The sequence below is a fragment of the Priestia sp. ABM2_011 genome (assembly GCF_056158845.1).
The window spans coordinates 2,702,329-2,759,163 of record NZ_JBSWUB010000001.1 but is presented as its reverse complement, the minus strand read 5'-3'; the positions used below and the strand labels follow the sequence as shown (position 1 = coordinate 2,759,163).

Below are 56,835 nucleotides of genomic sequence, written 5' to 3'. Positions count from 1 at the left end.
CATACGTTCACCCTAACAAAAGAAAAAAACGAACCCTTGATTAACATGTTTGATCAAGGGTTCGTTTTTCACTTGGGCTAAAATACTTTTTCCTCAGCCTCTTCATTACATTTGTTATACATATATTTTCAGCATTTGATTGGCACCTTTTTGAAATTCATACGGGACATCTGCTATTTCTGTTCCTTTTACTAGAGGCGCAATCTCTTCTAAAAGCTGCGGCAAATAGGTAGAAATCTTGCCGCTCAGGTCCGTTAAAGGAAACAAGCGCACTTCCTCTTTTGTAACGCGTATCAGTTCTTTTAAAGCCTCTAAATGAAACGGATAATCTAACCGGTCGCTGTACATAAATAAAAAGTTTGCACAAAGCGTTAAATCAAATTCGTTCTTTTGAAACGGCAAATTAGGAAGCGCTCCGTACTGATAGGCTTCGGGGCTCTTTTTCATATGAGCAATACAATCTTTTAATGCTCTTTTTCGATGTTCAGTTAAATTATCAATAGATGAAAAATATTTCCACACATATTGCTCCTGTACGTGCTGCATTTGATTCATCGTATGAATTAAATCCAGGCTTCCCTTCTTTTCAAGCTCTTCTGCCGTAAATTTATAGGCAATATCACAGCTAGTAGCCGCCGCACCTTGCTGCAAGGCATAAGCAGTAAAAGAACAGGCTCCGCTAGCACAATCTAACACTTTTTTTCCTTTTAAACGCTTGTCATTCAAATTAAACATAGCTCTATACTCTTCAAACGTTCTGCCGATAAAAACAACTCGGTCAATTCCTAACTTTTTCTCTGCTAAACTCAACTCTACTCAGCTCCTATCTTTTACTCAGACCTTTATTTTACAGAAAATTGGATTAAATTCCAATAGTTTATGTAGTAATTAGGTTAATCACCATCTTTTGAAGCACTAAAAACAAGGCCCAACACATAACTCCTATGGATAAACTCACAAACAAATGAAGGGAGTTTTTTACACAAATATAGACGACAGCAAGTAATAAAATAGTGCCTGGGAGTCCATAAAGAACGCCAAGTGTAAACTGACTGACCACTTCCTTTTTTTCTCCTTGCACTGACAACCATATAATACTTAGTAAGCTCACAATTGGAAGAGCAGCCACGATTCCACCGTATGCCGGAAATCTTTTGGCCATTTCTGTTACCCCTGCAATAATAAGAGCCGACATTAAAATTTTGATGATACTATACATGTTCTGCACGCTCGCTCAATAACTGAAAAGCCTGTTGAATCAGCTGTTTTTCAGATGCTGTCATTTCGCGTAAAATAGCTGATACTTTTTCTTCATCCAAGCTTGAATTCCGTTTTAAGATGTCTTTTCCTGCTTCTGTTAAATGCAGAATTACTTTTCTTTCATCCTGTATATCTCTATTTTTATACACATATCCTTTCTCGATGCTTCTCTTTACATGTTCAGATGCCGTATTATGTGAAATAGTTAAATAATCTGCGATTTCTCTTATTCCAACCGAAGATGATTTGTCGATATGCTGCAAAAGACGTATGGTTTGGTGCGTAATTTTCTCTTGATGCGTATAGTGCAAATGATAATAAATAGACGTCCAATAGCCGTTTAACTCCTCTACTTTCATGATCATGCTCCTTTATATCGTATTTTTAGTTATTATCGTATTATACGATATATATTACAGAAACGACAGCCAGTTTTCAATACTACCTTCTTTTTATCTTGCATCTCACATAATAATACGATTTAACAGTTACACTAATCGTACACACTGTGAAAGGCGGTTGTATGACATTGATGCTTCGACTGTTAAAATGGGTTCCGAATCTCTTTACGATTGGAAATTTGCTAAGCGGCGTATTTTCCATAGCCTTTAATATGAACAGCTACGAACGCTTAGCTGCTCTTTTTATTTTTTTAGCCGCTTTTTTCGATTTATTTGACGGAAAAATTGCCAGAAAGCTAAAAGTTAACAGTGAGTTTGGTGTAGAGCTAGATTCTTTGGCTGATATTATAAGCTTTGGCGTAGCGCCTGCAATGCTATTTCATACTCTTTCTCCCCACTCTTGGCTAACCGTACTCGCTTTTATGATTTATCCAAGCATGGGTGCATTAAGGTTAGCTAAATTTAGCGCAAATCCAACTGTAGGTTACTTTATAGGACTGCCTATTCCTTTTCCAGCTCTAATTATCGCACTGCTCGGCATGTTTTATTATGTGAATCCTTATCTTATGATTATTTTAGCCATTTTGATGGTGAGTCCTATCCGGATCATGAAAATTTAGATGCCATAAAAGACAGACAAAATGCCTGTCTTTTATAGCGCTGTCCATTCCTCACACAGCATTTTATGCTTAAATCTCAGCTCATGTTCTCTTTTTTCAAGCTGAGCTTGTAAAGAAAGCCACTCCTTATTATCAGGTGCTGAGCATAATTTTTCTTCAAGAGACAGTAAGGAATCCAGTACGTCTTCAAGCTGAGCAGCAACTTCTCTTTGCTGTTTCATGTTCATTTTTTTCAACAGTAGTTTTTCATTTTTCTTCATTTTTTTCACCTCTTTCTTTTCTTTACCCGATGATGAGTGTTTTAGTATGAAAAGCACGTGATTAAAAATAGTTTTATTGTAGTAAAGACCCTTTAATAGCTTATTTTTTATCTTTGTTGATTATTTAGAACATAGTTTAATAAGATATATTTACAATTAGTAATACTTTTACAAACCGTGATATACTAAAAAAAAAGAAAGGATGATGAATAGAGAATTATGCTGCAAAAATTTGGTTTTTCTCAGTATGAAAGTCAAGTATATGAAGCGCTGCTTGCGAATGAAGGTCCGCTGGATGCTAGTTCGATTGTCACGTATTCGCATGTTCCAAAAGCAAAGATTTATGAAGTACTTAATCGTTTAATTGATAAAGGCATTGTAGTAAATACATTGTCCGGGAAAAAGAAACTTTATTCAGCGGTAGCCCTTCAAACCGTCATTCAAAAACTTACTGCTGATTTTGAAAATGACATTAATGAATTAAAAACATATAAAATTAAAAGAACGTTTACAGATGATCATGTTTGGAGTTTAAAAGATAAATCCTCTATTTCTGCTCACATTGAACAATTGATTCACGAAGCGGAATCTTCTATTATTTTATCGGCTTGGAATGATGAGTTGGAACATTACCGCTCATTGCTAGAAGAAAAAGAGAAACAAGGCGTAAACGTCGAGGTCTTAACCATAGGAAACTTGCAGACTGCCCTCAAACATTTACATACATTAAATCCAATAGATGATCATAAAAACCTTGAGCCGTCGCAGTTGATTATTGTTGACGATGCTTACCTTTTATTTGCGGGCATTGAACATGAGACATGGAAAGCAATAAAAACCATGTCGCAGCCGCTTGTAAAAGTTTTTGCTGATTTCTTTTACCATGACGTTGCACTTACCCATATTACAAAGAAATATCAAGAGCAGCTTCTTCAGGATTCTGGAATCATGGAGCTGCTTACTCGACTGCGATATTAAAAAGGTTACTAATGAATTAGTAACCTTTTTAATATTACCTATTGAAATCCACTCTAAAAAAGGTTACTATTCTAGTTGTAACTTTTTAAAGAGGGGGTTTTTTGATGAATAAAAAAGTTTACATACTTGCGATTGCTTCTTTTGTTGTTGGAACAGTCGAATTAATTCTAGGAGGCATCTTAGACTTAATTGCCGATGCATTTCATGTATCACTAGCAAAAGCAGGTTATTTAATCTCTATTTATTCGTTTGTTTATGCCTTGTCTGCGCCGATTTTACTAAATGTGACGGCTAAGATAGAGCGTAAAAAAGTTTATATGTGGACATTATTTATTTTCTTATTGAGCAATGTATTTTCAGCCTACAGTTCGGGCTATTATATGCTATTAATCGGGCGTATCCTCGCTGCTGCGAGCGGCTCTTTTATTATTGTCCTATCTACCACAATGGCCTCTAGAATGGTAAAGCCTGAATATCAAGGCAGAGCAATTGGCGTTGTGTTTATGGGAATCAGCGGCTCACTTGTTTTGGGTATTCCTCTTGGTATTTTGATTGGAAATGCGCTTGGCTGGCGTCAAGTATTTGTTATGATTGCAATCTTAACTGCTATTATTATGATTACCGTTTGGTTTACAATGGAGCGTCTAGCTCCCGCTCCAATTGTACCGTTAAAGACTCAGATAAAAGCTTTACGCAATAAAAAAATGCTTGCTATTCACCTAGCAACATTGTTTGTACTGGCGGGCCATTTAACGCTTTATGCGTACTTCACGCCATTTTTACAAGAAACGCTAGGATTAAATACAACGATGGTAACCATTATTTATGGTATTTTCGGTCTTGCTGCAGTGGCAGGAGGAGGACTTGGAGGAGCTGTTTCTGATAGATGGAACCCTTCTTCGTCTGTTATCACCATGATTGCTCTCTTTTTTGTTAGCATGATTGCTATGCCGTTTGGCGTTCATTTGCCATTCGTTGTGTTCTTGCTTCTTATGATTATTTGGAGTGCGCTCAGCTGGGCGGTCTCACCGGCTCAAAGCAATTTAATTATTCATAGTGCACGCGACACGTCGGACATTTTAATCAGCACCAATGCAGCGATTTCACACGTAGGAATTGCGATCGGCTCCTATGTCGGAGGAATTGTCGTTAATCAATACTCTGTTATTTATAACGGCTGGGTCGGGTCTATTTTTGTATTGCTTGGTCTTTGCTTCTCTCTTTATGCGGTAACACGAACAGAAAGCACAGCAGATACGCTTCACAGTAAATAAGCTTTTACAAAAAGAGATTGGATAAAAATAATTTCATAAAAGTGAAACACGAACTATCTATCAAAAATGGATAAATAGTTCGTGTTTTTTTATAATCATGGTGAACGCAGGTACTTATAGCTGTTGGTTGGAGGACAAGGTGAAGACTCCTGCGGGAACAGCGAAACAGATGAGACCCCGCAGGAGCGAAGCGACGAGGAGGCTCATCGGCCGCCCGCGGAAAGCGAAGCCTTGCACGGAAATCAACAGCGGTCGAGCAAGCAGTCCAGATCATGCATCCAAATTGTTTGTCTTTGAGTTGGATTCATTTCGTTCTGTCCCATCCTCTTGTCATTGTGATTGCTCTTAATACATTTTAGCTGCAAATTGAGATTCGGATATAACGATAAAACCATGCTTTCTTAACAACGCAGTCGTTACCCCTTCACCGGCTATTTTAACACCTGAAAATGCTCCGTTATATATATGTTCACTTCCGCATGAAGGACTGTTTTCTTTTAGTACAATAACAGTAGCTTTTATTTCTTTTGCGATGTTCAGTGCCTTATAGGCCCCGTCTATGTATATATCTGTCACGTCTTTTCCCGATCGTTCAATAACTCGCGCATTTCCGTTTATTACGTCTATTCCCGTTCCTTTTATAATTTCTGCCGGTTCTCTAGGCGTGTGAAATCCACCTAACAGTTCCGGACATATCATCACCGCTTCTTTATTTTTAACAAGCGCTTCCATTTCCTTAACTAAGGCACTACTTCCATTATATCTGCAAGCTTGACCTGCTAAGCAAGAACTAACCAATATCACAGAATTCTCCCTCCCATAAAAAAACACTTCTCATTCATCATACAAAGAATATATGACGAATGGAAGTGTTTACCTTTTATATTTTATTCAAGATCACGCTTTGACTCCTGCTCTTTGTCTCGATCCGTTTTCGCTTCAAATTCAGATCGAGTCATTACGTCCTCTACATGCATATTTACTTCTACTACCTCTAATCCCGTCATATCGTGAACTGATTTTTTTACGTTATTAACAGTTTCAGAGAAAATGGATGGAACATTTTTTCCGTATTCGACAATTACTTTTAAATCAAGGGCCACTTGCTTTTCTCCTACTTCAGCGTTAATCCCTTTTGTGATATCTTCCGTGCTGCGGAAGCGATCTGTTAACCCGCTCATAAATCCGCCGCTCATTGATAAAATCCCTTTAATTTCGTTAGCTGCAATTCCAGCAATTTTTTTAATGACTTGATCTTCAAATGTTAATGTATTTTGATTTGTATTTTCCTGGGATTTTACTGCTGTATTTGTTTCATTAACTGCCATAACGAACATCTCCCTTAAAGTGATTTTCTATCTTCCTTTAGTAAAAAATCCTACCCAATTATTTAAGTCTAAATGACCATCTCGCCACTTCCCGATTACATAACCAATTCCCATAAAAGCTACAATTAGCAGCGTGGGGCCAAAACCAATTGTTAATAGTAAAATTGCCAACACTAAACCTGCCAAAATACCAAGTACTCGGCCACGGTATGGAATCAATTTATCTGGAGTACCCATTATGTCCCTCCTTCATCACACAACACGCTCTTTCTTTCGCGTTTGTGTATCTGTTAAATCGATGCGGACGGAGTGAACGGGAAGCTCAAGTAAAGCCTCTACGGCACGTTTCGTTTCAAGCTGCATCTCTTTTCCTAGTGTTGGTAGTCCATCTCGTCCAAACAGCGAACAGTTAATATATAGACTAACTCTTTCTTTACGAGAATGAATAGATGCTTGGACTTCAGGAGAGCGTATTCCCTGAAAGCCTCTAATTGCTCGCAAAGCTGTAGATTCAATCGTGGCTTTAGAAATGGTTATTTTGCCTTCGCCTGTTACAATTGCTAAATTCTTTTTAGGTGGCCTGCTAAATATGCCTGTTAAAAGAAAAATAATAAAAATAACAGCTAAAAATGCGCTTATTGACAATATTGTGTAGTAAAACCACTCCTGATGCTGCCACTTTTCTACCCAGTTCGAAAGGTGAGGAACCTTATAAACCATCAGTGCTAACATACCGGAACAAATCAGTCCTGCAATTCCAATAACTGCGATTAAAAACCGATTAAAATTATTCAATTTTCCACCTCATCTCAACGTGAACTCCTACTGTTTTTTAGTTATGTGTATAGGAAAGGCAACGAGATATTCAATAGTTACCCGCGATATTTTTTTAATAAACCTTTTAACTGTAAAACTGAATATAAAAAAACGACTAGGTTTCCCTAGTCGTTTTCCACGTCTCTATACGTTGTCTTGTGAGCTTTGATGAACTTATTACCGTTTATTAAACCGCCAATTAATAAAATAGCGGCCGTTAAATAAAACCAGACCATTAAAATAATAATACTTCCAAGCTGACCATAGATTTGCGAGTAGCTTCCAAACTGGACATAGTATCCAAATCCGGTAGATACAACTTGCCATCCTAGTGTGGAGAAAACAGCTCCTGGAAGTACATCTTTCCACGTTACTCTTGCGCTTGGCATCAGTTTGTAAAAAAGAATAAAAAAGCCTAATAAAAATAATGTCCCAATTCCCCATCTAATTGTCGTCCAGCTTTGAAACCATATGTCAGGAACATGGACTTTTGTTAACACCAAATGTCGAATGACTTCTTCAATAATTGGCACAAACAATGAAATAGCTACCACAACCATAAAACCAAAGGTCAAAATTAAATCATTGATTAAACCGCGCAAAAACGTTTGTTTTCTTTGAATATGATACGCGTCATTTAACGAGCGAACCAAAGATTGTATAGCCATAGATGCGAGCCAAAAAGTTGCTAATAAACTAAAAGACAAAACTTTTTTCCCGCTATTGTTAACTGTTTCAATTGATCTTTCAATTACGTCGTAGGCGCTTTTAGGGGTAAATGGTTCAATAAAGACGAGCAAATTGTTTGTGTCAATTGGAAAGAAACTCAGCAGTGAAAAAAGAAAAATAATAAACGGTACAAAAGATAACAAAAAATAGTAGGCTGTTTGAGCAGCCTGATCAAAGAAACGCTCCGTAAAAAAACGAGCGGCAACGGTCTTGGATGTTTGAATCATACAGCGTTCTCCTTTACTTTCGATTCACCGTGTAGTGAAATTCATATTCAATTTTTATGTTCAACATGTATTGGATAAGTTTTGGCTTATACAGCTTTCCTTTTCCATTATCCGCGGATAACAAAGAATTTAACCTGTAAAATCACACAGCCGGTTTGTAAAAGAAGATATTATTATCATTGCCTCTGCCATTACCACCATATTAATAGATCTTCTTTTTCTTTTATAAAACCGTAAATTCTTTGGGACTGGTTTCCCTTTTTTCTTATATCTTAAACTTTTTTACGCTATGTTAAAAAAATAAAACATAAGAGCGCCGATCAGCATCAGCATAATCATTAAAACAAAAATAACCAAAGCGTGAGATGATTGATACGTTTGGCTGTTAATTTTTTTGCGGGTTGAAAAATAATGATAAGTTGAGAAAAGAAGCAACCCTGCACTTGCAGCTAAAGAAAAGATGATAACAGCAATAATAAGAGTATCGGCTGCTTCACTTAAATTTTTCCCCGAATTAAAATGCAAACCACCTGCAACAAAACCAATGCCGAGTGTAGCAATAGACGTTCGAATCCACGCTAAATACGTTCGTTCATTTGCTAAATGCTGCTGAATATAAATAGATTCATTTTCTTTTTTAGTCATGCACATACCACCGTCCTTTTATATGTCTTCTATTATAAATAAATGCTCAAACGAAAATAAATTGAGGACGCTTCATGCCACATTATACCCGAAAAAAACGAATCATTACCATTTTCAAGCGGTCGAAAAAGCTGCTTCACAAACTAAAAAAAGCCAACCCCAGTTGGCTTTTTTTAGTTTATGAAACATTTTCTTTATCTTGATTATGCTGATATTCCTCGTCCCAATAATCAGCGTTTTGAATTCCTAATTTCCCAGGAAAAAAGACAGGATCTATCCCTTGTTTTCTCTGCTCGCGATAATCTTTTAAGGTTATTAAAGCAGGCTTAGCTAAAATCAAAATTGCAATTAAATTGAACCAAACCATTATTCCAACTCCGATGTCTGCTAATGCCCATGCAGTTTCAGCTGTTCGGATAGACCCGTACAAAGTAGTGGCTAAAAGAGCTGCCTTAAGGATCATGGATACTATTTTATTTTGTTTGCCTTTCATTACGTAAGCTAAGGTCGTTTCCGCATTATGAATAATGAGAACATAGTTTTAATATAGAGTTAAAAAACAGAAAATTCACTCTTTTTGTCAGGTTGTTTTACACATTATTTGATAAATAGACAAAATTTGTGGATATAACGTATATTTTAGACAGATTATCTGACGCTTTTTTCAGTGAAGCATAAGTTCTTTACATATCCCCTACTGTTACAGCATAAGATAATGAGTGAACTAAGGGTCACTTTATGTTCTAGGCGGAGTGTAACCGCAGCACATCTTTCTGTTTTCATTTCATGTTAATAGTTCACTAAGTGAATCATTTTATTTTTAAATATTTCTGATATGTGGTATAATTTAAGCTGATAAAAAGATGCTGCATGTATGCTAAAAGAGCAGGCCGTATGGTTTCGCTCTTTTGTTGTTTTTACGCTATGCGGCACGACGAAAGAAGGAAATAGAATGGAATTATGGAAACGAAACTTGTACATTTGCTGGTTCGGTTCTTTTTGCACCACAGCCGGGATGAGTTTAGTTATTCCGTTTTTACCGCTTTATATTGAAAAGCTGGGAGTTCACGATACAAGCTCCATCAGCAGATGGGCTGGTATTGCATTTGGAGCTACCTTTTTAATGGCCGCTATTGTTTCTCCTTTATGGGGAAGTTTGGCCGACAAATACGGTCGAAAGCTGATGCTCCTTCGCGCAAGCTTGGGTATGGCAATTGTTATGACTTCTATTGGTTTTGTACAAAATGTCTATCAGCTTGTCGGACTGCGCTTTTTAATGGGGGCCGTTTCCGGCTTCATCTCTGCAGCCATTACGTTAGTAGCGACTCAAACACCTAAAGAGCACAGCGGTAAAGCATTAGGGACGTTGTCTACAGGGGCTGTATCAGGATCTTTATTAGGACCGCTAGTAGGCGGCTACTTAGGAGATACAATTGGATTGCGTCACGTCTTTTTCGTGACAGGTGCATTTATGTTTTTGTCTTTTTTAATTGTAAATTTAATTCAAGAAGATAAAAAAGAGACGGCGAAAACCACGAAAGAATCTAACATTGGGTTACTTTCTCTTAAGAATTCAAAGGCCGTGATTGGTGTATTTGTTACAACTTTTTTACTGCAGCTTGCGGTTATGGCTATTCAGCCAATCGTTACACTGTATGTAAAACAACTGTCTACTCATACCGATCACCTTGCCCTTATTTCAGGTTTTGTCGTGGCGGCAACAGGAATATCAAATATTTTAGCTGCATCCAGACTTGGCAAAGTCAGCGATCGCGTGGGTCCTCAAAATGTGCTTCAAATATGCCTGCTCATCGTAGCGGTTATTTGCGGCTTACAGGCCTTTGTGCATAGTACTTGGCAGCTATTTTTACTACGTTTCTTACTCGGTTTTGCAATGGGAGGATTGTTACCTTCTATTAATTCTTATTTGAAGAAAATTGTGCCGGACTCGATTACAGGTAAAATGTTTGGCTATAATCAAACAGCACAATACTTCGGGAATTTAGCCGGTCCAGTTATTGGCGGACAAATTGCCGGAGCTAAAGGAATTCCTTACGTATTTTTAACAACGAGTGTTCTTCTACTGTTGAATGCTGGGTGGGTGTATTATCAGCGCCATCACAGACAGCAGCTAGACGGTAAAGCCGCATAAAAAACCTTCCGTGTTAACGGAAGGTTTTTTTATTACCACAAGGGTTCTTCTTCGCTGCTTACTTCATAAGAAAGTGGCATCATAACAACCGCTGCTATGAAGAAAATAAGCTCCGCGACAACAATGGATGGAAAGGAAAAGTCAAATAGTGAGAGAATAAGCCAAATAATAAGGGGTGCAAATGAGTAGATTGATAATCGCTTTTGGGATTTTGCAGAGATATACTGTTGTTTGTCACAGTGTGGGCATTCTAAAACGTTTCTAAATGTTAACAGTTGTTTAAAGGTTGTCCTCCAGTTCCATTTATGATTACAATTTTGACAGGTGGCCATGGGCATCACGCTCCTAAAAAGAATTTATGTACATATAAAGTATACGTACAAGTTGGTAAAGAGTTTCATTTTTATGATTAAAAACGTTTTTACTATTATAACATAAAACAAAATAAAAGGCTTTTTACAGGAAAAAGCCTTTTATTTCAACGTTTATTTAGAAACAGCTTCATTCGTTTGAGAAGTTGTTTTTACTTTTATAACCATAATAACAAAAGCGAGCAATCCAAGAATCGCTGCTACAAGAAAAGGAGCTTGAGGCGCTACGGCATTGCCGATAACTCCTGATAATAAAGGAGCAAACGCTGCGCCTAACCATCTTAAGAAATTATATCCTCCAGATGTAATTCCTCGTTCATAAGGAGATACTTCCATTACATGACTCGTAAATAATGCATTATTAAGTCCTGATACAAGACCTGCTGCCATAATTAAAACAATGCGCAACCATGTTGCATCAAAGGCAAATAAACAAATTAAAATAAGTGAAAAAACAATTAAGCTAACATGTAACACTTGTTTTGGCTGATATCTTTTTTCTAACTGATGTGCTAAAACCGCTGAGCCATAAGCTAAACATAATCCCCATCCAAAGAAAACAAAGCCAATTTGAAGAGCTCCGATCGATAGAATAAGCGGCGTATAAGCTAACACTGTAAAAAATCCGTAGTAATAAAGCATGCCTGATACAGCGCCTTGAGTAAATGGTTTTAATTTATAAAGTTTAACCATGTCTTTAAAACCTGCTGCTTTACGAGATTTAGTGCTTGTAGGCTGTTTAACAATCGTTAATACTAAAATAAAGGCGATAAAAATTAAAGCACTTGTACCGAAAAACGGCAATCTCCAAGAAGCATTTCCTAACACGCCTCCTACAAGCGGTCCTCCGGCCATCCCCAAACCAATTGCAGCTTCATATAATCCTACTGCTTTTTTCACTTCACCTGATAATGCAATAAGCAGCGTCATAGCTGTTGCAAAGAAAAACGAATTACCAAGTCCCCAACCTGCTCGGAAAATGGAAAGCTGAGGAATGTTGTTAGAAAACCCGCATAGGGCTGCAAAAATCGTCACAATGATAAGTCCTGTTACCATTAAGCGCTTGTCTCCTACACGTGACGCTAGAATGCCTGCTGGAATCATCATAATAGCCATCATCAACAAATAGGAAGTAAATAACATTTCTACTTGCCAATGAGAAGCTCCAATTTGCTTAGCAATTTCCGGTAAAATCGGATCTACTACTCCAATTCCCATAAATGCTAAAAAAGTAGCTACTACCGTAATAATTTGACCTAATCGGTTATTTGAATGCTGTCCTTCCACTCTTTCATCTCTCCTTTTGTTTTTGTTTTTTCATGTATTGCCATAGCAGATTCTCGCATTTCTTTTAATTCTGTTTTAAATGCCTGCATTTTTACGACTTTAAAATCAATCATCTTGATTTGATTTTCTAGCAAATCTTCTATTTGCGTGATCTCTTTCACTGACAATCCTTGCCGCTCACTTCTTTCTTCAATCATTCTTTTAAGCGACATAAACTGCTGCAGCTCCTGTAGAGAAAAACCGAGAACTTCTTTTGCTTCTGCTACTTTTCTTAGTTCTTTTACCTCTTCTTCGGAATAAATTCGTGCATTTCCTTTTGTGCGCTGCGGGGGTAAAATGAGTCCAATCTCTTCATAATACCGAAGAGCTCGCTTGGTCAAACCGGTCATTTTCGTCACGTCATCGATTAAATACATATGTTTCACCTCACCTCTCATTAACATTAACGTTAACGTTAACGTTAATCATTTATATACTCATTATAGATTAACGTTAACGTTAATGTCAACAATATTAAGGTATTTTATGTAAATCTTAAAAATATGTGCACAAAAAAACCTATTGAAAAATCAATAGGTTACATCAATATGTCATATAGCTGCTGTGCTGTTTCTCCTGTTACTTTACCGTACACTCCTCTTTTTTTAGAAGTAAGTTCCGCACTATCGGAGGTGAATCGTACATTGTATACAGCGCCCTCATAAGTAAGCTGTACATCTGGGTCAAGAGCGACGCTGTAATCAGCTTTTTTCCATTGAATTTGTTTCATAATTGATTCTACAGTTAAAGCATCTTCTGAACTTAACGTTTTATCTCCTGCTTTTATAGGCTTGCCCTCCCTGTTTTTATTAAATTTTAGTTCCGAATGAGAAGATGAAAATTCAAGTTGGTTTTTATCATGCGCTATGAAATCTTGGGGTAGTTCTACATAGCGGACAACCTCTCCTTCGTGTACAAACACAAGCATTTGATCAGCAGCAGATATTTTTTTCATCACTTCTTCACTAACCGGTGCGTTTACAAGTTTTTCTACGTCGGCTTTCTTGCTTTTGTTTGTGAATAAATATCCTTTTTCCCATTTAAAATCACTTAACTTCGATACATCCACTGAGCTTACACCTTTTTTTTCAAATGATTGCTGAATATTCTCTCCCATTTCTTTGTCGTTGGTGACTTGGGCATTAGAACTGCACCCTACTAAACAACAGAAAATAATGCCTATTACTATAAGAACCTTCACTTTTGCCTTCCTCCTCTCTACCATTCTTTTATAAAATTCCAACTTTGTACCATTTTAACATATAATTCCTATTTTTCGCGAAAACAAACAAAGAATACGCTTACATAATTTCACGCATATAATTTCTGTTTATTTATAAGTTTTTTCTGAATATTTTAAGAAAATTTTAATATTTTATTTAGTTCGTTTTTAAACTTTATCTTTAGACTAAAAAATAAGTTAAAAATAAATAACGCAGGAGGAAAACAATGACTTGTCTATCTGAAGTTTTAAAGTTTAATGAAAAATTTGTAACCAATAATCAATTTGAGGCTTTTCAAACATCCAAATTTCCTAACAAAAAAATAGTCATTTTAACTTGTATGGATACACGTTTGTTAGAATTACTTCCTAAAGCTATGGGGCTAAAAAATGGAGATGCAAAAATAGTGAAAAATGCCGGAGCTGTTATCTCCCATCCCTTTGGTAGCGTCATGAGAAGTATCTTAGTTGCCGTCTACGCTTTGCAAGCTGATGAAGTATGTGTCATCGGTCATCATGAATGTGGAATGACGGGCATGAAAGCTGAAGCTATTTTAGCCTCTGCTGAACAAAGAGGGATTAGCACGGAACAGATTCGTAATCTAAAATATGCTGGTATTGATTTAGAATCATGGCTGACTGGGTTTGAATGTGTAGAGGATAGTGTCGAAAACAGTGTGGATATGATTCGAAATCACCCTTTATTACCAAAAGACGTGCTTGTTTCTGGAATGGTTATTCATCCTTCAACAGGAAAACTTGACGTCGTTGTAAACGGCTATTCCCAAGACCGAGCTGAAACCGTAAGCTCATGAAGGAGGGTTTTATCAAATGCTAAAAGATAACCGATTTCAAGGCTATTCAGCAGGGCATTTACAAAAAGACATTATCGCCGGTTTGGTTGTTGGGGTCGTTGCTATTCCTTTAGCAATGGCCTTTGCCATCGCTTCTGGTGTAAGACCTGAATACGGAATTTATACAACCATTATCGCAGGGATTATGGTTTCAATATTAGGCGGATCGAAATTTCAAATTGCAGGCCCAACAGGTGCATTTGTTCCGGTGCTGCTTGGAGTTGTCATGCAATATGGTTATGAGAACCTCGTTATTGCCGGCTTTATGGCTGGAATTATGATTACGCTTCTCGGAATATTTAAACTAGGGAAACTTATAAAGTTTATTCCGCGCCCTGTGACGATTGGATTTACAGCAGGAATTGCGATTATTATTTTCTCAGGTCATATCGCTAACTTTTTAGGCCTAAAGGGAATTGCAAAACATGAGGAATTTCATTTAAATATGATTGAAATCCTACGAAAAATTGCAACGATTAACATTTACAGCGTCATCATAGCCGCTATTTGTTTAGCTGTCGTGATTATAACGCCAAAGTTTTTACCTAAAATTCCCGGTGCCCTTCTAGGTCTTCTTGTCTCCACACTTGTAGCCATTACACTGTTCCCAGGAAAAGTTGCAACGATTGGCTCTACTTACGGTGCCATTCCGAGTAAACTACCATCTTTTAGCTTCCCAGATTTAACATGGGATAACATCGTGATGCTATTTCCTGCTGCCTGCGTAATTGCGATGCTTGGAGGTATTGAATCTTTACTATCAGCTGTTGTTGCTGATAATATGGCCAAAACCAAGCATAATAGCAATAAAGAGCTTGTGGGTCAAGGAATTGCTAATATCGCTACCTCGCTATTTGGCGGAATTCCTGCAACTGGTGCCATTGCCAGAACAGCTACTAATATCAAAAACGGCGCAGCTTCTCCGTTATCAGGAGTTATACACGGCTTAGTTGTTTTATTGGTCCTTGTGATGCTGGCTCCTTATGCATCAAACATTCCGCTGGCAAGTATGGCACCTATTTTAATGTTTGTGGCTTGGAATATGAGTGAACGTAAAGAATTTGCACATATTTTAAAAACCAAGTCAGCTGATTCATTTGTACTTGTAGCTACGTTTTTATTAACAGTTTCAATCGATTTAACAACAGGTGTAGGCGTAGGTCTACTTTTAGCTATTGTTATGTTCGTGAAACGAATGAGCGGATCACTGAAGATTTCAAAGGTTTTAGCGGAAACATCTGAAAACGCTCACAAATCTGAGCTGATGGAATATACCATGCAAGGATCTCTTTTCTTTGGATCAGCTGAAGTATTAGAAGATTCCTTTGATAACATCGCTGAAGCGAAACCGAAAGTTTTATTGCTTCGAATGAGCCAAGTATCCTTTATTGATACATCTGGAGAAGCTTTACTATCAAAGGTGGTCGAACGGTTGAAAGATTCGCATAGCCAAGTCGTTATTTCTGGCTTACAGCACCAGCCGAAAGAAATGTTAAAGTCAACCGGTCTATATGATAAAATCGGTGAAAAAAATATATTTTCTTCCGAACCTCCCGTGAGTAAGATTAAAGCTCGTCATAGAATCGTTACTACGTAATAAAAAAGAGATCCGAACGATTAATCGTTCGGATCTCTTTTTTTAAATATTAAACCGGTACCCTGCTCCCCAAACCGTTTCTAGGTACTGAGGATCTGCTGGGTTTTCTTCTAGCTTTTCTCTTAGTTTTCGAATGTGAACTGTTACGGTTGAAATGTCTCCTGAAGAATCAAATCCCCAAATTTTTTCAAATAGATGTTCTTTACTTAATACTTGATTTGGATGAGAAACGATAAATTTCAGCAAATCGAATTCCTTCGCTGTAAAAAACACTTCTTTGTCATTCACAAATACTCTTCTAGCGAGCGTGTCAATCGCTAAACCATGAATGCTAATCATACGCTTTTCCTGCTTATCAGAGAGTCTTTCATATCTCGCTAAATGCGCTTTGACTCTTGCGACCAGCTCCCCAGGGCTGAATGGCTTGGTAATATAGTCATCTGCACCTAGCCCGAGCCCTCTAATTTTATCAATTTCTTCTTTTTTAGCTGAAACTAAAATGATTGGAATATCTTTTGCAGCTCGAATTTGCTTGCACACTTCAAATCCGCTCACTTTAGGGAGCATAATATCCAAAATAATCAAATCAAAATGTTCATTTAACGCTTTTTCTAATCCCTTATCCCCGCTATATTGAACGTCTATTTCAAAATCGTTAATTTCTAAATAATCTCTTTGCAATTCAGCAATACTTACTTCATCTTCAATTAACAATATCTTCTTCATGTGTATCACCATTTTCATTCATTTTTTGCAAAGAAAAGAAAATACTTGTTCCTTCGCCAAGCTTACTTAGTGCCCAGATGTCTCCCCCGTGGCGTTCAACAATTTGTTTTGCAATGGCCAGTCCAAGTCCACTTCCTCCAGTATTGCTATTGCGGGACTGTTCTGCTCGATAAAACCGGTCAAAAATATGCGCTAATGCTTCCGGTGAAATCCCAGAGCCGTTGTCTTTTACTTCAATAATGAGTTCACTTTCGGTAGCAGAAAGAACGATATCGATTCTTCTTTTTTCTTTATCCATAAATTTAATGCTGTTGGTTGTTAAATTTATTAAAACTCTTCGCAGCTGTTCAGCATCTGCTTTTGCATACAGTGTGGTTAGAGAATTATCCGAAAATAAAACATCAATATCATGTTCGCTCATTTCAAACTGAAGCTCTTGCACATAGCTTTTCATAAAAGCAGAAATATTAAGTTTTTTAAACACAAATGGAATTTCATGCAAATCCAATTTAGAAAATAAAAACAGCTCATCGATTAACGCATTCATGTCTTTTGCTTTCGTTGAAATCGTTAACAAATATTTAGAAAGCTTATCTGGCGTATTAGCTACGCCATCTTGAATTCCTTCTACATATCCTACAATGGAAGTAATGGGAGTTCGTAAATCGTGTGAAATACTTGAAAGCAGCTGCTTTCGATTATCTTCATATTGAATTTGCAGTTCAACAGAAGATTTTAGTTTTTGCCTCATTTCTTCAAAAGCTTGCGTTAATTCGCCTATTTCATCCTTTGAATTAGCAGAGATCTCAAAGTGAAGATCACCTTGTTTTATTTTTTCGGCCGCTTCTTTTAATTCACGAATGGGTTTAATAATGCTTCTTGAAACAAGATAGTTTAAAAATCCAATAATCACAATCACTAAAATTAATAGTAGAAAGATTAAAAAAGGGAAAATCCGATTAATAATGCCTACATAAGGGCTGATTTTTCGCAAAACGTAAATGCTTCCTTTTTCTTGATTTGAGAAAGGAAAATCAAGGTTGATATATGTAAAATACTGCTTGCCTATGCGCAGCATGTCCTGCTGATACGAATGATTTCCTTTACTTTTTTGATGCTTTGGCAAGTATTTACGAAGGTTTTCTCCTTTAATGGATTCTGAAGCATATACAACCTCTGTGTTTTTTTGAATCACAATATCAATATTTTCAAATTCATATTTTTTAACTGTCTCCGGCCGCAGCAGCTGTTCTGGTTTTTTTTCACTCAATAACTTTAAATCTAAGAATGCATTTTCTTCTTCTGGCGTTAACAATTTATACTCATAGGAGTGGCTGTACAATTTTCTTACAAAATCGGCGTCTCCAGTAATGGAGAAAAAAATAAGAAAGCCCGATAAAAAAAGCAAAATAATAAAAACAAACACAATACTGATATACGTTAAAACAAAACGCAGCTGAATTGACATGACTTACCCTATGCCCCTTTGGCTTTAACAAAACTATTTGATAGACTAGTAAAGGTGAATAACAAATAGATCGTTAGACATTATACATATAGTAAAAATTAAAACAACAAAACAAATGTATATTCTCACTTTACCGTGATAGAGTGAGAATGAACACCACCTTTTTTACCATTTTATGAATTACTGGAAAATTATGATCTATTTTTCATAATATTCTTAGGCTGAAAGGTATACTATATGCCTTAATATTTTTAAAAAGGAGAATTTTTAATGAAAATTATTAAAGCTACTTCCTCTCACATCCCTTCTGTTGCCCGTCTGTACGTAGACAGCTGGCGCATTACATACAAAGGGTTAGTACCTGATGCTTATTTAAACAACTTGTCTTATAAACAAAGTGCAGAAAAGTGGTCCCTTTTTCTTACCGAGCCTTCTCATTTTATTTTGCTCGCTATCGATGAACGAGAAGAGATTGTCGGCTTTTCAGCAGGTAAACCTCATTTATCCGCTGCTGAAATATACGCGCTATACGTTTGCAAGGAAGTGCAAAACCAAGGAGTTGGTCGTCTTCTGTTTTCTCATTCAGTAAAAGAATTTACTGATCAGCACTATACGTCTATGATTATTTGGGCCATGAAGAAAAATAAGAAAGCCGTTCAGTTTTATAAAAAATTAGGCGGCAAAAAAAGCTTGAATCGTACAAGTCAATTTGGAGAAACTAAAGTTGAAGACGAAGCATACGGTTGGGAACGTCTTCCTTCTAATAAATAAACGAGCACACTAGTGTGCTCGTTTATTTATTAGAAGATAATATTATTGAGCCGTTGTCTTTTTATCCGTTGAATGAGCTTTATTACAAAGCCTATTCCAGTGCCAAAAACAATTCCCTTGACTCACTATAAAACAATCCAGCCATTTCTGAAAATTCATATGTAATACATGTGCATCTTGAAACGATGCGTTCCGCTTTTTTACTATTATATATGCAGAGTGCGCTGATTTTTTAGAGTCAATGATAATCTCTTCTTCTCCGACAGACCCAATTGTCATATAAAGACTCTGACTTTTATAAGCTGTTTCTCTTACGTCTTCTAAGCTATAAAGATTCCCTGTTATTTTTTTGTCAGCATCAATGAACAAATTACACCCATTTGTTAGCTGCAAAAACTGCTTGTAGTCTTCAGGAAGTGATACATGCATTTCTTCTTCAAAAACTTGCAGTTGGTTCTTGCTTACTCCATCAAAAAAAGTACAAGTGGTTCTGTATACTTCTCCTTCATTTTTACACACTTCTATAACATTATTGTTTTCCCACAGCCGCTTTCGAAGTGAATTTATTATTTTTTCAATCATACTCTTCCTCCAAGCGTTGGATTTAAAACGGTTACATTACATTAATTAAACAATAATGTGCTAATTCCTTCTTTCCTACTCAATTATACGATAAACTTTAGAAATTCATGTTTGCATAACATAGAAAAAAGCAGCGAATGTCGCTGCTTTACAGGTTATACAGGCGCTTTTTCTTCCTGTTCAGGATGGTGATCGTAATCAATAAGCGCTTTTGGAAGGCCCGTATATTTAGCCCAATAATAAATCCCAAGAGATACGACCGCTATGATAATTAAGTCTACAGGCGTATCGATTAAACCTTTCCCTCCGCCGAACGAACCGATATAAGAAATAAAGAGCATGATGATATAATAAGCAACTAGCCACCATGTTGATTTAATCTGCTGACGAAGACTTACTTCATTTTTAGGCACATATTTAGCAAAAATCAAATATATAACAAACATGACCAGTTGAGAAGTTAGCAGCCACGAAATAGTCTTCCATCCTGACCAGTACACAATAAAGGAAGCAAAAATAAAGGATAATGGACCAATTATACTCATTCCTCTTAATTTAAAAGGCTTTTCCAAATCTTTTGCGTTCACCATAAAGGCCGCTGATGAAATTGGTGCAATCGCGTAAGATAGAATAAGCGCAACAGAGCATACGTTTACGAGTGCATTCCACGAAGGAAATGGCAGTGTCCAAAAAATCGAAAGTCCTAATGAAAGCCATAAAGATGATCGTGGAATCCCTGTTTTTTTATCCACATGAGCAAACGTTTTAAATAACGTACCGTTACGAGACCAAGCATAGATAAGTCTAGATGTTGTATTCATAAAAATATTACCGTTACCACCCGGTGATAAAATAGCGTCTAAAATAACAAGTGTTGCTAGCCAGCCAAGGCCAAGAACAACAGCGATATCTTTAAACGGCAGTGAGAATTTATCTTGAATGCCGGACCAACCGCCTTTAATCATGTCAGATGGAATAGCTCCGATAAACAATACTTGTAGAGCAGTATAAATGAGAGCTGCTAGAATGATACAAATCACAAGAGCAATTGGAATATTGCGCTGAGGATTTTTCACCTCTCCAGCTACCGATACAATCGGATGAAGGCCTAAGTAAGCAAACATAACCCCGCCTGTAGCAATGGCGGCCTGGATACCATCAAATCCCCCGGGAGCAAACTCTCCCATCGTAAAGTTTCCTGACTTAAAATAAAATGCCAACGTTACAATTACCGTAAGCGGTACAAAATATTTGAAAATAGAAATGATAATATTCGATTTCGCAAATGCTTTTACACTCCAGTAATTGAGTAAAAAGAATAAGCAAAGCAACACAAATTGTAGAATCCATCCAGATATCGTTGGTGAGTCAAATCCGGATTTTGTTAAACCTGGAAACCAGTAAGCCACATACTGTCTCACTGCTGTTACTTCGATAGCGATTAAACTAGTGTAAGCTACGATCGTAATAAACGAAATCATATAGCCTACAAGATGACCGTGTGAATAAACAGGATATCGAATAATTCCTCCTGTACGAGGCAAGGCAGCCCCTAGCTCGGCGTATACAAGGCCTATTAATAAAATAATAACTCCACCAATAACCCAAGAAAAACTTCCTGCAGGACCTGCTTGCGTAGCGACATTACTAACGGCAAACAGCCAAGCGGAGCCAAAAATAGCCCCTAATCCAATCAATGTTAAATCTAATAAAGATATCGTCTTTTTAAACGGACCTTTATTCTCCATAAGCTTCCTCCTTTGGATGAATCATCACTTTTGTTGGTTTTTTTGACAACATTCATATATATTCGATAATATATGTCAAAATTTTTATTACTATACCCATTCAAAATTACTTTGAATCCCTTTTCTTTATTTCTGAAGGTTAATTAACAGAAAATTTTAAAAAATCATTCTTGCGTTCAAGACACATTAAAACTTTTTCTTCTTTTCTTTAATGGGTAAAATACTCAATAAATGAAAGGAGTTAGATAAATGACTTTACCAGAGAATTTGCCAGTTGATTTTACAGCTTACAACCACTTAACATTCCTTCCGCTCGGACGTAAGAATAAATCGATTCGGTCCGTAGGAAGTAAACATACTAAAGGGTTGCTTGGACGTTTAAATGACTACTTTGAGCAAGCAATGAATGAGTTACCTCAAGAAGATATCATCCTTTTTCAAACATTCTTATATGGAAATCATAGGGGCGGTTTTCCCGTCGCAATTGATAAAAATGAAGACGTTTATCCTTACTTTTGGAAACCAACTTCATTTCTATGGAAAGAATATAATAAGAATCGCGGCATTCCTATTCATCATGATGAGTTTTATTCTCAAGATTTTACGATTTTGACTAAAAATGAGTTGGAAAATTATCTCGGAAGCATTATGAAAGATTACATGTTTTGCGCTAGAATACATGATTCTTCAAAAGAAGAATGGATTCAACATATTAATAAGTGTTTTTTCAAACACCCCCTCATTTCTCTTTATCACCGAAATGCAGATGTGATTGAAGCAATTGAACAATCAAAAAAATCACCTTTGCTTTTTATTATGAAAAACCCTGAGCAAATTGCTTTTTGGCGCAATCGGATTGAAATCATTATGAGACCTTTTCGCTCTCTTTCTTCCACCGCCTTTGAGAGAGGATTTGCAGATACGGAAGATACGGTATTAACTGTTCACGGAGAAAACGAGATCATTCGCTTAACTTCAGAAAACAGAGGTCTCGCTGTAACATATGATGTCACAAATGATGCTATTTCACTCGGTGATGAGTATAATGTAGTGCTAGCAGCCAAACGATTAGCTACAACTCAGCGGCAGTTCGAAGAGATTATAGATGAAAATGAAGAAGTGATTCAAAAACTGCTTGTCTTTTTTAAGTGGAAAAGTCTTTTAAAGCATCATGAAGTGCACATCAAAGAAATCCAAGACAAATTGTGCAGCCTAACCACTTATCAACTTAATGAAGAACAAGTTTTACGGGAAAATGATCCTTTTCTTTCCTTCATTCAAAACGTATTACAAGTAAAAACACCGAATGCCAATCTCAAAGTTGGTTCCATCCAATGGTTTTCACAGTGGGATTTTTCAGATGTCACCCTGCTGCAGGAAACAAACAAATTTATATGTTATATGGGTCCAAACGAAATAGAAACGAAGCTGACAGAAATAAGCGCTAAGATAGAAAATGAACTTCATAAGCAGCGTCAGAACCTGCTTTTGACTCCGCTAAAAATCGGTCAAATAACTTTCGATTCAAACCAAATGTTACAGTTATTAACGCTTATAGATACCTTAAAAAACACGGAAACTCAGCAGAGTTACGTACAAATTTTAGAAGGCGTTTCTACTAACAGCATTCGTCAAAAAGAGCTCGATAAAATACCCGCATTTGGATTATTAAATTCTGTAAAGCGCAAGCGCATTGTTACGTATTTACAAGAATTACAAAACTATCAGCTGCTTAAAAAAGAGAAAAAAGGATTCAGCCTCACTCCAAAAGGAGAAGCCATCCGACGTCTATTTGAAGAAGAATCACGGAGAATATGAGATTGTATCTCACGTGATTCTTCTTTTTTGATTTTGAAGACTACTTTCTCTATTAAATGCTTATCATAATTAGAAATCTCCATTCATATAATTATTACTAGATTAGCAAAGTCCTTCATACCTATTAGCCTGACGCTGACATAGAGAGGAGATTTCGCCATTGAAATCTAGTAATCGCGCCAATTTTGTAGTGTTAACATATAAGATGGTTCTTGTTATTTTATCCGTTGTTTTAATGACATCATCTATCATTGTTCTAGTAAGTTACTCAGCATTTAAAGAACAGTTCAATTCTTCTATTGTCTATCAAACGTTATCAAAGCATAAAGCAGAAAGTCTTTATTATTTAATGAGCCAAGAAAACCATCATTTTTCAACGGCTTTTGATAAAAACTACTCACCTCCCGGTCTTTCTTCTACACTGCTCGAGTTATCAACAAGTATTCGAGCAGAAGACGCGAGAAGCTTGTTTGGTTCCGAACTTCCTGGATTCAGTATTTACGACTCCAATATCATTATCGCCGGTGAAGGCACAAATTTCACAAACTTCCCTAGAGAATCTGCACCGCCGCTAGATGAAACGCTAAAAGAAAGAAATTCTACTACAAAAGTTCAGCAGCCTAAAGAAAACAATGGTACGAACGCTCCAAATAATAATACAACTGGCGGAAAAAAGGTATTTTATATTTATCATACGCACAGCTGGGAATCTTACTTGCCTCTGTTAGGACTTGAAGGTGATCCAGATGCTAATAAAGCAGTGGATAGCAAAACAAATATTAATATTGTTGCAAATATGCTAGGAAAAGATTTAGAGGCTCAGGGAATTGGGGCAGAAGTTGATCAAACCAATATTGGACAGAAATTAAAAGAAAAAGGTTGGAACACCAATCAATCGTACGCCATGTCTCGCACAGTCATTGAAACGGCGATGACTGAAAATAGAGATTTAACTTACTTTATCGATTTGCACCGAGATTCGCTTCGAAAAGATAATACAACCATTAAGATTAACAATAAATCGTATGCAAAAGTTGTGTTTGTTTTAGGGAAAGCGAATCAAAACTTTGAACAAAACTTAAAAATGGCAAAAGCGCTTCATGAAGGACTTGAAAAGAAATATCCCGGATTAAGCCGCGGAGTTATTGGCAAAAACAAATCCAGCGGTAACGGTGTATATAACCAAGATGTTTCCAAAAATGCGATTTTAATTGAAGTGGGCGGAGTTGACAATAACTTTGATGAACTAACTAACACAACAAAAGCACTGTCTGATGTCATTAGCCAATTTTACTGGCAAGCTGAAAAAGTAGATGCCCCTGCTCAATAAAAAAAGCCCTCTTCACTGAGGGCTTTTTAAAATTCAATTCCTTTTACAGCAGGAATTCCTTCGTCGTAATAATGTTTATGAGGCTTCATTTCCGTCACAAGATCTGCTGCTTCCATCACTTCTTTTTTTGCAGAACGCCCGGTAATGACCAAATGCATATGCTCCGGGCGCTTTTGAATAAGGTCAATTACTTCGTGTAGCGGTAGCACATCATCAATAGGAAATTTCTCGATAGCCAGTGCGTTATTTAACTCGTCTAAAATAACCACATCATATTCGTTTGAGAAGACTTTTTCCTTCGTTAGCGCCCAGGCTTTTTGCAAAGCTTCACGATGTTCAGGCGGTGTTTTTGTCCACGTAAAGCCGACTCCTGTTTGAATCATTTCAATTCCTATTCTGTCAAACATCAGCTTTTCGCCATATGTACGCTGAGGAGATTTAATAAATTGAATCATTAATACTTTTTGTCCGCGTCCCGTAGCGCGCAGAGCGAGACCTAAAGCAGCGGTTGTTTTTCCTTTACCGTCTCCGGTATAAATTAACGTAAGACCCCGTTTGTCTTTCAATCTAAAAACCTCTTTTTCTTCGAATTTCAGTTTACAGCCATGTTGTTTTTTCTGTAAACGATGTTCTAGCAGGCTCTTTCATTTTTGTAAGAGACTCTTCATTTGGATAACCTAAAAAAACGTTTCCTACTACGACTTTACCTGAAGGGTTGCCAATAAACTCATACAATCTCTCGTCTCGAACAAGACCAACTCCTCTTGTTCTCCAAACGAATCCAAGCCCTAATTCTTTAGCTGCTAGCCACATGGAATGAATCGCGCACGAAACCGCATATTTGTTATCTTCCGTGGCTTCTTCGTCTCCTTCAACTGTATCAGCTGTTACAACAATATGTACAGGTGTATTTTTCACTGCTTTTAACGAACTTTCTACTAAATGAGGCTTTGTCGGAAAGCGCTCCTTTAGATACGCTTCAGCCAGTTCTTCATACTTCTTTTTTGCTTCTCCTTGAATCACATAAAAGCTCCAGGGCTCTCTCATTCTGTCATTTGGAGCCCACGTCGCTGCTTCAAGCAGCTGTTCGATTTTCTCTTGTTCGACTTCACGCGGTTCATGATCTCGTACCGCTCTTCGTTCTTTTAGCTGTGAAATAATCGTCATATTGTCTCCTCCTTTTAACGTTAAAGCAGAATATTTTCCGCTCTTTCTTCAAACCATTTTATTTTTTCTCTAATTGTCACTACTTCACCTACAAGCACGATGGCAGGATGAGCAATTTCTGCTTTTTTTGCTATTTCTTCGATTGTGGCAAGCGTTCCCGTTACGGTGCGCTGATACTTCGTCGTTCCCCATTGAACAAGCGCTACTGGCGTATGTTTATCTCGTCCATGGTCCATCAACTGCTTGCATATATGAGGTAAATTTCCAACGCCCATATAAAACGCAATTGTATCTATTCCTTGAGCAAGCGCTGACCAGTTTAAATAATCTTTTCCTTTTTCTTCTCTTCCATGCCCCGTTACAATCGCAAAAGAAGTGGCATGATCTCTGTGGGTAACAGGAATTCCTGCATAAGCTGGAGCTGCAATTCCTGACGTGATACCAGGCACGACTTCGTAAGGAATTCCTTGAGTAGCAAGTACTTCAGCTTCCTCTGCTCCGCGGCCAAACACAAAAGGATCGCCTCCTTTTAAGCGCGTCACTACTTTTCCTTGAAGTGCTTTTTCAACAAGCAGTTCGTGAATACGATCTTGGATGACTCCGTGCTTGCCCGGTAATTTCCCGCAAAAAATAAGCTCCGCGTCTTTTTTAGCATAGTTTAATAACTGTTCATTAGCTAAGCGATCATATAAAATGACATCCGCCTCTTGAATACACTCCATTCCATATACGGTTATTAGCTTCGGATCTCCTGGTCCGGCTCCTACTAAATATACTTTTCCAACTGTCACACGGCATCTCTTCTTTCTTTTTTTACCGCTTTACACTGTTCCACCCAGTTTTCTACCATCTTCGTAGAAGAGCCGAAATGAAAGTGCGTATAGCCGGCAATTAAATTATTGTTCATATAGCCTTCTTCTTTCATTCCTCGCATCCCTTTTGTATCATAGGCAGGCGAAAACTCTTTCTCTGAATGAAAGGTTGAATAATGAAATTCATGGCCTTTAGCTTGTATATCGCCTTTAAATAAAAAATTCCCTGGCTTTCCCGTCACTTCTCGGTACCCTAAAGCAGCCAATTTTGTCTGCATTCTTACTTGTCCGGGAATAAGCCCCACCATTTCATGGCATGTATCATCTGTTGTGACAATAGCATCTGTTAAAAACATAAAGCCTCCGCACTCAGCAAGTGTAGGAATCCCTTTTTCGATGGCTGCTCGAACAGAATTTTTAACGTCAATTTGCTGAGCCAGCGTTTCAGCAAATTCTTCTGGAAATCCGCCTCCTATGTAAAGGCCATCAGCATCTTGCGGAACCGTCTCTCCTTTTAAAGGCGAAAATTCTACAAGCTCTGCTCCGTAAGCTTTTAACAATTCGAAATTTTCTTCATAATAAAAGTTAAAAGCGGCATCTCTTGCCACAGCAATTTTCACTTGAGGTACGGACGGCTTTGTAAAGATAGGATCATTAATTTCTATTTTAGGAGCTAAAGCCAGTTCATATACTTTTTCAATATCAATTGTATCATGAACAAGCTGCCCTAACTGTTCAAAAAACGGTGTTAATTCTCCTCGTTCAATCGACGGGATCAGCCCGAGGTGACGTTCAGGAATCGTAAGATCATCGTTTCTTTTCAAGTAGCCTACTACAGGGATATGACATTCCTGCTCAATCGCTGCCTTAACAAGTTTATAATGCCCTTCACTTCCAACTCGGTTAGCAATTACACCGACAATGTTCGCTTCCGGTAAAAATTGCTGAAACCCTTTTACAATTGCCGCTGCACTTCTAGCCATACTAGCACAATTGACAACTAAAAGGACAGGACTATTGGTGATTAAGCTGATTTCTGCTGTTGTCCCTTCGTTCGTTAACGGATTTTTCCCATCAAAAAATCCCATAACTCCTTCCATGATGGAAATATCAGCGTCTTCACTAGCTCGAGCTACAATTTCCCTAACCATATCGTGTTCAAGCATCCAGCTGTCTATATTACGAGACGCTCGTTCTGTAACAGCCGTATGATACGTTGGATCAATATAATCGGGTCCGCATTTAAACCCTTGAACTCTATAACCAGCTTGTTTTAATGCCGCCATCAGCCCAATTGTAAGTGTTGTTTTCCCTACGCCACTTCCGGTACCGGCAATGACGAGTCTTCTGTTTGACATGTTGTTCTCTCCTTTAGTCATATGGAATAAGCGCCACTGAAATGGTGACATTCCCTGACTTTTTCTTCACAAGTTCAAGCGTATCAGCACCGCTGTATAACATAGCAGCAGGTTCACTGACGCCATATGCACCTGTATATTTAAAGACTGTATCGGAAGGCTGTTCTATACTTATGCTGTTTAGCTCTTGGGGCGAATAATAGACAAACTCCCAGCCGTACTTAGACGCCACTTCTAGCAGCCCTTCTTCATCTTTCTTTAACTCTATTGTACATAATGCTTTTACACTTTTCATTGAAAACTGAAGTTCAGCAAGCGTTTTTTCAATAACGGTTTCAATTTCCGCTGCGCTTGTTCCTCTGTTGCACCCCATCCCAATCGCCAGTACTTTTGGACGGTAAAGAACACCGTTTTCTAAGATCGCTTCTTCTTCTTTTTTTAAATTGCGATGCGTTACGACCAAGGCTGCATGTGGCGATGCTTCGAGAGCTGTCTGAATCGATGAGTACGTTTTAATGTTAGCTGGAACAGGATGATCATAGTGCCACCAGCCCTTTTCACCTGATTCTTGAACCACCGCTATTTCTTCTTCATTTACCACAGAAGCGCTGACAGGCGTTAGCTTTTCTGCGGATTCCCATACCCAGCCAAAACGCTTTCCAAATAAATCAACGGGAATCGTTTTTTGAACATCAGATGCTGTTGTAATAACAGGATGGGCCTCAAGAGCTGCCGCAACTTCACGCGTAAGCTCATTTGCTCCTCCGATATGACCTGAAAGCACGCTGATCACATTTTCGCCTTTATCATCAATCACAACAACCGCAGGATCCGTTTTCTTATCTTTTAAAATAGGGGCAATCATACGTACAACTGCTCCCAGTGAAATAATAATAATAAGTCCTTTATACGATTCAAAAAGAGAAGGCAAGAGCATCCGCACGCTTCCTGAAAACAGCTGAATGTTCTGTTCTCTTTCGTCTCCTTTTTCAAACTTGCTCATGTAATACACATCGGACTGCTGAAAAGTGCGGCCTAGATTTCTTGCAATTTCTACGCCATGCTTCGTGATGGCCACGACAGCATAATCCCCGCGCTGTGTAATGAGAGCTTTTTTTCCTTCTTGGAGTTGAATCATTCCGACTTCACTCCTCTTCGAAAGCCATGGGTAAATGTTTTATCATAAAGTTTTGATCGATAATCTTTGTCATGAATGTGGGGGTCAAGGGCCCAGCCTGCCAAAATCATCGCCTGCTTACGAATGCCGTTTGTTCGCATAGCATCATCCAGGTCTTTTACCGTCGTGCGAACAATTTTTTCATCTGGCCACGTTGCTTTATAGACTACTACAACCGGCGTGTCCTCACTCCAACCGGCGCTTATAAATTCTTTTATTACTTTTTTTGTGAGCGTCGCACTTAAAAATAAAGCAATGGTACATTTATGTTTTGCTAAATCAGTTAATTTTTCAAACTCAGGTACAGGCGTTCTTCCTTCAGCACGAGTTAAAATAACCGTTTGAGTCAAATCTGGAATGGTTAATTCTGCTTCAGCCGCTGCTGCTGCAGCAAATACGGAGCTGACTCCCGGAACAATTTCAATATCAACGCCTTCTCTTTTTAAAAGCACCATTTGTTCCATAATGGCTCCGTACATAGCCGGATCTCCGGTATGAACTCTTACAACCATTTTTCCTTCACGCATGCGATCAAGCATCGTACTGACCATTTCTTCTAAATGCATACCAGCTGTTTTTAACACTTCAGCTCCTGGTTTAGACTTAGCAACTAGCTCTTCACTTACTAGTGAGTCAGCGTATAAAACAACATCTGCCTGCTGAAGTAATTTTAAGCCTTTTACGGTAATTAAATCTGGATCTCCGGGTCCAGCTCCGATTATGTATAACTTCATTTTCGCACCACCATTAGCGTTAAGTATTGTAAATCGGCTCCTTCTAGTTCTGAAGCTTTCCAAATAATTTCTTCATCTGACGTTACTTTTGTTACCACCGATGCTTTTTCAAGCAGATCAAGCTCTTTTAAAAGACCGACCATAAAATCGATGACTTTAGCCACTTTAATAAAAATAACGCAGTCGTTTTCCACCAATACTTTTTTCATTGTTTCATAATCTTCACGAGCAGGAACAATGGCCACATGTTCATCACCGTCTGCTAATGGAATGCCTAAGCGAGACGCAGCCCCGTTAATAGATGAAATACCAGGAATTACTTGAATAGGAGCTTGAGGGTGACGTTCTTGCATCAGGCGCATCATGTGAATAAACGTGCTATAAAGCATAGGATCTCCCTCTGTCACAAATGCTACATCTTTTCCCTCCTGGAGCTTTTCCCATACTCGTTCCACTGTTTCGGTCCATTTTTTCTCTAAAATAGCAGGATCTTTTGTCATTGGAAACACAAGGCCCAGCATATCTTTTTCATTTGCACTGAAATAGACATCAATAATTTTTTGGGCATAGCTTTTGCTTCCTTTTTGCTTTTTTGGGTACGCAATAACGGGTGATTCTTTTAATTTACGAAATGCTTTTACTGTAATCAATTCTGGATCTCCTGGTCCAACTCCAAGTCCGTACAATGTTCCAATCATGTTCATTCTCCTCTTTTGGCTGTAATAATATAAATGGGGTTTAAAGCGTCAAATCGTGTTAAGTGTAAAATGGGCTTGCTTCTTGAAACTTGTGCAAGGGTAACAGCAGTCTCAAATCCTCGCTCTTTAAAAGCTTTCATCGCTTCTGCCAAATTTTCAATCGTTACGGCATTTAATACGATGCGCCCTCCTGAATTTAATCGGCTGCAGCACACGTCTAAAATGGTTTCCATGCCTCCTGCTGTCCCTCCAATAAACACCGCATCAGGATCAGCAAACTCACCTAACCCTTCCGGTGCTTTTCCGTGCACAGTATGGGCATCTACTCGAAATTTCGCTAGATTTCCCCTGCAGTTTTCCAAGTCTGCTTCGTTTTTTTCCACAGCAAAAATTTGTCCTTCACGCGCAATTTTAGCTGCTTCAATCGCGACTGAACCTGTACATGTTCCGATATCCCATACGACGCTGTCTCTCTTTAGCTGCAGGGCACTAATACTAAGTGTACGAACTTCTTTTTTAGTAATAAGTCCCTTGTCCGGCTTGCGTTGAATAAATTCATCGTCCTCTATTCCGAGAGGCCAGACTGGACTTTTTTCTACCTGTTTTAATATCACGACATTAAGCGGAGAAAAGAGTTGATTCGCCGCCTCTTCCAGCGAAAGCAGCTGACAGCGCTCCGCCTCTCCACCTAGATTCTCTGCCACAAACATCTTGTATTCTGTCATGCCGAATGATAACAAGTAGTTTGCCAGAGCACTAGGAGAATTTTGCTCATCGGTTAAAATCGCCACTTTTTTATAACCGTCAATGCGCTGAGCCAGCCCTTTTATACTTCTGCCGTGCACGCTTGTAAAATAAGCGTCTTGCCATCGCTCTTTTAGACGTGAGAATGCAAGCTGAATAGAACTTAAATAAGGATATATTTCAACGTCTAGCTTCGCAGAAAGATAGCTTCCAATTCCGTAAAATAACGGATCGCCTGAGGCTAACACAACCGCATTTCCTTCTTCGTTTTTTAAACGTTCAACAAGGGAAGAAAGACCTCCTTCAATGGCTACTTTTTCTCCTTCGAAATCTTGAAAAAAGTCAAGGTGACGCTTTCCTCCAATTAGCACATCACTTTCATACACCCACTGTTCATACATAGGAAGTAGACTTAACTTCCCGTCGTCACCAATTCCAATAATTTTAATTGCCATGTTGCACCGCCTGTCCTAAAAAATCTCCTTTTAATGTGTAAAGAGACGTATCGACATCGATTCCGTCCCCTACTTCCTTTAATGCTGATAAACAGCAGTACTCGCACAGTTTTTCGAAAAACTGATGATGACCGCTTTGCGTCATTAAATCTCCCACTTGAGAAGCTGTGTTTGCGCCTTTTATTTCCTCTACCAGTTCAGCAGAAGCGCCTGACTCAGAAGCTGCTTTTGCTAAAAAATTAAAATCAATAGGTGCACTTTTTGAATGAACCATCATAACGCCTTGCGCGACTTTTGAAAACTTTCCCATCATGCCTACGAGCGACACTTTTTTCATTCCTTGCTTTTTACATTGTTTTAACGTAAATCCAACAAAATCTCCCATTTCGATAAATGCTTCTTCCGGAAGTTCTGGGAACTGTTTCATTCCATATTTTTCGCTTCGTCCCCCTGTCGTAATGACAACGTGCTCACAATTACTCGCTTTAGCAACGCTAATGGCCTGCACGATACTTGCTTTATAAGCAGCTGTTGAGAACGGAACAACAATTCCCCGCGTCCCCAGTATCGAAATGCCTCCTAAAATACCTAGACGCGCATTTAATGTCTTTTTCGCCATTTCTTCTCCTTCAGGAACCGAGATGACAATCTTAACGCCTTTTTGTATGTTGTATTGGGCTAGAAGCTGTTCAGCCGTTTCTTTCAGCATCTTTCTTGGCACAGGGTTAATGGCTGCTTCACCGACAGGAACTGGGAGACCGGGCTTTGTCACACGCCCTACTCCCACTCCTCCATCAATGATAATGTCTGCACCATTACACCACGAAACTTCAGAAATAATCAGCGCTCCGTGCGTGGCATCGGGATCATCTCCAGCATCTTTAATGATGCTGGCTACAGCGCTGCTTGTGCGATACTCGCATTCTTCAAGATGAAACGTAGCAAAGCGACCAACAGGTAAGTAAATCGTTGACTCCTCTTGCACTTCTCCTGAAATTAGCGTAAGCAGAGCTGCTCTCGTAGCTGCCGTTGCACAAGCGCCCGTCGTATAGCCTTCTCTGAGTTTCTTAGGTTCTTTTGGTACTTCCTTCATGCGTTACACCTGATCTGCAAGAATTGAAATTGCATTTAATGCAGCAACCGTTACCGTACTGCCGCCTTTTCGCCCGATGTTTGTAATAAACGGCACGTCAAGTTTGGCAAGTTCTTCTTTCGATTCAGCCGCTGAAACAAACCCTACCGGCAGACCAATAACAAGTCCAGGCTTCGCTTCTCCTTCTTTAATCAAACGAATTAACTCAAGTAACGCTGTCGGTGCGTTCCCAATTGCAAAAATCCCGCCGTCTGCTTCTTTAATTGCTTTTCGCATAGAAATAATTGCACGCGTTGTATTTAAGCGCTTTGCTTCTTCCATTACGTCCGGATCTGAAATATAAACTTTGATTTCACCGCCGTGTTTTTCAATTCGCTGCTTGTTTGTTCCTACTTGCACCATTTGTACATCTGCAACCACTTGCTTGCCGCTGCGAATGGCTTTAATTCCTGCTTGAATCGCATCTGGATGAAACAGCATGCTGCGTCCAAGCTCAAAGTCTGCAGACGCGTGAATTACCCGCTGAACAATTGGGTACTGTTCATCTGTAAACGGATGAGGTCCAAGCTCTTCTGTAATCATTTCAAAACTTTTTCCTTCAATTTGCTGAGGCTGAACAGTTAACGGTTTAAATTCTGTACGAAAATCCATCTCAATCAACTCCTAGTTTGGTTTACTAAAGCATGAACCACTTCTTCAAACGTGGAATACACGGTCCCATACTCAATTTTCGGTCGCCCAATCATAATGATATCTAAGCCTAACTCTTTAGCTGCTTCCACTTTTTCATCCACAGATCCAACTTTTCCGCTTTCTTTTGTGACCATGACCGTCACTCCGTATTGCTTATACAGTGCTTGATCAAACTCTTTTGTAAACGGACCTTGAATAGCAATAATATTTTTTTGCGGCAATCCTAACTGCTGACACTTTTCCATATTATCCAGCCTTGGAAGCATACGAGCAACAAGCCGTACATCTGAAAGAGGAAGGAGCTTTTCTGTAAAAACCTGCAGCGTCTTGCTGCCTGTTGTCAGCATAATAACTCCTTTTTTCTCAGCTGCTACTTCAGCTGCTTCTTCATACGTAGAAACCATCGTCATATTGTCGTAGGTAAAAGCCTGCGAAGCCCGCTCATAGCGTATGTAAGGAATCGATGTTTCAGCAGCCGCACCGATGGCGTTTTTAGATGCTTCTTCGGCAAAGGGGTGACTTGCATCCACAATAGCTTTTACACCATGTTCGTTTATAAAAGTCATCATATCTTCTTGTGTGAGACGTCCAATTTTCACTTTCACTTCTGCTCGCTGTAATTCGATTGCTGCATTGTCGGTTACAACCGTCGCCGTAACGTCGTAACCTTCTTTTTTCACTTGAACAGCTAATGCACGTGCATCGCTAGTTCCCGCTAACAATAAAATCATTTTAACTCGCCGACCTTATCTTCATGGTGGTGATGGTCATGATGGTGATCGTGGTGATGGTGATCGTGGTGATGGTGCCCGTGATCATGATCGTGATGATGATGGTGATCAATATGCTCCATAATGCCGAGGCGATATTGACATGTATCGCAGTTCATTTTCACTTCGCCTTCTAATCCTTCTTCAGCACGTTCTTTTAAAATTGTCTGCAGTTTTGGATGAAAACCGAAATAGCCGGCTAGCTTAAACTCAATGTTTTCATGCTGCATTTTATACTGCTTCACCATTTCTTCCAAACGCTTAATTAGTACTCCTGTAAATAAGAAATACGGGAGAATAACCACTTTTTTAGCGCCCAGTTTTAAACATCGTTCCACTCCTTCATCAATCAATGGAGCGGTCACGCCCATAAAAGAAGTTTCGACGATTTTGTAGTTTGTTTTTTCCCAAAGAAGGCGCGTAATTTTATATAAATCACTGTTTGCATCAGGATCGCTTCCTCCTCGCCCTAAGACAATAACAGCCGTGTCTTCAGCTGGAGTTTCTAAATTTTCTCCTGATTCTTGTAATCTCGTTTTTAAAATTTCAAGGGCTTCTTCATGAACGCCAATGGGACGTCCGTACACGAAGTTTACGTGTGGATATTTTTCCTTAGCTTCATCTATAGCCGCCGGAATATGTATTTTTGAGTGGCCAGCTGGCAAGAGCATAATTGGAACTACAACTACATCTGTCGCTCCTTTTGCCACACATGTATCAATGCCTTGACTTACATTCGGACGTTCAAACTCTAGAAAACACGTTTCTACTAAAATAGATGGGTCCCAATCATGCTTCATAGTCGAGATAAACTCGCGAATTTGATCGTTCCCTTCAGGATCTCTACTTCCATGACCGACAAATAAAACTGATTTCATATAATGCCCTCCCATTTTTAATCTCCACACGGAGCTGGTTCTACTTTTATTTTTGGTGTTATATCTTGATAGTCGAATCCATAAACATTCTTCACACGCTTAAAGAATTTATGAAACCGCTCATTTGGATGACCTTTTTCTTTATATTCATGGACAATGTTCTCCACTATTTCAACAATGTCATCGGGCGCTATGCCTTCCGCCACAATTTGACCTGAATGGGCGTTTCGTCCAACCGTTTTAGCCCCTAAAAATAAGTCAAACGCACCTTTTCTGTAGACAATGCCGATATCTTCTTGAACAGCACCGTAACAGGCCATACCGCATCCATTAATACCAAGCTTCAGCTCTTTTGGCATGTCCATTCCACCGAGACGCTTTTGTAATTGTTCCGTATGCGGGATGGCGTCACTTTTTTCTCCATCACAAAAATCACACGCTTTAATTGTAAACACGTCTCCGACTGGAGATAGTAAAAAGGAAGCTGATTGGAGCTTTTTAATAATCACATCTGGCTGAGCCGTTGGAATTTGCAGTTTGATTTGATGGTCAGGCGTATACTCCATCGTACCTTTTTCACCAACAACTTCTGCTAGTGTTGTCATTTGAACGGGCGTAAACTTCTTATTTGCAAGCCCTGGACTAACTGCCACTTCAAAAATAGACTCAATTGGCTGGTGTACGACCGGTGAAGTAGTTTCACCTAAAATTGCTTGAAGCGCTTCTTCTGCCAGAGCTCGTGAAGCTGCTTTTTCTTCTTTTGTGTTCTGAACATCTTCAATAGCTGAAGCCGTTTGCTTTACAGTCTCCTCTTGATCAAGAGCCCATGGTTCTGCTTCTTTTCGAAGTCGCTGATGCGGTCTTAGCGGCTGCTCTGTTTGGTTGAGGGTATATTTACGCTGATACCCGCGCGGTGTAATCATTAAGTCATCGTAAAAGAACGTAGATGAATTTCCGACAACAACGGTAGTCAGCATGCCTATTTCATGATTTAACATGTCTTTTAAATTGGTCATTACCACTTCTTCACGGTCACGATAAGCGCTTTTCACAAGACCAACAGGCGTATCGGGGGAACGGTATTTTAATAAAATCCTTTGCGCTTCCACAATTTGTCTTGTGCGTCTTCCGCTTTTCGGATTATAAAAAGCTACTACAAAATCTGCTTGTGCAGCTGCTTCGATTCGTTTTTCGATTAACTCCCAAGGCGTAAGGTGGTCACTTAAACTAATCGTACAGGCATCATGCATCACGGGCGCCCCAAGGAGGGATGCGCATGAATTAATAGCCGAAATGCCAGGAATCACTTCCAGCTCTACGCCCGTTTCTTTTTTCCATCCTTTTTCAATCAACACTTCATACACAAGGCCGGCCATTCCGTATACTCCTGCATCTCCGCTTGAAATGACCGCCACGGTTTTTCCCGCTTCAGCTTGCTTTACGGCTTCTTGTGCACGGCTTACTTCTTCGGTCATTCCTGTACTAATAATTTGCTGATTCGTTAATAGTCCTTGAATTAATTCCACATAGGTTTTATAACCAATGATCATATCACTTTCTTGAATGGCTTCTCTTGCTCGCTGTGTAATATGTTCAAAGCTTCCTGGGCCGAATCCAATAACTAACAGTTTACCTTTCATGCTAGCTCCTCCTTTATGCGTTACTTTTTACTTTGTCAATTCCTTCTATGGAGTCACTCTTTTCCGGAGAAACAAAACCGTTTTGATCATATTCATAAATAAGTGATTCCTTTATACTGCAGCCTCCTGCTAAATGTTCTTCAACAATTCGATGAGCTACGTTTTCAGTGACCTGCTTGTACCAATCTCCTGAAGGGTACACGATAGCTACAGGAGCATCTTTGCACCTTCCGTTACAGCGCGTACGGGTTGTGTGAACCGCTTCATCTAGATTCAGTTCAGTCACTTTATTTCGAATAGCTTGCGTGGCTTCTTCTCCACCTTTTCTCATACAGCTGCTTCCATTACAAATCAATACGTGATGTTTTGTTCCATTTAAGTTCCACGTCGTCACACTTATTCGCTCCTTTACTAAAAAAACGCCTCTATCAATGATAGAGGCGCAGAAAAATTCAAACTAAGTTTTTGCACTTCCACCTATATCCCGTAGGGTAAGCTTCGCATTAGAAAAAGGCTGGTTTCCTGACTTCGATTCATCACTTGATTGCGCCTTCCCGAATACAGTGGCATATGCAATCAGCTCCTCTTCACAGTGGCGGGTACCGCGCTGGCTTCACACCAGACTTCCCATTTAACGCAATGTGAACATTGCGCACCTTTTTTGCACGATATGTAGTTTTGTGCTACGAGAAAAACCCGCTTCGCTAATATGCGAGCGGGTAAAACGTCAGAATAAAAGTGTACACGAATGCCACTTTAAGCCAACGTTTCCCTTCCCGCTCCCCGGAGAAATAGAAACTTCACAATAAAGACAGGTCTCCTGACTTGTGTATCATTCTACTTGAGAACCTTCCCGTGATTTTTCCACAGTGGTTATACTCGTTCGTCCACACTTACAGTTGCGGGGGCAGTACTGGTCTTTCACCAGTTTCCCTATTAAGCCTTCTTGGCATCTTTACTGTTGCTGTTTGATATATATGAACCTTTTAAACTATCAGAATAATAGAAGTAACTACCATATCATAGCGTACATTTTTTTTTATTTCAACTCTATTCTTTTCGTAAGATACAAGAAGCTATGAAAAAACAAGAGCATAAAGTCAGCTCTTGTTTTTTCATTATATAGCTACTAATGTTAAATGAGGATCATTATAATACACGACTTCTGAAAGAACTTTACAGCCATTTGTTTTTGCAAAAGCTTCTCTCGCCTGCGTTTCAGTTTCAAATTCAAACATTTTCATTTCTTTTCCAGCATATACCGTCAGTACCCACATGAAAAGATTCGCCTCCGATTATTGTAGTGATCGCTATATCCACATTATGACGAAACCATATCCTTTTGAAAACCCATTCTACAAAACTTGTCACAAGAAACTTTTAAAAATTTAAAAACATTTTAACTTCTGTAAATGAACAAAATGTACAAAAGGTTTAAGCCGTATTATACCTCTTTAAAAAAGGTGCTTTTTTTACCAACTGTTGCTTCACCAGTAAAAAAATATATAGTATTTATTAAAAAAAGAAGCCGGACAGCCGGCTTCTTTTTTAGGAAAGGAAAGTACAGACATCACAGTCCCGTCCTGCTCTTTGTTTTGCATAAAAATACACTAATTAAATATTCCTTTCTTAAAGCAGAACCATGTTCGATTGCACATAGTGGTAAAGAAGCTTGTACGTATGGTTTAATGAATCTTGATGCGTTCTCTCAAACGCATGAGAAGAATCAATTCCTGGACCAATTAAGCCGTGTACGATGTCATGCCCGGCACGAATAGCAGCAGAAGCATCTGATCCGTAAAACGGATAAATATCTAATTTGTACTGAATATCATGCTGCTTAGCTAGCTCCACCAAATGCTTTCTCAAACCGTAATGATATGGGCCGCTTGAATCTTTTACACAAATAGACACGGTGTATTCATCAGTAGATTGTCCATCTCCCATGGCACCCATATCAACCGCTAAGTATTCTACCGTTTGAGGCGTAATATTAGAATTTCCTCCGTATCCAATTTCTTCATTATTTGAAATAAGAAAGTGCGTAGTGTATGGCAGTTCGATCTGCTCTTCTTGAATTGTTTTCATGAGCTGAAGCAATAAAGCTACGCTTGCTTTATCATCGAGATGACGAGATTTAATAAAACCGCTTTTTGTTATTTCTACACGAGGATCAAACGAAACAAAGTCGCCGACTTCAATTCCAAGACTGCGAACATCTTCTGCGCTATGTACTTTTTCATCCAATCGAATTTCTATATTATCTTGATTTCGCTCAGCTTTACCTGCATCTTTATACACATGAACAGATGTTTGATGCATAAGGATGGTCCCTGTAAATACTTCTCCTGCTGACGTTTCGATTTCACAATATTCTCCTTCAATGGAATTGTAGCGGAACCCTCCAATCAAGTCGATTTTCAGACGTCCACTCGGTTTGATTTCTTTTACCATAGCACCTAATGTATCGACATGAGCCGTCAGCATGCGGTGATGATCCGTATCTTTACCGGGAATGGTAGCGACTAAGCCTCCTTTTCGATTGCGATACGTTTGAATATTTAGCTCTTTTACATAGTCTTCGACAAATGAAATCACCTTTTCTGTATTTCCAGAAGGACTGGGAATCGAAACAAGCTTTTTAATTAACTGAACAGTTTCCGTCATTATGACACTTCCTTTGTCTCTCATTTCTTTTATTTTACCATATGTTTCAAAAAAGATAACAGGCAGCTCCAAACAAAAAAGCCAGGCAGCTGCCCGGCTTTTTTGTTTTAAGCTATGTTTGATTTCTTTAATTCATTTGTGTAATTTAATGATTTTTGCTTATCAAACTCGCCTTCAGACTTGGACATTACAATTGCAGCTAAAGCATTTCCTACTACGTTAACTGTGGTACGCATCATATCAAGAATGCGGTCAATTCCTGCAATAAATGCCATGCCTTCAAGAGGGAAGCCCATAGATTCAAGCGTAGCAAGTACAACTACAAACGATGCCCCTGGTACACCAGCCATCCCTTTTGAGGTTAACATTAGCACAAGAAGGAGCTGAATTTGATCCATAATGGAAAGGTCAATGCCGTACATTTGAGCAATAAACAGCGATGCCAGCGCCTGATAAATGGTTGAACCATCTAAATTAAACGTGTAGCCTGTTGGAATAACAAACGATGTAACCGATTTAGAACAACCGAAGTCTTCCATCTTTTTGATAAGAGATGGTAAAACGGCTTCTGAACTTGCTGTTGTAAAAGCAAGAAGCAGCTCGTCTTTTAACACTTTTATGAGCGTAAACATGCTTGTTCCAGCCATTTTAGCAATAATTCCAAGAACCACAAGCACAAAGAAAATCATGGTGAAGTAAACGGCGAACACTAATTTCCCTAATGGAATAAGTGATCCGACACCAAACTTTATAATATTAACACCAATAAGTGCAAATACACCTACTGGAGCAAATTTCATCACCAAATTAGTTACCCAAAACATTGCATCCAAGACGCCTTCAAAAAAGGCTAAAACAGGTTTTCCTCTCTGTCCAATCGAAGCTACGCCTACACCAAACAGTACGGAAAATAAAATGATTGGTAAAAGATCGCCTTCTGCTACCGACTGAAAGACGTTTGTCGGAACAATATGAAGAAGCTCCTGAGCAATCCCTGTACTTTCAGACGTTTTTGCCGTTGCCTCATATTGAGAAATATCGCTTTTTTCAATATGTCCCATATCAACCCCTGCACCAGGGTGGAATAAGTTCGCGGCAATAATCCCCACTACAATCGCAATGGTTGTAACAATTTCAAAATAAAGAATTGTTTTTCCGCCAAGCTTACCTAATTTTTTGATATCGCCTACTCCTGCGACCGCTACGATTAATGCTGAAATCACGATCGGTACGACAATCATCTTAATTAAATGAATAAATATGTCTCCAATTGGCTGTAAAATAGAAATGGCCGTATCGCTTCCGTAAAAGATAGCACCTACAGCTACGCCTAAGATCAGTCCAATTAGAATCTGAGTTGCTAGACCTAACCTTTTCACTTTCTTGCTCCTTTCGCACAGTTGACTTTCACCCATCGAGCATATGCGGTTCAACGAACCGTGTATAAATATACATCCTTACAGCACCTTATGTAAACAGTTCTTTACTAATAAGGATGTAAGGCCGCACATGCAAATTTTTAAAAGCCACGGTTCTGTTTTATCATATCAAATAATTGTTGTACACTGAGATTTTTTTGCTAAGTATTTTTCTATTTTTGCTATTTCAGCGAATAAATAAAAAAAATAAAATTTTATATTGAAATATGCATTTTAGGTTAGTATAATACGATACATGTTTATTTTTATTATTCGAATATAAAATTCTGAAAATTTTAATTATTCAACACGATAATAAAAAGCATTTATAATTTTGGAGGTTTTAATGTGTCAAACAAAGTTCCTTTTTCATTTATAGTGGTTATTGGCTTTATGCTTTTTGCCCTATTCTTCGGCGCAGGTAATTTAATTTTCCCTGCAATGTTAGGTCAGTCTGCTGGAAGCAATATTTGGTCAGCAAATGCTGGATTTTTAGTAACGGGTGTAGGTCTGCCTCTGCTAGGCGTTCTCGCATTTGGTTTTTCCGGAAAAGAGGATCTGCAGTCTTTAGCTAGTCGCGTACACCCAGCTTTCGGTATTATCTTTACTACGATTTTATACTTGGCAATCGGACCGCTTTTTGCAATGCCAAGAACGGGAAGTGTTTCGTTTGAAATTGGCGTTAAGCCTTTTTTATCAGAAAATTCAGGTCACCTTCCCCTTATCATTTTCACGGTAATTTTCTTTACGATTACGTGCTTTTTTTCGCTAAATCCTGCGAAAATTGTCGATTTAGTAGGAAAAGTTTTAACACCTATTAAATTAACGTTTATTGGAATATTGGTAGTTGTAGCCGTTGTGAACCCAATTGGAAAGTTCGAAGCACCAAGCGAAGCTTATACAACACACTCATTTTTCAAAGGCTTCCAAGAAGGCTACTTAACAATGGATACATTAGCATCATTTGTTTTTGGAATTATTATTATTAATGCAATTAAAGAAAAAGGGGCAAAAACCAACCGACAAATTATTACAATTTGTGCAAAAGCTACGGCTATCGCTGCCGTTATTTTAGCTCTTATTTATAGCGCATTGTCCTATATGGGTGCTTCAAGCGTATCAGAGCTTGGACGTCTTGATAACGGAGGTACGGTTTTGGCTGAAGTATCAAATTACTACTTTGGCTCTTACGGAGGAATTCTTTTAGGTCTGATGATTACCGTTGCTTGTTTAACAACAAGTGTAGGTCTTGTAACATCTTGTTCATCTTTTTTCCATAAGCTGTTTCCAAAGGTCTCTTATAAGTTGATTGCTGTCATTTTATCAGCTTTCAGTGCCGTTGTAGCAAATTTTGGCCTAACGGAATTAATCGCTATTTCGGTTCCAGTCTTAACAGCTATTTATCCGTTAGCTATTGTGTTAATTGCTTTAACATTCTTACATCCTTTATTTAAAGGACGTTCTGAAGTTTACCAAGTAAGCCTTCTGTTCACGTTTATCGTTAGTTTATTTGATGGCTTAAATGCTGCTGGATTCAAAATTGCCGCAGTAAACGATCTGTTTACATCGATTCTACCTATGTATGGAGTGGGTCTCGGCTGGGTAGTTCCTGCTATTGTAGGAGGATTAATCGGTCTTGGCATTACCTTCCTTCGTACAAATGATAATACGAACAGAAACACTTCAAGAAAATTGATTAAATAAAAAGAGGATGCGAGTGCATCCTCTTTTTATTTTGGCGTCTTATGAATAAGGAGTTTTTTTCTCCGTTAACTTCACTTCTTCCTTTAACACACGTTTTTCATATAGATATTTATCCGTTCGTTGAAAATGATATTTATCAGCTTTTTCTTTTTCAGATGTGGTCAAAAGCACTTGACCATCAGAAGCAGCTGACACACCAAACGTTTCATTTTGATAAGTAGCATACGGAGCTACAAAAAACACTTCTTCAACAGCATCACGAGGAACTTCTTTTGTAAAAGTCGTGTCATTGTATGGAATGAATCCATTTGCTACATCGCCTTTATCATAGCTAATCAGCTTTACACACCCGTTTTCCGTTTCATAACATTCGTAGTCTCGTTCATTATATGCTGCATACAAACCTTTTCGAATCATAAAAAACATTCCTTTACATTGGTTTAGCAACCGCTGGTACAAATCGTTTTTCTTCTGCCACGTAGGTAGCTAAAAGTACTTCTTCCTCATTTACCACTTGATATAGTTCCGCTCCGTTTGCTGGTGGATAATAGTTATCAAATTTGAACTCTGGAACGGTTTCCCCGTTTCGAAATCCTGTAAACCCATTAAGCGTACATGGAAGTCCATAATTATTACTAATTAATCCCTTTTAGTAGGTCTCAAAAATAAAACACACCATCTAAAATAGATGGTGTGTGAAGTATAGTAAGTAATTAAGAAATTTGTTTAAGTTCTGATGAGAGTTTTAAAAACTCTTCTTTATTTTTCATCAATAGCGTGCGGTCGATTTCTTCTTTTAGCTGTGCTTTACGAAATTCTGCAATCGCCTTGTCTAAAATCATCTCAGCGAATAATGCATCAAGCACCTTTCCGTTGGATTTTTGCGGTGAATTAAGTAAATTCTTTTTCATAAGAAATCAACTCCTTGGCTTTTTTATAATATAACACAAATATTCTGACTTTTCAATCATTTAAACCAAGTATTTTACATCTATTTTTTTCCACATAAAAAGGCCGCCCTTTTGTTATAAGGCGCGGCCTTTTATTACGAATCTGCGGCTTTTTCTTTTACTTCCGCATAGTAGTTTTCATATTCAATAAATTCAGGAGCTTGATGAGCTGCCATGATACCGTGGTAACTGATGTCTAAGCCCACTTCTTCTTCTTCTTCCGTAGATCGAAGCGGAACCACCAAGGAAATAACCTTTAACCCTATCCACGTCGTAACAAATCCCCAAGCGCATAGAGCAATTAATCCGAGAAGTTGAACACCTAATAACGTCCAGCCCCCTCCTGTAAACACACCGCCGTCTGTAGAAAACAAGCCCACAGCCAACGTGCCCCATATTCCCGAAGCAGCGTGTACAGGAAAAGCTCCTACAGGATCGTCGATTTGACGTGCTTCGAGCCAGTTTGTAGCTGCCATCATTAATAAGCCAGATACAGCTCCAATAAAAATAGCAGATGGTGTGTTAACAAAAGCGCACCCGGCCGTAATGCCAACCAGTCCGGCAAGCGATCCATTTATTACAGAAGGTGCATCTGAACGGTTGTAGCGAAATAAAGTATAAAATAAAGTAGCTGCTCCGCCTGCTGCTGCTGATAACATTGTGACAATAGCAATGTGACCAATTCTAACGTCAGTGGCACTTAGCGTACTTCCTGCATTAAACCCGAACCATCCAAACCATAATAAAAAAGCACCAACTGATGCAAGCGGCAAATTGCTTGGAAGAGAAACAGAACTAATTCCATTTTTCGTGAACTTCCCTTTTCTCGGTCCAATCATTATTGCAGCTGCTAAAGCTGAAAAACCGCCAAGAGCATGGATAACTGCCGAACCGGCAAAATCAAGCATTCCTAGCTTACTAATCCATCCGCCTCCCCAAATCCAGTGGCCGGCTATAGGATAAATAAATGTAGTCATTAAAATCGCATATAAAAGGTATGCGCGGAAATTAATTCGTTCTGCCACCGCTCCAGAAACGATAGAAATGACCGCAATAACAAACGCACATTGAAACAGCCAAAATGTTTCAAGCCCAATTGGAATGTCAAGGTGCGATAAATTACCTGAGAGCGCAAAACCGCTTTTACCGACGATTCCGCCTAAATCATCTCCGTACATTAATCCAAACCCAATTAAATAGAAACAAAGCGTTCCTATTGTAATATCAGCGAATACTTTCATAATAATATTGACGCTATTTTTATATCGGACAAAACCTGCCTCTAGCAAGGCAAAGCCGCCTTCCATTAGCAAAATCATCGCCGCTGTTAATACAACCCACGTCGTATTTATACCTAAACTTAGTTCATTAACACTCATATCCCAACGCCTCCACTGCTTTTTAGTCGTTTTATTTCTTGTACAATAGCAGGCGAAAGCGTAATTTCACTTGTTTCTTCATTTTCCGCTTTTATTAATTCAAGAACTTCATGAAGTTCTCGCATTTGTGCTTTAAGGTGATCAATTTTTTTAAAGCGTTCCTTTACGTATACCATATACTCGACCGCTTGATGCTGACTTAAAGGACGCCCGGTAAAAAATTTACGAAACGGTGATAGTGATTGGTACCAAGCTTCTTCAGCACGTTTCTTCTCTTCGTATTTACTAATTTTCGCTTTTATATCTTCTATTTCTTGTGCTTTAGCTTCTTTTAACTTCATTATAAATTCAATTAATTTTAATTGAGGCAATGTAATGACCACATTATGATAAAGTTCATCCACTATAACCATGTTATATCTCCTTACATAAGATGTTATATTTAGATTATATGTAGAACACTATAGTAAGTCAATGTAATTTTTTGAAAACTCTTTAAATAGTAAATGCGCCCTATCTTTTTACTACTTATAGAATATTAAGTTCGTATGTGTTGAAATATGACGTTATTTGTTTTATCGTAGGAAGAGGAATTATGTTAGTTCCCTATTTTAATTTTATTTACCTAGGCAATTATTCGCTTTATTTTTTATAAACTTTTATTAAACAAAGGGTTACGAGGTTCTTCACTTATTTTTTCAACGAAATGAGTTGATTTTATCTCGTATTAAAATTAAAATAGAATTATGTGCAAGATTTCACAACTTCACAATGTAGTTTGAAAGTCTAGCAGATAACTAGGAACTACATATGCAACAGTATCCAGCAAAGGAGGACTTTTCATGTCTCAATCAACTATTCAAAAATCAGCTGCAGAGGAAAATGCTGCTGTACAAACAGAAGCGGCGGTTAACAAAGGTCAAGCGGATGTGTTAGATCAATTGTTAAAGCCTGAAGTACAAGAAGCTCTTACTGTTCTTGTAGATAATTTACCAAAATTATCTGAAATGGTAACGGTGCTTACAAAAACTTACGACGTTGCGCAATCATTATTAACTGACGACGTATTAAAAGAAGATCTACTTGGTGGAGTAAAAGAATTTATCGAGCCAGTAGAAGGAACAGTAAAAGGTCTTGCAGCTACTGCAATCGAAGCAAACGATCGTGCAGAAGCAAATGCTTCTAATTCAATCGGTTTATTCGGTTTATTACGCATGCTTAAAGATCCACAAGCTCAAAAACTATTCCGCTTTGCACAAGCGTATTTAGACATTACAAACGAAAAACAAAAATAATTTTCATTAAAAAGTGTGGACGGAGGATCGACTATGTCAAAACATATTTTAATTTTAGGCGGCGGTTACGGTGGTTTATTAACTGCAATGACAGCTCGCCAACACCTAAGTGCGGATGAAGCAAAAATTACAGTAGTGAACCGTTTTGCTACTCACCAAATCATTACAGAATTACACCGTCTAGCTGTAGGCGGCGTTTCTGAACAAGCGGTAGCTTTACCACTTGATAAATTACTTAAAAACTACAACGTTGATTTAAAAATTGCAACGGTAAAAGAAATTTCACCAGATCAACGTGAAGTATCTCTTGAAGATGGTACAAAGTTAAGCTACGACTACCTTGTTACAGCTTTAGGTAGTGAAACTGCTTACTTCGGTATCCCTGGTTTAGAAGAGCACAGCTTCGTTCTTAAATCAGTAAATGATGCAAACCGTTTACGTGCACACGTAGAAGCTTGTATCGCTGAATACAGCAAAACAAAAAATAAAGCTGACGGTACAATCGTAGTTGGCGGTGGCGGATTAACAGGTATCGAACTTGTTGGTGAATACGCTGACTTAATGCCAAGCCTATGCCTAAAACACGGTGTGGATCCAAAAGAAATTTCTCTATACTGTGTAGAAGCAGCTCCTACAGTTCTTCCAGGCTTCCCTGCTGAATTAGTAGAGCGTGCTCAATCAAGCTTAACAAAACGTGGCGTTACATTTGTTACTGGTACACCTGTAACAAAAATGGATGCTACAACTGTTGAACTTAAAGACGGCAGCAAAATTGAAACAAAAACAATGGTATGGACTGGCGGAGTTCAAGGTAACTCTGTAGTTGCTAACTCAGGTATCGAAGTAAACCGCGGTCGTGCACTTGTAAATGAATTCTTACAATCTACATCTCATAAAGATGTATTCCTTGCTGGTGACTCAGCGGTTGTAATGGGTCCAGAAGGTCGCCCTTACCCACCTACTGCTCAATTAGCTTGGCAAATGGGTGAAGTTGTAGGCGTGAACTTAGCAGTAGCTATTCGCGGCGGAGCAATGGAATCATTCGTTCCTGTCTTCTCTGGTACACTAGGAAGTCTTGGACGCAAAGATGCAATTGGTACAATCGGCGGAAACAAAACGCAATTAAAAGGTTTACCAGCATCACTTATGAAAGAAGCAAGTAACGTTCGTTACTTATCTCATATCAAAGGATTATTCGCATTAGCTTATTAATCCGTCTTAAAACGAAAGAGGGAAATTCCTCTTTCGTTTTTTTTTATTTACATAAGCCAAGAAATAAGAAGCGGCAGCGTAACCAGCGATAAAATAGCACTAATAACAAAAGCAGAGGCCGTTTCGTTTTCCATGCTTTCAAACCGCAAAGCAATCATCGCAGCTACAGCAGATCCAGGAAAAGCTACCAGTAAAATAGCTTTTGTCACTTCATCTGAAGACAACCCTATCCATACTGCAATTCCAAGCATAACGATCGGTTGAACTGCTACTTTTAAGACAGCGATCCCGAGCGCGCCTTTACTGAAGTTAATTTTTCCAATTCCAATCGTTACTCCTACCGCAAACAAAGCTGCTCCGGATGTGATACTTCCAATTTGATCAAGCATATCCTGTAACAGTTTAGGTGACTGAAAGCCGCAAAGCGTTAAAATCACTCCAATTAACGGGACGCATGCCAAAGGCTCAGATAGACCATGCAAAATAGAATGAACCGTTACTTTGAATAAACTTGTTTTCCCTTCCCCTTCTTTTCGTCCCCTTTGGCCAACGGTTCCCAAAATCGTTGCCAACGGATCTAAAATCGCATTCACCACGATTCCTGTTATAGCAATTGGAATCGCTACGGCGCCTGCACCGAACAATCCTCCGAGTACTGGAATGCCCATAAAAGCAAACGTTGGCTGAGCTGAGTTTAGAGCAAACATGGAAGAAGAAGTTAACGTATGCTTCCCTGCATACTTCACGATGAGCAATATAATGAGATAAAACCCTACAATTCCTAAAATCAGCGCTACTAAAAACGGCCATTCGTCTATGAGTGTTTTTCTTGGCGTTGTTGTTACACCTACAAATAAGTGTGCAGGAAGCGCAAACTTCGTTACTAATGTGTTGAGCCCCTTAGAAGTTTGCTTATCAAATTTTTTAAAGCGCCCTGCTAAATAACCAAGCAAAATGACAAAAAAGATGGGCGCGAGAATGAGAAAAATTTGACCTATGCTCATTTATCATTCACCTCATTCATTTTTTGCCTTAACCGGTTTATAAACAGGCTGCCATACCGCTGCTTCTACAAGTTCAGTTACATTTTTTTCGGTAACAGTCGCTACGTTATCTTTTACAGCAGCATCGGCAACTGCTACAGCAACCGCTTTTGATACTTTTTGAAGATCTTTAATGTTGGGAAGAAGCGTATCTCCTTTTGTATCTGTTTCTGCTATACGCGCTACTGCATTGGCTGCTTCTGCAAACATAGATTCAGTAAACTTTTGAGCGCGAACCACAATGGCACCTAAACCAAGACCCGGAAACACAAACGCATTATTAGCCTGTCCGATTTCATAAGTGTTCCCGTTATATTCAACGGGTTCAAATGGACTTCCCGTTGCAATAAGCGCTTTTCCTTCCGTCCATTTTATAATATTTTCCGGAACAGCTTCAGCAAGTTTAGTTGGGTTGGAAAGCGGCATGATAACGGGGCGCTCTACATGTTTGGCCATTTCTTTAATGATTTCTTCGGTAAAAGCATCCGTGACGCCTGACGTTCCAATTAAAATGGTAGGTTTCACTTGTTTCACAAGCTCCAACAGTGAAATTTTATTTTCATCGCCCTTTTCCCATTCTTTAATCTCTTCATTTTGGCGAACATATGGCTGTTGAAAAGGAGCTAAATCTTCCATATCTTCCGTTAACAGACCTCTGTAATCATATGCCCAAAAACGATCATATGCTTCTTCTTCAGATAACCCTTCAAGCATCATCGCACTATGAATACGATCAGCATTCCCAATTCCAGCAGATCCCGGTCCAAATACAACAACCCGCTGATCTTTTAAAGGCGTACCTGTAATACGGACGGCTGTTAAAACGGCTGCAAGAGTAATTACTCCCGTTCCTTGAATATCATCATTAAATGTTAAAATTTTATCTCCGTATTCTTTCATAATGTGACGCGCATTAATATTCCCAAGATCCTCCCAATGAAGAAGCGCTTTAGGAAACTTGGCCGTTATTTCTTTTACAAATTGAGCGATAAAACGATTATAGTCTTCTCCTTTTACTCGTTCATGACGATTTCCTAAATACAAAGGATCTTCAAGAAGCTTTTTATTATTGGTCCCCATGTCAAGAACAACAGGCAGTACGCGGCTTGGGTCAATTCCTGCTGCAGCTGTGTAGACCGCTAACTTTCCAACTGCGATATTGATCCCTCCTACTCCCCAGTCCCCAATTCCTAAAATACTTTCTGAATCCGTGACTACAAGCAAATCAATATCTTCGCTGTCGAGCCCTAAGTTTTCAATCGCCTCACTTAATCTGTCCGCTTCATTTACGGATAAATATAAGCCGTCAGGACGATGGTATTCATGGCTGTATTCTTGAATAGATTGACCTACAGTAGGCGTGTAAATAATGGGAAGCATTTCACTTAAATGATCGGTTAATAAACGATAAAACAACACAACGTTCCGGTTATGCAGATCATTTAACGAATTATTTTTTTGAAGATCATTCGGTGCTTTTTTGAACTGCTCATATGCTCTTTTTGCCTGCTCTTCTAACGTTAAGACCGTTGGAGGAAGAAGTCCCTGCAGATGAAGCTCTTTTCTTTCTTCTTCAGTAAAAGCAGAACCTTTATTTAAATAAGAAGTGGATAAAACTGATTTTCCTTTTAGTGAAGTTGAAATTGACCCATCTCTTTCTACTTTATACGCTCTCATGTTTTTACCTCTTTTCTTGAACAATTAGATAGGGTTAGGTTCAGCAAAGAGATATATTTTTAACCATTTATTTTTAATGAAAACAAAAAAGAGATTGAGCCATAACTACATCAATCCAATCTAAAGACGACCAAACGGTATAAATGAAATCTACGTTCAACCTAACAATAAAAAAATCCGAACGATTCATCGTTCGGATTTTCCTTACACGAAAATACGTTTTTTACACCATGCTATAGTCTTCGTGCTCACTTTCTGAGTAATTAGGCGGCTGTATATGGGAAGGCACAAGACATTCATAGCTTTCCCCTTCTAGCCTATCCTCTAGCTCTTGTTTCGCTTGACTAATCAGCTCTTGATTTTCTATCATTTCAATCGCCGTAGCCGCAATGGCTTTTCCAGCTAACAACATCGCATCGTGAGCATACTCTGTTTTCCCTTGAGCAACAGCTTGCCATGTATGAAACGGCGTAGCATAAGCCCACGTTGCGGTCACGCACTGTGCAGTTGGAACATTCCAGCTAACGTCTGCGACATCGGTTGATCCCGTCATGAAGGAAACATTTTTAGACATAGGAGCAATTTGGTTGAAGACTGGATGATTTGCTAAAGCTCTGTCTAGCAGTGAACCGACTTGTTTTTTTGCTGCTTCTTTGTCTTCAGCGGATGTAGACTCGTAAATAGCTTTGGCGAAAGCCATGTCTTCTTGTTTCACTTCAGCCAAATTTATCTGCATCATTTGCTTATGCATCAGCTGCTCCATTGTTTGATTTGGAATTAGATTAGCGCAGGCTCCTTGAATTTCCTGTTCCACTTGTGTTTCAGTCATTAAAGCCGCTCCCTTTGCAATTTTCACAACCCGTTCATAAAGTTCTTTTACTTGAGATGGCTTCGGAGCACGAATTAAGTACATGACTTCCGCTTCTGCTTGAACAACATTAGGAGAAATGCCTCCGCTGTTTGTAATGGCATAGTGTACGCGCGCTTCATCTATCATATGTTCACGCATATAATTCACACCAATATTCATCAACTCTACAGCGTCTAAAGCGCTTCTGCCAAGGTGAGGACTAGCAGCTGCATGACTGCTTCTTCCTTTAAATTTAAAAGTTGCTTGCATAACCGCATTCGATGACGTATGCATGACACCATTAACGGTAGCCGGATGCCACGAAAACGCGATGTCTACATCTTGGAAAAATCCTTCTCGTACCATATACGTCTTTCCGTAGCCACTTTCTTCAGCTGGACATCCATAGTATTGAACGGTTCCCGGAACATTTTTTTCTTTTAAGTATTCTTTGACTGCAAGCGCAGCTGCTAGTGAGCCTACGCCAAGTAGGTTATGTCCACACCCATGGCCATTTCCATTTTTTTGACTGGATCTGCTACTGCACACTTATCTTTTTGACTCAGCCCGGTAAGCGCATCATATTCACCAAGAATAGCGATAATCGGATAACCGTGCCCGTAACTTCCAATAAAACCTGTTTCAAGGTTAGCAATATGTGTACGAAGCGTAAACTCTTCTTTTTCTAACATGTCGCAAATTAGCTGTGCCGACTTATACTCTTCAAACCTCGTTTCTGCATATTCCCATATTTGATCACTGATTTGAGTTAGCTCGTGTCGCTTTTGTTCAATAAGTTGTTCGACTTTTTTGACAATACCCATGAGACACTCTCCTTTTTCCCTTATTATTTAACAGCATTTTGTGCGTTCACTACCACTTTTGCAGGTCGAATCGAAAACAACGAAATAGCACAGACAAGAGCGCAGATAATTAATAAAGCAAACGCTGCATTATACGACCCGCCAAACGATTGTACTAAAAAACCAATAAGCATTGGTGTTAATACGCCGGCTGCTTGAGCCCCTGTATTAATAAAACCATTTGCTGAACCGACCACTGATTCAGGCAACATTTTTAAAGGAGCTGAAGCGATTAAAATCACATTAAATGAAAACAGTAAAGTTACTGCGCTTTGAAAAACGATAAACATGCCTACGCTAGGTGAAATAGCCATTAAGCAAAGAAAAACGCCCATCAGTAAACCAAAAACCGCCGCTATCATCTTGTCTTTTCCATCTGGAAGCTTATCTAAAATAAAGCCGCTAACAAACATTCCTATAATGCCTACAAATGCTGGGATAGCGGAAAGAAAACCGATGTCTGTTAAATTCAAATGTCTTACTTCGGCTAAATATGTAGGCATCCACGACATGAGCCCCCAGTTAATAGCGTAAATACTGAAATAGGCAATAAATAAATTCCAAATCATCGGGGTTTTGATAATTTCTTTTAATGTCATCTGCTTAGCAGGAATAGCAGAAGCCTCTCTTTTTTCCCCCTGCTGCTTTTCTTTTAGTAAAAAAACAAACAGAACTGTAATAACAAGCCCGATGGCTCCTATGATATAAAAGATACTTCTCCAGCTTATCGTTTGCATCAGCTGCGTCGCTAGAATCGGTGTCACCACGCCCATGATCGTACCTGACGATAACAAAAAGGACATGGCTCTACTGCGTTCTTGCTGAGGAAACCACCCTGCGATTCCTTTTGACGCAGATGGAAAATAGCTCCCTTCCCCTAATCCAAATAAAAAGCGAATGATAATAATAGAAGCAAAAGACCAGGCCATTCCGGTAAAAACTGTAAACAAAGACCATAAAAGCACGGCAATTGTAATGACTTTTTTAAACCCAAAGCGGTCTGCCAGCCACCCACCAGGTATTTGCATCAGTGCGTATCCTGCAAAAAAACTGCTTAAGATGATACCTGTAGAAGAAGCATTAAGGTGTAGATCTTTCGAGATATCTAAAATAGCGTAATTAATAATAAAACGATCTAAGTTTCCAAGCGACCAGCCTAAAAATAATAAAAATAAAATGATGTATTTCCAGTTCGACCTTGCTAGCATAAATGCACTCAACTCCTTTTTATTCCATTTAATGTAATGTTTTGTAACAAATCGATTCGTTACATAAATATTAAAAAATTCTGACTATTTTTTCAATGTGCATTTCTATATAATAAGAACTATAACTATGTATTTTTTTACATTAAGTAGTCTATAAGGGGTTGTTAATATGAGTGATTTATTAGCTAATATGAAAGGTTATCTTACATCTATTATTAAAAACAGTTCTTATCAAATTTGGACAAGTATTGATTCTGCAAATTTTAACATGATTTTTTCCAGTTCTTCATGCTCATCCCTGACTTACACGCCTTCCACTAGCCTACATAACGGCAGTGATTCCTTTCAAAAGCATATCGCATATGAAGAGTTCGAAGAAATTTACTTATCCTTTCCAAACCGGTATGCGTTTGTTGTTCGCATATTTGCTAAGCATGACTGGACACCACAACAAATAAAGAAGCTATCCGCTAACTTTTCTCCTTATGTGCTGCAAAAAAAGCTAGAGCGGCATGAGCACATTTTGAACGTACTTATGAAAAGCATTAAGGAAATCTCGCTTTTACAAGACTCTGACTATCTATTAACAAGAATTCTAGAAAATGCTCTTTCAGTTATTTCTGTTGCGGATATGGGCGTGCTGTGGATGTTTGATTCTTCCACTGAATTTCTTTTGCCTCGCGCCTGGTCCGGGGGGCCAAACAATGAAATTCAAAACATGAAAATGAAAGTTGGCGAAGGAATTATCGGAAAGACATTTCAGCATAATAAAAGCTATATGTATACGAACTTAGAGGATATAGTACGCGATTCTTCTACTATGACTGACGATAATATTCACTATCTTAATCAGTCCTATACATTTACAAACATTCAATCTATTATTTCTGTCCCAATTTGCATGGAAGAACAAACGGTATGCGTACTCATTATTTATCAAAACGGCACAACTCCTCTTTTAAATGAAGAGGATAAAGAATTGTTAGAAAGCTTTTCCGATCAAGTTTCGATTGCTCTCTTAAACTCAGCGCTTTTTGAAGATGTAAAAAAACAAAATGAACTTTTAATACGCCGCGATCAAATTCATCGCACATTCATGAACGTTTCACTTCAAAGTAAAGGAATTGAACCGATACTTACCGAATTACGCCGAATGGTTACATCTCCCGTCACCATTGTAGATTTTGTTGATAATAAGAGCTATGGCTTTTTAAAATTCCTTGATGTAGACACAAAAACAGCTGAATTTCACACGCGCTTTCTTTTACATACAAAACCTTGCTTTTATACTATTGAGTCAAACAACCAGAAGCACAGCGTCTACATTCAACCTATACACGGCATTGACACGCTCTTAGGGTTAGTTATTCTGCAGGCAAATCAAGGAGACCTTTCCCCTTTAGATCAAGTGGCACTCGAACAAAGTAGCTCTGTTATTGCACTAGAAATGCTGAAAAAACAAACATTAGTCGATTTATTTTACAAGCGAACGCATGAACTATTTAGTGAATACTTAGCATGTTATGACACCACTTTACTGTATCAAAAAGCAAACGAGCTAAACATTGATACAAAAAAGCATATTCTAGTCGCTCTTATTACCATTCGTTCACAGACGGACCTGCAGCTCTTAAACTTACATCTTCATCGCCTTGTATCTGACATCAAATCGGTTTTCAGTTCAAAAGCGCCGGTCGTATACGGATTCGACACGAAAGTAACCATTGTATTCACGCTTGATTCTTATGAAGACCATCATGCTATTATCAAACAATTAGAGGATTTACTCTCAAAATGGCGTTACTATAATGAATGTCATGTAAAGATAGGAATTGGAAGTCGCTATTCTCACTTTACCCAAATAGGAAAAAGTTATAGCGAAGCTGAAAAAGCGATTTCTTACCTTTTGTCTCAGCAGCAAGATGGATGCATATTGTATGAGGAAATAGGAATTAACCGATTATTTATTAATCAATCGAAAGAAGAGGTAAAAACCTTTATTGATGAAGTATTCCTCCCTCTTAAAAACAATTATTTGAATGATGAACCTTTAGAACAAACGTTAGAAGCCTACTTCGATAATAATCGCTCTGCTTCACTTACAGCTAAGCAGCTTCATATTCACGTTAATACACTTTATCAGCGCTTAAAGAAAATCGAAGACAAAATGAACATATCATTTACAAATAGTGAGCACCTATTAAAAGTCCAGTTAGCGTGCTATTTGAAAAAATTTCACTACAGCTAAAAAACCGATTCTTATTTTTAAGAATCGGTTTTTTCAGTAGAAAGAACAGCTGCAATTGATTGCTTCCAGCGGCTTAGTACCTGTTTGGAATCATGAAGCTGAAATTGAATTCCTGATGTTAGAACGGCATATTTTGCGTAATCTTCTTTAACAGCGGCTACTTCTCCCGTAAATAACTCATAGCCTGATAACACAGGAGCTTCTTTTTTCAGCCAAAATTTAATGTAATAAGCTTTCCCTTCAACAACTAATGTAACGGTTGCCTTATGATTCTGTATCATGTTTTTTGCAGACGTTGTACCTTTCCATACTAACAGCTTGACGCGTGAAGAGCTAATAGCTACCAGCTCTCCTGCGCTAATCATTGCTACATGAGGAAAACCCTCGGATGTCACTGTAGATAGCAGCATCGCATCACGCTGTTTTCTTTCTAAGTCTTTTCCATTTAAAAATACGCGCACGGCTTTTGGCAGCTCTGCTTTATTCATTTTACTTACCGCCTTTGCTGATTAAGATCGGGGTGGCACAGGAGGCACATGCGTTGCCAGCGGTACGTCTTTTGGATTGATTTTAAATGGTCGAGGGTATTTTTCAGGATTGGTGATCGTCTCAGGTTCAGAAGAACGCCAGGTAAACAAACACACGTTGCATAAGTAAATCTCCCAGGCTCCTTCAACTGGTGATTTAGATACTAAGTTCGCTTGTTTGGCTTCACATCTTGGACAAGTATGCATGTCGATTCCTCCTTGTTTACTTTTGCATCATATTCGTTAAGATTTTTTCCCATTTTTCAGTTTCAAGTGGTGTATCTAAAGGCTGCGAGTAGTGGCCTCTTGTTTCTGGTGCAACCGGTGTTGTAGCATCCAAAATCATTTTATCTGTAATACCAGCCGGATCAGATCCTGGATCAAGTGGCAGAACTGAGAGATTAGGCACTGTTATAACATCATGTTTTGGGTGCATTTTTGTCGATAGCGCCCACATGACTTGCGGTAAATTAAACGGATCCACATCTTCGTCTACTAAAATAACTAGCTTGCAATATCCTAATCCATGCGGCGTAGTCAATGCCCTCATACCAACCGCCTTAGCAAATCCTCCGTATCGGCTTTTCGTTGAAATGATAGCAACGAGACCATGAGTATACATCGCGTTCACCGCTTCAATCTCTTCAGGATATGCTTCTTTTAGCTGCTGATATAAAGGAACGCTTGTATTGATTCCAATTAAATAATCTGTTTCTGTCCAAGGCATACCGATATATAGACTTTCAAAAATAGGATCTTTGCGATGGTATACGCGATTGATTTTGATAACAGGCATGCTTCTGCCACCGGAGTAATGACCTGTAAATTCACCAAAAGGACCCTCATACTCACGTTCACCAGCTAAGATTTCTCCCTCTAAAATCACTTCTGCTCCCCAAGGTACATCTAAATCAGAAAGCTGAGACTTCACAATTCTGTACGGCTCACCTTGAATAGCTCCTGCCATTTCATACTCTGATTGATCGTAATGAAGCGGCGTAGCAGCTGCTGTGACAATCGCGGGTTCACATCCTAAAGCAATTGATACAGGGAGGTTTTCACCTTTTTCTTC

Annotated in this window: 60 protein-coding genes, 1 pseudogene and 2 riboswitches (1 of these 63 only partly in view); of the genes and pseudogenes, 14 read left to right on the top strand and 47 right to left on the bottom strand. The window is 38.6% G+C overall.

Annotated features, from left to right (window positions below; translation table 11 throughout):
• Positions 1-114: 114 nt before the first annotated feature.
• The 3 genes from ACXAE4_RS14915 to ACXAE4_RS14905 form a co-directional block, all read right to left on the bottom strand.
• Positions 115-810: a class I SAM-dependent methyltransferase gene (locus ACXAE4_RS14915; protein WP_098113041.1), complete on the bottom strand. Its 696-nt coding sequence runs from the start codon at positions 808-810 to the stop codon at positions 115-117.
• 67 nt (positions 811-877) lie between these two features.
• Positions 878-1,219: a DUF3147 family protein gene (locus tag ACXAE4_RS14910; RefSeq protein WP_047750859.1), complete on the bottom strand. Its 342-nt coding sequence runs from the start codon at positions 1,217-1,219 to the stop codon at positions 878-880.
• On the bottom strand, positions 1,212-1,619 hold the full coding sequence (locus ACXAE4_RS14905) for a MarR family winged helix-turn-helix transcriptional regulator (RefSeq protein ID WP_098113042.1): 408 nt from the start codon (positions 1,617-1,619) through the stop codon (positions 1,212-1,214). The genes ACXAE4_RS14910 and ACXAE4_RS14905 overlap by 8 nt, the downstream gene beginning before the upstream one ends.
• A gap of 170 nt (positions 1,620-1,789) precedes the next feature.
• On the opposite strand from ACXAE4_RS14905, the gene pssA reads away from it, so the two are divergent.
• Positions 1,790-2,281: a CDP-diacylglycerol--serine O-phosphatidyltransferase gene (gene pssA / locus ACXAE4_RS14900; protein ID WP_176521421.1), complete on the top strand. Its 492-nt coding sequence runs from the start codon at positions 1,790-1,792 to the stop codon at positions 2,279-2,281.
• Between the two features lie 32 nt (positions 2,282-2,313).
• On the opposite strand, the gene ACXAE4_RS14895 is transcribed toward pssA, so the two are convergent.
• Positions 2,314-2,541 (bottom strand): hypothetical protein, encoded by a 228-nt coding sequence (locus ACXAE4_RS14895; RefSeq protein WP_048019218.1) that lies wholly within the window; start codon positions 2,539-2,541, stop codon positions 2,314-2,316.
• 219 nt (positions 2,542-2,760) lie between these two features.
• On the opposite strand from ACXAE4_RS14895, the gene ACXAE4_RS14890 reads away from it, so the two are divergent.
• From ACXAE4_RS14890 to ACXAE4_RS14880, 3 genes are all read left to right on the top strand, one after another.
• A complete protein-coding gene (locus ACXAE4_RS14890) occupies positions 2,761-3,519 on the top strand; it encodes a TrmB family transcriptional regulator (RefSeq protein WP_475236298.1) in 759 nt (252 codons plus the stop codon).
• Between the two features lie 104 nt (positions 3,520-3,623).
• A complete protein-coding gene (locus tag ACXAE4_RS14885) occupies positions 3,624-4,793 on the top strand; it encodes an MFS transporter (RefSeq protein WP_048019216.1) in 1,170 nt (389 codons plus the stop codon).
• A 123-nt stretch (positions 4,794-4,916) separates the two neighbouring features.
• Complete coding sequence (locus ACXAE4_RS14880) at positions 4,917-5,090, top strand: hypothetical protein (RefSeq protein ID WP_306460852.1); 174 nt, start codon at positions 4,917-4,919, stop codon at positions 5,088-5,090.
• 48 nt (positions 5,091-5,138) lie between these two features.
• Here the strand turns inward: ACXAE4_RS14880 and ACXAE4_RS14875 are convergent, their stop codons facing one another.
• The 7 genes from ACXAE4_RS14875 to ACXAE4_RS14845 form a co-directional block, all read right to left on the bottom strand.
• Positions 5,139-5,597: a 2-thiouracil desulfurase family protein gene (locus ACXAE4_RS14875; protein WP_154988654.1), complete on the bottom strand. Its 459-nt coding sequence runs from the start codon at positions 5,595-5,597 to the stop codon at positions 5,139-5,141.
• Between the two features lie 83 nt (positions 5,598-5,680).
• Positions 5,681-6,121: an Asp23/Gls24 family envelope stress response protein gene (locus tag ACXAE4_RS14870; RefSeq protein ID WP_098113046.1), complete on the bottom strand. Its 441-nt coding sequence runs from the start codon at positions 6,119-6,121 to the stop codon at positions 5,681-5,683.
• 27 nt (positions 6,122-6,148) lie between these two features.
• Positions 6,149-6,358, bottom strand: coding sequence for a DUF2273 domain-containing protein (locus ACXAE4_RS14865; RefSeq protein WP_048019213.1), 210 nt, complete (start codon positions 6,356-6,358; stop codon positions 6,149-6,151).
• Between the two features lie 15 nt (positions 6,359-6,373).
• Positions 6,374-6,916, bottom strand: coding sequence for an alkaline shock response membrane anchor protein AmaP (amaP, locus tag ACXAE4_RS14860; protein WP_033579150.1), 543 nt, complete (start codon positions 6,914-6,916; stop codon positions 6,374-6,376).
• A 146-nt stretch (positions 6,917-7,062) separates the two neighbouring features.
• Positions 7,063-7,893 (bottom strand): YihY/virulence factor BrkB family protein, encoded by an 831-nt coding sequence (locus ACXAE4_RS14855; RefSeq protein WP_098113048.1) that lies wholly within the window; start codon positions 7,891-7,893, stop codon positions 7,063-7,065.
• Positions 7,894-8,175: 282 nt separating this feature from the next.
• Positions 8,176-8,538: a YidH family protein gene (locus ACXAE4_RS14850; RefSeq protein ID WP_028413134.1), complete on the bottom strand. Its 363-nt coding sequence runs from the start codon at positions 8,536-8,538 to the stop codon at positions 8,176-8,178.
• A 178-nt stretch (positions 8,539-8,716) separates the two neighbouring features.
• Positions 8,717-9,064, bottom strand: a complete 348-nt coding sequence (locus ACXAE4_RS14845) for an alanine:cation symporter family protein (protein ID WP_223546669.1) — start codon at positions 9,062-9,064, stop codon at positions 8,717-8,719.
• 426 nt (positions 9,065-9,490) lie between these two features.
• Here ACXAE4_RS14845 and ACXAE4_RS14840 point away from each other — a divergent pair, with 426 nt between their 5' ends.
• Positions 9,491-10,690 (top strand): multidrug efflux MFS transporter, encoded by a 1,200-nt coding sequence (locus tag ACXAE4_RS14840; RefSeq protein ID WP_047751852.1) that lies wholly within the window; start codon positions 9,491-9,493, stop codon positions 10,688-10,690.
• A gap of 32 nt (positions 10,691-10,722) precedes the next feature.
• On the opposite strand, the gene ACXAE4_RS14835 is transcribed toward ACXAE4_RS14840, so the two are convergent.
• From ACXAE4_RS14835 to ACXAE4_RS14820, 4 genes are all read right to left on the bottom strand, one after another.
• On the bottom strand, positions 10,723-11,022 hold the full coding sequence (locus ACXAE4_RS14835; RefSeq protein ID WP_016764349.1) for a TIGR04104 family putative zinc finger protein: 300 nt from the start codon (positions 11,020-11,022) through the stop codon (positions 10,723-10,725).
• A gap of 153 nt (positions 11,023-11,175) precedes the next feature.
• A complete protein-coding gene (locus ACXAE4_RS14830; protein ID WP_098113050.1) occupies positions 11,176-12,348 on the bottom strand; it encodes an MFS transporter in 1,173 nt (390 codons plus the stop codon).
• Complete coding sequence (locus ACXAE4_RS14825) at positions 12,318-12,764, bottom strand: MerR family transcriptional regulator (RefSeq protein WP_074680920.1); 447 nt, start codon at positions 12,762-12,764, stop codon at positions 12,318-12,320. Before ACXAE4_RS14825 ends, ACXAE4_RS14830 begins: the two co-directional genes overlap by 31 nt.
• Positions 12,765-12,925: 161 nt before the next feature.
• Positions 12,926-13,588: a hypothetical protein gene (locus ACXAE4_RS14820; protein ID WP_034269212.1), complete on the bottom strand. Its 663-nt coding sequence runs from the start codon at positions 13,586-13,588 to the stop codon at positions 12,926-12,928.
• A 248-nt stretch (positions 13,589-13,836) separates the two neighbouring features.
• Here ACXAE4_RS14820 and ACXAE4_RS14815 point away from each other — a divergent pair, with 248 nt between their 5' ends.
• Both ACXAE4_RS14815 and ACXAE4_RS14810 read left to right on the top strand, forming a co-directional pair.
• On the top strand, positions 13,837-14,424 hold the full coding sequence (locus ACXAE4_RS14815) for a beta-class carbonic anhydrase (RefSeq protein ID WP_013057294.1): 588 nt from the start codon (positions 13,837-13,839) through the stop codon (positions 14,422-14,424).
• 16 nt (positions 14,425-14,440) lie between these two features.
• Positions 14,441-16,060, top strand: coding sequence for a SulP family inorganic anion transporter (locus ACXAE4_RS14810; RefSeq protein ID WP_475236293.1), 1,620 nt, complete (start codon positions 14,441-14,443; stop codon positions 16,058-16,060).
• Positions 16,061-16,102: 42 nt separating this feature from the next.
• Here the strand turns inward: ACXAE4_RS14810 and ACXAE4_RS14805 are convergent, their stop codons facing one another.
• Together ACXAE4_RS14805 and ACXAE4_RS14800 are read right to left on the bottom strand one after the other, a co-directional pair.
• Positions 16,103-16,786: a response regulator transcription factor gene (locus tag ACXAE4_RS14805; RefSeq protein WP_289577823.1), complete on the bottom strand. Its 684-nt coding sequence runs from the start codon at positions 16,784-16,786 to the stop codon at positions 16,103-16,105.
• The gene (locus ACXAE4_RS14800) at positions 16,764-18,254 is read right to left on the bottom strand and encodes a sensor histidine kinase (protein WP_154988649.1); all 1,491 of its coding nucleotides are present in this window, start codon (positions 18,252-18,254) and stop codon (positions 16,764-16,766) included. The genes ACXAE4_RS14805 and ACXAE4_RS14800 overlap by 23 nt, the downstream gene beginning before the upstream one ends.
• A 270-nt stretch (positions 18,255-18,524) precedes the next feature.
• Here ACXAE4_RS14800 and ACXAE4_RS14795 point away from each other — a divergent pair, with 270 nt between their 5' ends.
• A complete protein-coding gene (locus ACXAE4_RS14795) occupies positions 18,525-19,025 on the top strand; it encodes a GNAT family N-acetyltransferase (protein WP_033579159.1) in 501 nt (166 codons plus the stop codon).
• 42 nt (positions 19,026-19,067) lie between these two features.
• Here ACXAE4_RS14795 and ACXAE4_RS14790 read toward each other — a convergent pair whose 3' ends face one another.
• Together ACXAE4_RS14790 and ACXAE4_RS14785 are read right to left on the bottom strand one after the other, a co-directional pair.
• The gene (locus ACXAE4_RS14790) at positions 19,068-19,607 is read right to left on the bottom strand and encodes an SMI1/KNR4 family protein (protein WP_063247872.1); all 540 of its coding nucleotides are present in this window, start codon (positions 19,605-19,607) and stop codon (positions 19,068-19,070) included.
• 155 nt (positions 19,608-19,762) lie between these two features.
• Complete coding sequence (locus ACXAE4_RS14785; RefSeq protein ID WP_475236290.1) at positions 19,763-21,355, bottom strand: APC family permease; 1,593 nt, start codon at positions 21,353-21,355, stop codon at positions 19,763-19,765.
• A gap of 249 nt (positions 21,356-21,604) precedes the next feature.
• Between ACXAE4_RS14785 and ACXAE4_RS14780 the strand changes: the two genes are divergently transcribed.
• Both ACXAE4_RS14780 and spoIIP read left to right on the top strand, forming a co-directional pair.
• Positions 21,605-23,173: an RQC-minor-2 family DNA-binding protein gene (locus ACXAE4_RS14780; RefSeq protein WP_475236288.1), complete on the top strand. Its 1,569-nt coding sequence runs from the start codon at positions 21,605-21,607 to the stop codon at positions 23,171-23,173.
• Positions 23,174-23,333: 160 nt separating this feature from the next.
• Entirely contained in the window at positions 23,334-24,503 is a 1,170-nt protein-coding gene (gene spoIIP / locus ACXAE4_RS14775) for a stage II sporulation protein P (RefSeq protein WP_045291726.1), read from the top strand.
• A gap of 26 nt (positions 24,504-24,529) precedes the next feature.
• Here spoIIP and cobO read toward each other — a convergent pair whose 3' ends face one another.
• The 17 genes from cobO to ACXAE4_RS14690 form a co-directional block, all read right to left on the bottom strand.
• A complete protein-coding gene (gene cobO, locus ACXAE4_RS14770; protein WP_014459837.1) occupies positions 24,530-25,069 on the bottom strand; it encodes a cob(I)yrinic acid a,c-diamide adenosyltransferase in 540 nt (179 codons plus the stop codon).
• A gap of 31 nt (positions 25,070-25,100) precedes the next feature.
• Complete coding sequence (locus ACXAE4_RS14765) at positions 25,101-25,670, bottom strand: nitroreductase family protein (RefSeq protein ID WP_154972989.1); 570 nt, start codon at positions 25,668-25,670, stop codon at positions 25,101-25,103.
• Positions 25,671-25,690: 20 nt separating this feature from the next.
• A complete protein-coding gene (gene cobA, locus ACXAE4_RS14760; RefSeq protein WP_013057306.1) occupies positions 25,691-26,461 on the bottom strand; it encodes a uroporphyrinogen-III C-methyltransferase in 771 nt (256 codons plus the stop codon).
• The gene (locus tag ACXAE4_RS14755; RefSeq protein ID WP_033579165.1) at positions 26,458-27,840 is read right to left on the bottom strand and encodes a cobyrinate a,c-diamide synthase; all 1,383 of its coding nucleotides are present in this window, start codon (positions 27,838-27,840) and stop codon (positions 26,458-26,460) included. Before ACXAE4_RS14755 ends, cobA begins: the two co-directional genes overlap by 4 nt.
• A 13-nt stretch (positions 27,841-27,853) precedes the next feature.
• A complete protein-coding gene (locus ACXAE4_RS14750; RefSeq protein ID WP_154988645.1) occupies positions 27,854-28,978 on the bottom strand; it encodes a cobalt-precorrin 5A hydrolase in 1,125 nt (374 codons plus the stop codon).
• Positions 28,975-29,751, bottom strand: coding sequence for a precorrin-4 C(11)-methyltransferase (gene cobM, locus ACXAE4_RS14745; protein WP_289577826.1), 777 nt, complete (start codon positions 29,749-29,751; stop codon positions 28,975-28,977). The genes ACXAE4_RS14750 and cobM overlap by 4 nt, the downstream gene beginning before the upstream one ends.
• Positions 29,748-30,449, bottom strand: coding sequence for a precorrin-2 C(20)-methyltransferase (gene cobI / locus ACXAE4_RS14740; protein WP_033579168.1), 702 nt, complete (start codon positions 30,447-30,449; stop codon positions 29,748-29,750). Before cobI ends, cobM begins: the two co-directional genes overlap by 4 nt.
• A gap of 2 nt (positions 30,450-30,451) precedes the next feature.
• Positions 30,452-31,648: a bifunctional cobalt-precorrin-7 (C(5))-methyltransferase/cobalt-precorrin-6B (C(15))-methyltransferase gene (locus ACXAE4_RS14735; protein ID WP_033579169.1), complete on the bottom strand. Its 1,197-nt coding sequence runs from the start codon at positions 31,646-31,648 to the stop codon at positions 30,452-30,454.
• Entirely contained in the window at positions 31,638-32,741 is a 1,104-nt protein-coding gene (locus ACXAE4_RS14730) for a cobalt-precorrin-5B (C(1))-methyltransferase (protein WP_033579170.1), read from the bottom strand. The genes ACXAE4_RS14735 and ACXAE4_RS14730 overlap by 11 nt, the downstream gene beginning before the upstream one ends.
• 3 nt (positions 32,742-32,744) lie before the next feature.
• Positions 32,745-33,392, bottom strand: a complete 648-nt coding sequence (locus ACXAE4_RS14725) for a precorrin-8X methylmutase (protein ID WP_013083415.1) — start codon at positions 33,390-33,392, stop codon at positions 32,745-32,747.
• Between the two features lie 5 nt (positions 33,393-33,397).
• On the bottom strand, positions 33,398-34,165 hold the full coding sequence (gene cobK / locus ACXAE4_RS14720; RefSeq protein WP_033579172.1) for a precorrin-6A reductase: 768 nt from the start codon (positions 34,163-34,165) through the stop codon (positions 33,398-33,400).
• Complete coding sequence (locus ACXAE4_RS14715) at positions 34,162-35,082, bottom strand: sirohydrochlorin chelatase (RefSeq protein ID WP_098999417.1); 921 nt, start codon at positions 35,080-35,082, stop codon at positions 34,162-34,164. Before ACXAE4_RS14715 ends, cobK begins: the two co-directional genes overlap by 4 nt.
• Before the next feature lie 17 nt (positions 35,083-35,099).
• Positions 35,100-36,722: a precorrin-3B C(17)-methyltransferase gene (gene cobJ, locus ACXAE4_RS14710; RefSeq protein ID WP_034269175.1), complete on the bottom strand. Its 1,623-nt coding sequence runs from the start codon at positions 36,720-36,722 to the stop codon at positions 35,100-35,102.
• 13 nt (positions 36,723-36,735) lie between these two features.
• A complete protein-coding gene (locus ACXAE4_RS14705; RefSeq protein ID WP_033579174.1) occupies positions 36,736-37,116 on the bottom strand; it encodes a (2Fe-2S) ferredoxin domain-containing protein in 381 nt (126 codons plus the stop codon).
• Between the two features lie 101 nt (positions 37,117-37,217).
• Positions 37,218-37,397: riboswitch (cobalamin riboswitch) on the bottom strand.
• Positions 37,398-37,515: 118 nt separating this feature from the next.
• Positions 37,516-37,694, bottom strand: a riboswitch (cobalamin riboswitch).
• 146 nt (positions 37,695-37,840) lie between these two features.
• Positions 37,841-37,999: a hypothetical protein gene (locus tag ACXAE4_RS14700; protein WP_014459832.1), complete on the bottom strand. Its 159-nt coding sequence runs from the start codon at positions 37,997-37,999 to the stop codon at positions 37,841-37,843.
• A gap of 352 nt (positions 38,000-38,351) precedes the next feature.
• Positions 38,352-39,389 (bottom strand): M42 family metallopeptidase, encoded by a 1,038-nt coding sequence (locus tag ACXAE4_RS14695; protein ID WP_047750842.1) that lies wholly within the window; start codon positions 39,387-39,389, stop codon positions 38,352-38,354.
• Positions 39,390-39,496: 107 nt separating this feature from the next.
• A complete protein-coding gene (locus ACXAE4_RS14690; RefSeq protein WP_033579176.1) occupies positions 39,497-40,768 on the bottom strand; it encodes a cation:dicarboxylate symporter family transporter in 1,272 nt (423 codons plus the stop codon).
• 387 nt (positions 40,769-41,155) lie between these two features.
• On the opposite strand from ACXAE4_RS14690, the gene brnQ reads away from it, so the two are divergent.
• On the top strand, positions 41,156-42,511 hold the full coding sequence (gene brnQ / locus ACXAE4_RS14685; protein WP_049164898.1) for a branched-chain amino acid transport system II carrier protein: 1,356 nt from the start codon (positions 41,156-41,158) through the stop codon (positions 42,509-42,511).
• Positions 42,512-42,550: 39 nt separating this feature from the next.
• On the opposite strand, the gene ACXAE4_RS14680 is transcribed toward brnQ, so the two are convergent.
• The 4 genes from ACXAE4_RS14680 to ACXAE4_RS14665 form a co-directional block, all read right to left on the bottom strand.
• Positions 42,551-42,928, bottom strand: coding sequence for a hypothetical protein (locus ACXAE4_RS14680; RefSeq protein WP_034269163.1), 378 nt, complete (start codon positions 42,926-42,928; stop codon positions 42,551-42,553).
• Between the two features lie 296 nt (positions 42,929-43,224).
• A complete protein-coding gene (locus tag ACXAE4_RS14675; protein ID WP_013057324.1) occupies positions 43,225-43,422 on the bottom strand; it encodes an IDEAL domain-containing protein in 198 nt (65 codons plus the stop codon).
• Positions 43,423-43,556: 134 nt separating this feature from the next.
• Positions 43,557-44,840, bottom strand: a complete 1,284-nt coding sequence (locus ACXAE4_RS14670; protein WP_098999400.1) for an ammonium transporter — start codon at positions 44,838-44,840, stop codon at positions 43,557-43,559.
• Positions 44,837-45,253, bottom strand: coding sequence for a hypothetical protein (locus ACXAE4_RS14665; RefSeq protein WP_028413111.1), 417 nt, complete (start codon positions 45,251-45,253; stop codon positions 44,837-44,839). Before ACXAE4_RS14665 ends, ACXAE4_RS14670 begins: the two co-directional genes overlap by 4 nt.
• A 429-nt stretch (positions 45,254-45,682) precedes the next feature.
• On the opposite strand from ACXAE4_RS14665, the gene ACXAE4_RS14660 reads away from it, so the two are divergent.
• Together ACXAE4_RS14660 and ACXAE4_RS14655 are read left to right on the top strand one after the other, a co-directional pair.
• Positions 45,683-46,135 (top strand): DUF1641 domain-containing protein, encoded by a 453-nt coding sequence (locus tag ACXAE4_RS14660; RefSeq protein WP_013057327.1) that lies wholly within the window; start codon positions 45,683-45,685, stop codon positions 46,133-46,135.
• A 33-nt stretch (positions 46,136-46,168) separates the two neighbouring features.
• Positions 46,169-47,347 (top strand): NAD(P)/FAD-dependent oxidoreductase, encoded by a 1,179-nt coding sequence (locus ACXAE4_RS14655; RefSeq protein WP_013057328.1) that lies wholly within the window; start codon positions 46,169-46,171, stop codon positions 47,345-47,347.
• 47 nt (positions 47,348-47,394) lie between these two features.
• Here ACXAE4_RS14655 and ACXAE4_RS14650 read toward each other — a convergent pair whose 3' ends face one another.
• The 4 genes and pseudogenes from ACXAE4_RS14650 to ACXAE4_RS14635 all read right to left on the bottom strand — a co-directional run bounded on the left by ACXAE4_RS14650 (position 47,395) and on the right by ACXAE4_RS14635 (position 52,988).
• The gene (locus ACXAE4_RS14650) at positions 47,395-48,351 is read right to left on the bottom strand and encodes an AEC family transporter (RefSeq protein WP_154988642.1); all 957 of its coding nucleotides are present in this window, start codon (positions 48,349-48,351) and stop codon (positions 47,395-47,397) included.
• A gap of 12 nt (positions 48,352-48,363) precedes the next feature.
• On the bottom strand, positions 48,364-50,067 hold the full coding sequence (locus tag ACXAE4_RS14645; RefSeq protein ID WP_154988640.1) for an NAD-dependent malic enzyme: 1,704 nt from the start codon (positions 50,065-50,067) through the stop codon (positions 48,364-48,366).
• 223 nt (positions 50,068-50,290) lie between these two features.
• A pseudogene (locus ACXAE4_RS14640) lies at positions 50,291-51,741 on the bottom strand (M20 family metallopeptidase).
• A gap of 23 nt (positions 51,742-51,764) precedes the next feature.
• Complete coding sequence (locus tag ACXAE4_RS14635; protein WP_028413107.1) at positions 51,765-52,988, bottom strand: MFS transporter; 1,224 nt, start codon at positions 52,986-52,988, stop codon at positions 51,765-51,767.
• Positions 52,989-53,157: 169 nt separating this feature from the next.
• Between ACXAE4_RS14635 and ACXAE4_RS14630 the strand changes: the two genes are divergently transcribed.
• Positions 53,158-55,236: a helix-turn-helix domain-containing protein gene (locus ACXAE4_RS14630; RefSeq protein WP_289577830.1), complete on the top strand. Its 2,079-nt coding sequence runs from the start codon at positions 53,158-53,160 to the stop codon at positions 55,234-55,236.
• A 17-nt stretch (positions 55,237-55,253) separates the two neighbouring features.
• Here the strand turns inward: ACXAE4_RS14630 and ACXAE4_RS14625 are convergent, their stop codons facing one another.
• The 3 genes in view from ACXAE4_RS14625 to ACXAE4_RS14615 are tightly spaced (at most 21 nt apart) and all read right to left on the bottom strand, a layout consistent with a single transcriptional unit that may run on beyond the window.
• The gene (locus ACXAE4_RS14625) at positions 55,254-55,724 is read right to left on the bottom strand and encodes a pyridoxamine 5'-phosphate oxidase family protein (protein WP_028413105.1); all 471 of its coding nucleotides are present in this window, start codon (positions 55,722-55,724) and stop codon (positions 55,254-55,256) included.
• A 21-nt stretch (positions 55,725-55,745) separates the two neighbouring features.
• Positions 55,746-55,970 carry a non-oxidative hydroxyarylic acid decarboxylases subunit D gene (locus ACXAE4_RS14620; protein ID WP_028413104.1) on the bottom strand — a complete coding sequence of 75 codons (225 nt, stop codon included), beginning with the start codon at positions 55,968-55,970 and terminating at the stop codon, positions 55,746-55,748.
• A gap of 16 nt (positions 55,971-55,986) precedes the next feature.
• A protein-coding gene (locus tag ACXAE4_RS14615; protein ID WP_028413103.1) for a non-oxidative hydroxyarylic acid decarboxylases subunit C crosses the window boundary here: on the bottom strand, positions 55,987-56,835 show its 3' portion. Its footprint extends 573 nt past the window's final position; only the last 849 of its 1,422 coding nucleotides appear in the window; its start codon lies beyond the right edge, outside the window; it ends in the stop codon at positions 55,987-55,989.

Excerpts from the sequence above, each read along its gene's own strand:
- ACXAE4_RS14825 (WP_074680920.1), bottom strand. The coding sequence starts at position 12,764 with ATGTATTTAATCGATGACGTGACGAAAATGACCGGTTTGACCAAGCGA.
- ACXAE4_RS14905 (WP_098113042.1), bottom strand. The coding sequence starts at position 1,619 with ATGAAAGTAGAGGAGTTAAACGGCTATTGGACGTCTATTTATTATCAT.
- ACXAE4_RS14765 (WP_154972989.1), bottom strand. The coding sequence starts at position 25,670 with ATGACGATTATTTCACAGCTAAAAGAACGAAGAGCGGTACGAGATCAT.
- ACXAE4_RS14735 (WP_033579169.1), bottom strand. The coding sequence starts at position 31,648 with ATGGCAATTAAAATTATTGGAATTGGTGACGACGGGAAGTTAAGTCTA.
- cobM (WP_289577826.1), bottom strand. The coding sequence starts at position 29,751 with ATGAAGTTATACATAATCGGAGCTGGACCCGGAGATCCAGATTTAATT.
- ACXAE4_RS14620 (WP_028413104.1), bottom strand. The coding sequence starts at position 55,970 with ATGCATACTTGTCCAAGATGTGAAGCCAAACAAGCGAACTTAGTATCT.
- ACXAE4_RS14780 (WP_475236288.1), top strand. The coding sequence starts at position 21,605 with ATGACTTTACCAGAGAATTTGCCAGTTGATTTTACAGCTTACAACCAC.
- ACXAE4_RS14730 (WP_033579170.1), bottom strand. The coding sequence starts at position 32,741 with ATGAAGGAAGTACCAAAAGAACCTAAGAAACTCAGAGAAGGCTATACG.
- ACXAE4_RS14700 (WP_014459832.1), bottom strand. The coding sequence starts at position 37,999 with ATGTGGGTACTGACGGTATATGCTGGAAAAGAAATGAAAATGTTTGAA.
- ACXAE4_RS14805 (WP_289577823.1), bottom strand. The coding sequence starts at position 16,786 with ATGAAGAAGATATTGTTAATTGAAGATGAAGTAAGTATTGCTGAATTG.
- cobJ (WP_034269175.1), bottom strand. The coding sequence starts at position 36,722 with ATGAAAGGTAAACTGTTAGTTATTGGATTCGGCCCAGGAAGCTTTGAA.
- ACXAE4_RS14785 (WP_475236290.1), bottom strand. The coding sequence starts at position 21,355 with ATGGAGAATAAAGGTCCGTTTAAAAAGACGATATCTTTATTAGATTTA.
- ACXAE4_RS14790 (WP_063247872.1), bottom strand. The coding sequence starts at position 19,607 with ATGATTGAAAAAATAATAAATTCACTTCGAAAGCGGCTGTGGGAAAAC.
- ACXAE4_RS14695 (WP_047750842.1), bottom strand. The coding sequence starts at position 39,389 with ATGACGGAAACTGTTCAGTTAATTAAAAAGCTTGTTTCGATTCCCAGT.
- ACXAE4_RS14890 (WP_475236298.1), top strand. The coding sequence starts at position 2,761 with ATGCTGCAAAAATTTGGTTTTTCTCAGTATGAAAGTCAAGTATATGAA.
- ACXAE4_RS14655 (WP_013057328.1), top strand. The coding sequence starts at position 46,169 with ATGTCAAAACATATTTTAATTTTAGGCGGCGGTTACGGTGGTTTATTA.
- ACXAE4_RS14865 (WP_048019213.1), bottom strand. The coding sequence starts at position 6,358 with ATGGGTACTCCAGATAAATTGATTCCATACCGTGGCCGAGTACTTGGT.
- ACXAE4_RS14885 (WP_048019216.1), top strand. The coding sequence starts at position 3,624 with ATGAATAAAAAAGTTTACATACTTGCGATTGCTTCTTTTGTTGTTGGA.
- ACXAE4_RS14910 (WP_047750859.1), bottom strand. The coding sequence starts at position 1,219 with ATGTATAGTATCATCAAAATTTTAATGTCGGCTCTTATTATTGCAGGG.
- ACXAE4_RS14715 (WP_098999417.1), bottom strand. The coding sequence starts at position 35,082 with ATGAAATCAGTTTTATTTGTCGGTCATGGAAGTAGAGATCCTGAAGGG.
- ACXAE4_RS14625 (WP_028413105.1), bottom strand. The coding sequence starts at position 55,724 with ATGAATAAAGCAGAGCTGCCAAAAGCCGTGCGCGTATTTTTAAATGGA.
- ACXAE4_RS14635 (WP_028413107.1), bottom strand. The coding sequence starts at position 52,988 with ATGCTAGCAAGGTCGAACTGGAAATACATCATTTTATTTTTATTATTT.
- ACXAE4_RS14835 (WP_016764349.1), bottom strand. The coding sequence starts at position 11,022 with ATGGCCACCTGTCAAAATTGTAATCATAAATGGAACTGGAGGACAACC.
- ACXAE4_RS14800 (WP_154988649.1), bottom strand. The coding sequence starts at position 18,254 with ATGTCAATTCAGCTGCGTTTTGTTTTAACGTATATCAGTATTGTGTTT.
- ACXAE4_RS14670 (WP_098999400.1), bottom strand. The coding sequence starts at position 44,840 with ATGAGTGTTAATGAACTAAGTTTAGGTATAAATACGACGTGGGTTGTA.
- ACXAE4_RS14680 (WP_034269163.1), bottom strand. The coding sequence starts at position 42,928 with ATGATTCGAAAAGGTTTGTATGCAGCATATAATGAACGAGACTACGAA.
- ACXAE4_RS14630 (WP_289577830.1), top strand. The coding sequence starts at position 53,158 with ATGAGTGATTTATTAGCTAATATGAAAGGTTATCTTACATCTATTATT.
- ACXAE4_RS14725 (WP_013083415.1), bottom strand. The coding sequence starts at position 33,392 with ATGGATTTTCGTACAGAATTTAAACCGTTAACTGTTCAGCCTCAGCAA.
- cobK (WP_033579172.1), bottom strand. The coding sequence starts at position 34,165 with ATGATTTTATTGTTAGCGGGAACTAGCGATGCACGTGCATTAGCTGTT.
- ACXAE4_RS14645 (WP_154988640.1), bottom strand. The coding sequence starts at position 50,067 with ATGAGAGCGTATAAAGTAGAAAGAGATGGGTCAATTTCAACTTCACTA.
- ACXAE4_RS14895 (WP_048019218.1), bottom strand. The coding sequence starts at position 2,541 with ATGAAGAAAAATGAAAAACTACTGTTGAAAAAAATGAACATGAAACAG.
- ACXAE4_RS14810 (WP_475236293.1), top strand. The coding sequence starts at position 14,441 with ATGCTAAAAGATAACCGATTTCAAGGCTATTCAGCAGGGCATTTACAA.
- ACXAE4_RS14660 (WP_013057327.1), top strand. The coding sequence starts at position 45,683 with ATGTCTCAATCAACTATTCAAAAATCAGCTGCAGAGGAAAATGCTGCT.
- ACXAE4_RS14840 (WP_047751852.1), top strand. The coding sequence starts at position 9,491 with ATGGAATTATGGAAACGAAACTTGTACATTTGCTGGTTCGGTTCTTTT.
- ACXAE4_RS14850 (WP_028413134.1), bottom strand. The coding sequence starts at position 8,538 with ATGACTAAAAAAGAAAATGAATCTATTTATATTCAGCAGCATTTAGCA.
- ACXAE4_RS14665 (WP_028413111.1), bottom strand. The coding sequence starts at position 45,253 with ATGGTTATAGTGGATGAACTTTATCATAATGTGGTCATTACATTGCCT.
- ACXAE4_RS14750 (WP_154988645.1), bottom strand. The coding sequence starts at position 28,978 with ATGATTCAACTCCAAGAAGGAAAAAAAGCTCTCATTACACAGCGCGGG.
- cobI (WP_033579168.1), bottom strand. The coding sequence starts at position 30,449 with ATGATTGGAACATTGTACGGACTTGGAGTTGGACCAGGAGATCCAGAA.
- ACXAE4_RS14855 (WP_098113048.1), bottom strand. The coding sequence starts at position 7,893 with ATGATTCAAACATCCAAGACCGTTGCCGCTCGTTTTTTTACGGAGCGT.
- ACXAE4_RS14815 (WP_013057294.1), top strand. The coding sequence starts at position 13,837 with ATGACTTGTCTATCTGAAGTTTTAAAGTTTAATGAAAAATTTGTAACC.
- ACXAE4_RS14870 (WP_098113046.1), bottom strand. The coding sequence starts at position 6,121 with ATGGCAGTTAATGAAACAAATACAGCAGTAAAATCCCAGGAAAATACA.
- ACXAE4_RS14755 (WP_033579165.1), bottom strand. The coding sequence starts at position 27,840 with ATGTCAAACAGAAGACTCGTCATTGCCGGTACCGGAAGTGGCGTAGGG.
- ACXAE4_RS14795 (WP_033579159.1), top strand. The coding sequence starts at position 18,525 with ATGAAAATTATTAAAGCTACTTCCTCTCACATCCCTTCTGTTGCCCGT.
- ACXAE4_RS14650 (WP_154988642.1), bottom strand. The coding sequence starts at position 48,351 with ATGAGCATAGGTCAAATTTTTCTCATTCTCGCGCCCATCTTTTTTGTC.
- ACXAE4_RS14675 (WP_013057324.1), bottom strand. The coding sequence starts at position 43,422 with ATGAAAAAGAATTTACTTAATTCACCGCAAAAATCCAACGGAAAGGTG.